The organism is Paenibacillus sp. MZ04-78.2 (assembly GCF_024213375.1).
Taxonomy (GTDB): Bacteria; Bacillota; Bacilli; order Paenibacillales; family NBRC-103111; genus Paenibacillus_G.
Genome location: NZ_JANAVJ010000042.1, coordinates 1 through 45,247, shown reverse-complemented (window position 1 = coordinate 45,247; position 45,247 = coordinate 1). Strand labels below are relative to the sequence as shown.

Annotated in this window: 40 protein-coding genes, 6 tRNA genes, 1 pseudogene and 1 riboswitch; of the genes and pseudogenes, 30 read left to right on the top strand and 17 right to left on the bottom strand. The window is 51.6% G+C overall.

The features are described from left to right. The first annotated feature begins 87 nt into the window (after nucleotides 1-87). The 7 genes from NLX71_RS22105 (at nucleotide 88) to NLX71_RS22075 (ending at nucleotide 3,437) form a co-directional block, all read left to right on the top strand. A tRNA-Lys gene (locus tag NLX71_RS22105) sits at nucleotides 88-160 on the top strand. Between the two features lie 8 nt (nucleotides 161-168). Beyond that, nucleotides 169-254 (top strand) — tRNA-Leu (locus tag NLX71_RS22100). Between the two features lie 11 nt (nucleotides 255-265). Beyond that, nucleotides 266-349: transfer RNA gene (locus tag NLX71_RS22095), tRNA-Leu, on the top strand. A gap of 7 nt (nucleotides 350-356) precedes the next feature. Then, nucleotides 357-431, top strand: a tRNA-Gly gene (locus NLX71_RS22090). Nucleotides 432-448: 17 nt separating this feature from the next. Continuing rightward, nucleotides 449-522 (top strand) — tRNA-Arg (locus tag NLX71_RS22085). 337 nt (nucleotides 523-859) lie between these two features. Next, nucleotides 860-1,579, top strand: a complete 720-nt coding sequence (locus tag NLX71_RS22080) for a thioesterase II family protein (protein WP_254365918.1) — start codon at nucleotides 860-862, stop codon at nucleotides 1,577-1,579. Nucleotides 1,580-1,964: 385 nt separating this feature from the next. Further along, entirely contained in the window at nucleotides 1,965-3,437 is a 1,473-nt protein-coding gene (locus tag NLX71_RS22075; protein WP_254365917.1) for an amino acid permease, read from the top strand. 50 nt (nucleotides 3,438-3,487) lie between these two features. On the opposite strand, the gene NLX71_RS22070 is transcribed toward NLX71_RS22075, so the two are convergent. The 4 genes from NLX71_RS22070 to NLX71_RS22055 form a co-directional block, all read right to left on the bottom strand. Next, a complete protein-coding gene (locus NLX71_RS22070) occupies nucleotides 3,488-4,795 on the bottom strand; it encodes a dicarboxylate/amino acid:cation symporter (RefSeq protein ID WP_254365916.1) in 1,308 nt (435 codons plus the stop codon). Between the two features lie 150 nt (nucleotides 4,796-4,945). After that, complete coding sequence (locus tag NLX71_RS22065; RefSeq protein WP_254365915.1) at nucleotides 4,946-5,692, bottom strand: response regulator; 747 nt, start codon at nucleotides 5,690-5,692, stop codon at nucleotides 4,946-4,948. A gap of 57 nt (nucleotides 5,693-5,749) precedes the next feature. Next, nucleotides 5,750-7,333 carry an ATP-binding protein gene (locus NLX71_RS22060; RefSeq protein ID WP_254365914.1) on the bottom strand — a complete coding sequence of 528 codons (1,584 nt, stop codon included), beginning with the start codon at nucleotides 7,331-7,333 and terminating at the stop codon, nucleotides 5,750-5,752. A 137-nt stretch (nucleotides 7,334-7,470) separates the two neighbouring features. Further along, nucleotides 7,471-7,932 carry a hypothetical protein gene (locus NLX71_RS22055; RefSeq protein WP_254365913.1) on the bottom strand — a complete coding sequence of 154 codons (462 nt, stop codon included), beginning with the start codon at nucleotides 7,930-7,932 and terminating at the stop codon, nucleotides 7,471-7,473. Between the two features lie 157 nt (nucleotides 7,933-8,089). On the opposite strand from NLX71_RS22055, the gene NLX71_RS22050 reads away from it, so the two are divergent. Then, entirely contained in the window at nucleotides 8,090-9,148 is a 1,059-nt protein-coding gene (locus NLX71_RS22050) for a DctP family TRAP transporter solute-binding subunit (protein ID WP_254365912.1), read from the top strand. Between the two features lie 19 nt (nucleotides 9,149-9,167). Here the strand turns inward: NLX71_RS22050 and NLX71_RS22045 are convergent, their stop codons facing one another. Beyond that, nucleotides 9,168-9,884 (bottom strand): 3D domain-containing protein, encoded by a 717-nt coding sequence (locus NLX71_RS22045; RefSeq protein WP_254365911.1) that lies wholly within the window; start codon nucleotides 9,882-9,884, stop codon nucleotides 9,168-9,170. A gap of 206 nt (nucleotides 9,885-10,090) precedes the next feature. Between NLX71_RS22045 and NLX71_RS22040 the strand changes: the two genes are divergently transcribed. From NLX71_RS22040 to phnE (NLX71_RS22010), 7 genes are all read left to right on the top strand, one after another. Further along, the gene (locus NLX71_RS22040; protein WP_254365910.1) at nucleotides 10,091-10,906 is read left to right on the top strand and encodes a uroporphyrinogen-III synthase; all 816 of its coding nucleotides are present in this window, start codon (nucleotides 10,091-10,093) and stop codon (nucleotides 10,904-10,906) included. A 96-nt stretch (nucleotides 10,907-11,002) separates the two neighbouring features. After that, entirely contained in the window at nucleotides 11,003-11,926 is a 924-nt protein-coding gene (locus NLX71_RS22035) for an ABC transporter ATP-binding protein (RefSeq protein ID WP_254365909.1), read from the top strand. Further along, nucleotides 11,919-12,692: an ABC transporter permease gene (locus NLX71_RS22030; RefSeq protein WP_254365908.1), complete on the top strand. Its 774-nt coding sequence runs from the start codon at nucleotides 11,919-11,921 to the stop codon at nucleotides 12,690-12,692. The genes NLX71_RS22035 and NLX71_RS22030 overlap by 8 nt, the downstream gene beginning before the upstream one ends. A gap of 122 nt (nucleotides 12,693-12,814) precedes the next feature. Further along, nucleotides 12,815-13,615: a lipid II flippase Amj family protein gene (locus NLX71_RS22025; RefSeq protein ID WP_254365907.1), complete on the top strand. Its 801-nt coding sequence runs from the start codon at nucleotides 12,815-12,817 to the stop codon at nucleotides 13,613-13,615. 145 nt (nucleotides 13,616-13,760) lie between these two features. After that, the gene (gene phnC / locus NLX71_RS22020) at nucleotides 13,761-14,534 is read left to right on the top strand and encodes a phosphonate ABC transporter ATP-binding protein (protein ID WP_254365906.1); all 774 of its coding nucleotides are present in this window, start codon (nucleotides 13,761-13,763) and stop codon (nucleotides 14,532-14,534) included. Beyond that, nucleotides 14,531-15,322 carry a phosphonate ABC transporter, permease protein PhnE gene (gene phnE, locus NLX71_RS22015; protein WP_254365905.1) on the top strand — a complete coding sequence of 264 codons (792 nt, stop codon included), beginning with the start codon at nucleotides 14,531-14,533 and terminating at the stop codon, nucleotides 15,320-15,322. The genes phnC and phnE (NLX71_RS22015) overlap by 4 nt, the downstream gene beginning before the upstream one ends. Then, nucleotides 15,319-16,110, top strand: coding sequence for a phosphonate ABC transporter, permease protein PhnE (gene phnE, locus NLX71_RS22010; protein WP_254365904.1), 792 nt, complete (start codon nucleotides 15,319-15,321; stop codon nucleotides 16,108-16,110). The genes phnE (NLX71_RS22015) and phnE (NLX71_RS22010) overlap by 4 nt, the downstream gene beginning before the upstream one ends. A gap of 198 nt (nucleotides 16,111-16,308) precedes the next feature. Here phnE (NLX71_RS22010) and NLX71_RS22005 read toward each other — a convergent pair whose 3' ends face one another. Beyond that, on the bottom strand, nucleotides 16,309-17,277 hold the full coding sequence (locus NLX71_RS22005; protein ID WP_254365903.1) for a phosphate/phosphite/phosphonate ABC transporter substrate-binding protein: 969 nt from the start codon (nucleotides 17,275-17,277) through the stop codon (nucleotides 16,309-16,311). 195 nt (nucleotides 17,278-17,472) lie between these two features. Between NLX71_RS22005 and NLX71_RS22000 the strand changes: the two genes are divergently transcribed. Then, the gene (locus tag NLX71_RS22000; protein WP_254365902.1) at nucleotides 17,473-19,056 is read left to right on the top strand and encodes a bifunctional metallophosphatase/5'-nucleotidase; all 1,584 of its coding nucleotides are present in this window, start codon (nucleotides 17,473-17,475) and stop codon (nucleotides 19,054-19,056) included. A gap of 96 nt (nucleotides 19,057-19,152) precedes the next feature. Here NLX71_RS22000 and NLX71_RS21995 read toward each other — a convergent pair whose 3' ends face one another. Both NLX71_RS21995 and NLX71_RS21990 read right to left on the bottom strand, forming a co-directional pair. Beyond that, nucleotides 19,153-20,478 (bottom strand): nucleobase:cation symporter-2 family protein, encoded by a 1,326-nt coding sequence (locus NLX71_RS21995; protein WP_302058387.1) that lies wholly within the window; start codon nucleotides 20,476-20,478, stop codon nucleotides 19,153-19,155. A gap of 45 nt (nucleotides 20,479-20,523) precedes the next feature. After that, nucleotides 20,524-21,123, bottom strand: a complete 600-nt coding sequence (locus tag NLX71_RS21990; RefSeq protein WP_254365901.1) for a xanthine phosphoribosyltransferase — start codon at nucleotides 21,121-21,123, stop codon at nucleotides 20,524-20,526. Between the two features lie 164 nt (nucleotides 21,124-21,287). Continuing rightward, a riboswitch (purine riboswitch) is annotated at nucleotides 21,288-21,390 on the bottom strand. 768 nt (nucleotides 21,391-22,158) lie between these two features. Here NLX71_RS21990 and NLX71_RS21985 point away from each other — a divergent pair. Further along, nucleotides 22,159-22,467 carry a CD3324 family protein gene (locus tag NLX71_RS21985; protein WP_254365900.1) on the top strand — a complete coding sequence of 103 codons (309 nt, stop codon included), beginning with the start codon at nucleotides 22,159-22,161 and terminating at the stop codon, nucleotides 22,465-22,467. An 81-nt stretch (nucleotides 22,468-22,548) separates the two neighbouring features. Here NLX71_RS21985 and NLX71_RS21980 read toward each other — a convergent pair whose 3' ends face one another. Then, nucleotides 22,549-22,689, bottom strand: coding sequence for an N-acetylmuramoyl-L-alanine amidase (locus NLX71_RS21980; protein ID WP_254365899.1), 141 nt, complete (start codon nucleotides 22,687-22,689; stop codon nucleotides 22,549-22,551). A gap of 208 nt (nucleotides 22,690-22,897) precedes the next feature. Between NLX71_RS21980 and NLX71_RS21975 the strand changes: the two genes are divergently transcribed. From NLX71_RS21975 to NLX71_RS21960, 4 genes are all read left to right on the top strand, one after another. Then, nucleotides 22,898-23,302, top strand: a complete 405-nt coding sequence (locus tag NLX71_RS21975; RefSeq protein ID WP_254365919.1) for a gamma-glutamylcyclotransferase family protein — start codon at nucleotides 22,898-22,900, stop codon at nucleotides 23,300-23,302. A gap of 88 nt (nucleotides 23,303-23,390) precedes the next feature. Further along, on the top strand, nucleotides 23,391-23,774 hold the full coding sequence (locus NLX71_RS21970) for a response regulator (RefSeq protein WP_254365898.1): 384 nt from the start codon (nucleotides 23,391-23,393) through the stop codon (nucleotides 23,772-23,774). Between the two features lie 37 nt (nucleotides 23,775-23,811). Next, complete coding sequence (locus NLX71_RS21965; RefSeq protein WP_254365897.1) at nucleotides 23,812-25,524, top strand: GGDEF domain-containing response regulator; 1,713 nt, start codon at nucleotides 23,812-23,814, stop codon at nucleotides 25,522-25,524. A gap of 120 nt (nucleotides 25,525-25,644) precedes the next feature. After that, complete coding sequence (locus NLX71_RS21960; RefSeq protein WP_254365896.1) at nucleotides 25,645-27,192, top strand: methyl-accepting chemotaxis protein; 1,548 nt, start codon at nucleotides 25,645-25,647, stop codon at nucleotides 27,190-27,192. 98 nt (nucleotides 27,193-27,290) lie between these two features. Here NLX71_RS21960 and NLX71_RS21955 read toward each other — a convergent pair whose 3' ends face one another. From NLX71_RS21955 to NLX71_RS21945, 3 genes are all read right to left on the bottom strand, one after another. Beyond that, a complete protein-coding gene (locus NLX71_RS21955; protein WP_254365895.1) occupies nucleotides 27,291-28,328 on the bottom strand; it encodes a ribonucleotide-diphosphate reductase subunit beta in 1,038 nt (345 codons plus the stop codon). A gap of 301 nt (nucleotides 28,329-28,629) precedes the next feature. Beyond that, nucleotides 28,630-30,855 (bottom strand): ribonucleoside-diphosphate reductase subunit alpha, encoded by a 2,226-nt coding sequence (locus NLX71_RS21950; RefSeq protein WP_254365894.1) that lies wholly within the window; start codon nucleotides 30,853-30,855, stop codon nucleotides 28,630-28,632. Between the two features lie 22 nt (nucleotides 30,856-30,877). Next, nucleotides 30,878-31,048 carry a hypothetical protein gene (locus tag NLX71_RS21945; RefSeq protein ID WP_254365893.1) on the bottom strand — a complete coding sequence of 57 codons (171 nt, stop codon included), beginning with the start codon at nucleotides 31,046-31,048 and terminating at the stop codon, nucleotides 30,878-30,880. Nucleotides 31,049-31,333: 285 nt separating this feature from the next. Between NLX71_RS21945 and NLX71_RS27335 the strand changes: the two are divergent. From NLX71_RS27335 to NLX71_RS21925, 4 genes and pseudogenes are all read left to right on the top strand, one after another. After that, a pseudogene (locus NLX71_RS27335) lies at nucleotides 31,334-31,516 on the top strand (IS200/IS605 family transposase); the annotation flags it as partial. A gap of 8 nt (nucleotides 31,517-31,524) precedes the next feature. Next, a complete protein-coding gene (tnpB, locus tag NLX71_RS21935) occupies nucleotides 31,525-32,616 on the top strand; it encodes an IS200/IS605 family element RNA-guided endonuclease TnpB (protein ID WP_375377948.1) in 1,092 nt (363 codons plus the stop codon). 207 nt (nucleotides 32,617-32,823) lie between these two features. Next, complete coding sequence (locus NLX71_RS21930) at nucleotides 32,824-34,491, top strand: copper resistance CopC/CopD family protein (protein WP_254365892.1); 1,668 nt, start codon at nucleotides 32,824-32,826, stop codon at nucleotides 34,489-34,491. A 127-nt stretch (nucleotides 34,492-34,618) separates the two neighbouring features. Further along, entirely contained in the window at nucleotides 34,619-36,394 is a 1,776-nt protein-coding gene (locus NLX71_RS21925) for a putative bifunctional diguanylate cyclase/phosphodiesterase (protein WP_254365891.1), read from the top strand. A gap of 88 nt (nucleotides 36,395-36,482) precedes the next feature. Here the strand turns inward: NLX71_RS21925 and NLX71_RS21920 are convergent, their stop codons facing one another. The 3 genes from NLX71_RS21920 to NLX71_RS21910 all read right to left on the bottom strand — a co-directional run bounded on the left by NLX71_RS21920 (nucleotide 36,483) and on the right by NLX71_RS21910 (nucleotide 40,017). Further along, nucleotides 36,483-37,412, bottom strand: coding sequence for an aldo/keto reductase (locus NLX71_RS21920; RefSeq protein WP_254365890.1), 930 nt, complete (start codon nucleotides 37,410-37,412; stop codon nucleotides 36,483-36,485). Nucleotides 37,413-37,537: 125 nt separating this feature from the next. Then, nucleotides 37,538-38,779 (bottom strand): MFS transporter, encoded by a 1,242-nt coding sequence (locus NLX71_RS21915; protein ID WP_254365889.1) that lies wholly within the window; start codon nucleotides 38,777-38,779, stop codon nucleotides 37,538-37,540. A gap of 662 nt (nucleotides 38,780-39,441) precedes the next feature. Further along, on the bottom strand, nucleotides 39,442-40,017 hold the full coding sequence (locus NLX71_RS21910) for an SMI1/KNR4 family protein (RefSeq protein WP_254365888.1): 576 nt from the start codon (nucleotides 40,015-40,017) through the stop codon (nucleotides 39,442-39,444). A 538-nt stretch (nucleotides 40,018-40,555) separates the two neighbouring features. Here NLX71_RS21910 and NLX71_RS21905 point away from each other — a divergent pair. The 4 genes from NLX71_RS21905 to NLX71_RS21895 all read left to right on the top strand — a co-directional run bounded on the left by NLX71_RS21905 (nucleotide 40,556) and on the right by NLX71_RS21895 (nucleotide 42,869). After that, nucleotides 40,556-41,824 (top strand): helix-turn-helix domain-containing protein, encoded by a 1,269-nt coding sequence (locus NLX71_RS21905; RefSeq protein WP_254365887.1) that lies wholly within the window; start codon nucleotides 40,556-40,558, stop codon nucleotides 41,822-41,824. A gap of 33 nt (nucleotides 41,825-41,857) precedes the next feature. Continuing rightward, on the top strand, nucleotides 41,858-41,980 hold the full coding sequence (locus NLX71_RS26695) for a hypothetical protein (protein WP_302058386.1): 123 nt from the start codon (nucleotides 41,858-41,860) through the stop codon (nucleotides 41,978-41,980). A 187-nt stretch (nucleotides 41,981-42,167) separates the two neighbouring features. Continuing rightward, nucleotides 42,168-42,389: a Spo0E family sporulation regulatory protein-aspartic acid phosphatase gene (locus NLX71_RS21900; protein WP_254365886.1), complete on the top strand. Its 222-nt coding sequence runs from the start codon at nucleotides 42,168-42,170 to the stop codon at nucleotides 42,387-42,389. Between the two features lie 27 nt (nucleotides 42,390-42,416). Further along, complete coding sequence (locus NLX71_RS21895) at nucleotides 42,417-42,869, top strand: AbrB/MazE/SpoVT family DNA-binding domain-containing protein (protein ID WP_254365885.1); 453 nt, start codon at nucleotides 42,417-42,419, stop codon at nucleotides 42,867-42,869. An 87-nt stretch (nucleotides 42,870-42,956) separates the two neighbouring features. Here the strand turns inward: NLX71_RS21895 and NLX71_RS21890 are convergent, their stop codons facing one another. Beyond that, nucleotides 42,957-43,316 (bottom strand): hypothetical protein, encoded by a 360-nt coding sequence (locus tag NLX71_RS21890; RefSeq protein ID WP_254365884.1) that lies wholly within the window; start codon nucleotides 43,314-43,316, stop codon nucleotides 42,957-42,959. A 333-nt stretch (nucleotides 43,317-43,649) separates the two neighbouring features. On the opposite strand from NLX71_RS21890, the gene NLX71_RS21885 reads away from it, so the two are divergent. Then, on the top strand, nucleotides 43,650-44,894 hold the full coding sequence (locus NLX71_RS21885) for a macrolide family glycosyltransferase (protein WP_254365883.1): 1,245 nt from the start codon (nucleotides 43,650-43,652) through the stop codon (nucleotides 44,892-44,894). A 94-nt stretch (nucleotides 44,895-44,988) separates the two neighbouring features. Here the strand turns inward: NLX71_RS21885 and NLX71_RS21880 are convergent. After that, nucleotides 44,989-45,059: transfer RNA gene (locus NLX71_RS21880), tRNA-Gly, on the bottom strand. Nucleotides 45,060-45,247 lie beyond the last annotated feature (188 nt).

Genomic DNA, 45,247 nt, shown 5'->3' with positions numbered 1-45,247 from the left:
AAGTGGCCAAACGCAGCAGACTGTAAATCTGTTCTCTGACGAGTTCGGTGGTTCGAATCCATCAGCCTCCACCAGTTTTAAGATTATGAGCCATTAGCTCAGTTGGTAGAGCACCTGACTTTTAATCAGGGTGTCGTAGGTTCGAGTCCTACATGGCTCACGTTATATGCGGTTGTGGTGGAATGGCAGACACGCTATCTTGAGGGGGTAGTGGGCGTACGCTCGTGGAGGTTCGAGTCCTCTCAACCGCACCAAAATTAAATATGCGGTCGTGGCGGAATTGGCAGACGCGCTAGATTCAGGTTCTAGTGGTGTAACAGCCGTGGAGGTTCGAGTCCTCTCGACCGCATCTTTACGCGGAAGTGGCTCAGGGGTAGAGCATCGCCTTGCCAAGGCGAGGGTCGCGGGTTCGAATCCCGTCTTCCGCTCCATTTATTGAACAGATTATGTGCCCTTAGCTCAGCCGGATAGAGCGTTTGACTACGAATCAAAAGGTCGGGAGTTCGAATCTCTCAGGGCACGTACTTTACTTACCAATAATAAAGCAGGCTAAAAAACTTAGAGCTTTTTTGAAGAAAGTAGAAATACTTGCTTCGAAAAAAGCTCTTTTTGTCGTTGAGGTTTGGCATTGGCAAAAGAGATTCTGCGGAGACTTATCGAATCTTTTACTTTTTTGCGTTTATTTATAACAAAAACTAAATATACAATACCTATTTTATTTGGTAAAATGTAGGTTACGGTAGCTGTACAAAATGTAAACAAGGAAGGTTAGAATGAGGATTATATTTATTTTGCCGTTTTAAGCAAAACGATTAACGCAGAATACGTTCTATCAAACGGATTGGGGTGCATTCATTTCATGAGTAAAATTCAGTTATTTTGTCTGCCTTATGCCGGCGGATCGGCTACGATTTATTCCAAGTGGAAAAGATTATTGAATGCGGATATTGAATTATATCCTGTGGAGTTGGCCGGAAGGGGCCGGAGATTTAACGAGTCTCCTTATGCTAATGTAGAGCAAGCGGTCGAAGATATTTACCGTGAGATCAGCGGAAGGCTTCATGCCCCGTTTGCCTTGTTCGGGCATAGTATGGGAAGCTTGCTGACGTATGAGCTCTGCTGCAAAATTAAGCAGCAAAAGGGCGTGGAACCGGTGCACATCTTTGCATCCGGACGCCGGGCGCCGCAGTGTCCGAATGACAGGAAGGTGATGCATCTCCTCCCCGAAGCCGAGTTTATGACTGAGGTTCACCAACTCGGAGGAACACCACGCGAACTGTTCGAAAACCGGGAACTGGCGGAGATCTTTATTCCGCTTTTAAGATCGGACTATAGGCTGGTTGAAAACTATGTTTACCACGGGAAAAATACGAAGTTCGATTGCGGCCTTACCGTATTGAATGGAAAAGAAGATGACATGGTTCCTGAGCATCTGACTGCTTGGAGTGACCATACCAACGGCGCCTTCAAAATTATCGAGTATGATGGCGGACATTTCTTCATTCACGATCAAACGGAGCCTATCGTGAAGCTGATTAACGAAACATTAAGCATGGTAGCATTATCATCGGGCAGATAGCATAGGCTTACAGAGGCGGGGGGCGTCAGCCATTCCGACGGTCCCTTGGATGCCTTACACAGAGAATGGCTCCCCGTAGGCTCTCGCGTTTCTAGTCCCTAACAACGCGTCTGGAGTCGAAAGAAGGGCGGAGAAAAGCTAATATTCCCAATGCCTTCCGGTGTTTTTCTTAGGAGAGAAAGCTGTCAAAAGAAAGACTAGATAATATGAAACGAAATATGATAGAATGGGTAGGCATATTGTTTAGATTTTATGAATAAACCTAAGAGCACCAAGTAGTCGCATACAGGTTGCGGCTTTTTTTATGCCTTACGAACCATTGAAAGCGCCATAAAAAAATTTTTGATGAGGGTGACCTTAACATTTTCAGAAGGAGTAGCGATCTATGAATTCTACCCAAGTGGAGAAATCTTTATCCCCGAATCAGTTGAAAAGAGGGCTGACAGCCCGGCACATGACAATGATTTCGCTCGGCGGTTCCATCGGCACCGGTCTGTTTCTGGCCAGCGGCGGAGCTATTCATTCGGCCGGTCCGGGCGGGGCGTTCCTTGCGTATTTGGTTATCGGAATCATGGTTTACTTTCTGGTGACGAGCTTAGGCGAAATGGCTACTTACATGCCGGTATCGGGATCGTTTAGTACGTATGCGGCCCGCTTCGTAGACCCGTCGTTGGGGTTCGCACTCGGTTGGAACTATTGGTACAACTGGGCGATTACGATAGCCGCCGAGCTGACGGCAGCGACACTAATCATTAAATTTTGGCTTCCGGACAGTCCTTCTTTGCTCTGGAGCGCGTTGTTTCTCGCCTTGATGGTGGGGCTCAATCTGCTTTCGGTAAAAAGCTACGGAGAATCGGAGTACTGGTTTGCGTTAATTAAGGTCGTCACGATCATCGTGTTCATCGGAATCGGCATTCTGATGATTATCGGCATCTGGTCCAGCGAAGCCGTCGGCTTGCGTAACCTTACGATTGGCGACGCGCCTTTCCACGGAGGGTTCTTGGCTGCGATGGGCGTATTTATGGCCGCAGGGTTCTCCTTTCAGGGAACAGAGCTGGTAGGGATAGCCGCGGGGGAGAGTGAAGATCCGCGCCGCAACGTGCCTAAGGCGATTCGTTCCGTTTTCTGGCGCATTCTACTGTTTTATTTGATTGCTATCGCTGTGATCGGTCTGCTTGTTCCGTATACGAACGAAAATTTGGCCAGCAGCGACGTGGCGATGAGCCCGTTCACGATGGTATTTGAAAAAGCTGGCCTTAGCATCGCCGCATCGGTGATGAATGCCGTTATTCTTACATCGGTACTGTCAGCAGGAAACTCCGGCATGTACGCGTCGACCCGGATGCTGTGGGTGCTGGCGAAAGAAGGGAAAGCACCGCGTTTTCTCACCAAGCTAAGTAAGAGAGGCGTTCCGGTTTATGCGCTGCTGGCGACGAGCGCTTTGGGCATGTTCGCTTTCTTGTCCTCCTCGTTCGGGGACGGTGTCGTCTACACTTGGCTGTTGAATGCATCCGGCATGTCGGGCTTTATCGCTTGGCTCGGCATAGCGATAAGCCACTACCGTTTCCGCAAAGCCTATGTCGCTCAAGGCCGGGACATCAACGATCTGCCGTACAAAGCCAAATGGTTTCCGTTCGGGCCGATCCTGGCTGGGGTATTGTGCGCTATCGTTATCGTCGGTCAGTGTATTAGCGGGATTAAGAACGGTACGATCGATTGGGCTTACCTGTTCGCTTCTTATATTGGCATTCCGCTCTTTTTGGCGATATGGCTGACGTATAAGTGGAAGCATAAAACGAAAATGCTGAAGCTGGAAGAATGTGTGTTCGAGGATACGGTTGTGGAACGGTCGAAATAGGAAATAATGAAGCAGCCGCCCCGGTAAGGGGACGGCTGCTTTTTTGCACGTTAATTCGTCGTGAGGGCCTTGGGTTCTCCGCTTACATAAGCGCCTTCTTCCGAAGCAGGGGATACCGCAATCGTCTGATTGTCGAATTGCTTCTCGCTTTTCGCAATAACAACGGTGGCGACGCTATTGCCGATCAGATTCGTGATGGAGCGTGCTTCGGACATGAAACGGTCAACGCCGAGCAGAAGCGCCATGCCTTCGATCGGGATGACGTTGCCCGGGATTGCGGCAAGTGTGGCTGCCAAGGTAACGAAGCCGGAACCGGTAACGCCTGCCGCGCCTTTGGAGGTGAGCATCAGCACGCCGAGCAGCGTGGCAATTTGCAGCAACGTCAGTTCAATGCCATAGGCTTGCGCAATGAAAAGCGCTGCCATCGATAAGTAGATCGATGTGCCGTCCAGGTTGAACGAGTAGCCGGTTGGGACGACCAAGCCAACGACCGACTTGGAGCAGCCGTATTTCTCAAGACGTTCCATTAAGCGCGGCAGCGCCGATTCGGAGGAGGACGTGCCAAGCACCAGCAAAATTTCTTCTTTGATGAACTTCAGCAGATTGAAGATGCTGAAGCCGTAGAACCGGGCTATTGCGCCGAGAATAACGATGACGAACAGAATCATGGTGATATAAACGGAGCCCATCATTTTGCCAAGGGAGAACAGGGAGGCAATCCCGAATTTCCCGATCGTATAAGCCATGGCGCCGCCAGCGGCAATAGGGGAGAAGCGCATAATCATAGCGACCAATTTAAAGAAAATGTCGTTCAATTTCTCGAATAATTGCGTGACGGGTTTCGATTTCTCGCCCAGGGAGGCCATAGCGAGACCGAACATGACGGAGAATAAAAGCACCGGAAGCATGTCGCCTTTGGCGAGCGCGCCTACGACGCTGTCCGGAATGACGCTGAGCAGAAAATCCGTGAAGCCGTGCGGAGATTCCGTCGCTTGCTTCGCATATTTTGCCACGTCGGCCGCGTTGGCCCCGACTTTGCTGACGTCCATGCCGGAACCGGGGCGGACGAGATACATGACGGCAATCCCGATCGACATCGCAAAGGTCGTGATGATTTCGAAATACAGCAGCGCTTTGCCGCCGATCCGGCCGATTTTTTTCATATCTCCCATATTCGCGAAACCGATTACAATTGTGAAAAAGACGATAGGGGGGATGATCATTTTGATCAGTTTGACGAATATATCGCCGAGCACTTTGAGCTGCACCCCGAACGTTGGGAAAAATTGTCCGATCAAGATCCCGAGGACAATCGCAATCAAGACCTGAACCGTAAGGTTTTTGAAATTGATTTTCATGAAAATTCTCCTCATTTCTACATGGCGTTCTCTTTTCGTGTTTTTATGTTATCGCTTTCATAATGACTTGTGAATCATTTGGACATATTGGTTGTTTTGGTCTTTTTGGTCTTCGGAAAGGGCACAAAAAAAAGCGGACCGCGTTGTTCGTTAACGCGATCCGCCAGGCGGAGGGGATAATCTGTATTTATTGACGGGGCGGCCAACCCCATATTGGAGATCGAGACGGAGTTGACCGCTTTTCTCCAAAAAGTCGAGATAGCGTCTGGCCGTCACTCTGGCGATGCCGACACCTTCGGCGACCTCCTCCGCTGAAAGCGCCTTCGATTGCAGGACTAGAAATTGCACAATCTGCTTGAGGGTTACAGCCTGGAGCCCTTTGGGCAATTCCGATGGCTCTTCCTTTTGCCTGTCTGATGAAGACGCATCATGCGTTCTTCCGAAAAGCAGCCGATCCAGCTCGGATTGGGAAGCGGGTTGTTCGCTATCGAGCGCTGCCTTCATCTGGCGGTAATGCTCAAGTGCCTGCTTCACCCGTTCAAATTTAAACGGTTTCATGATGTAATCGACGGCCCCGTTCTGAAGCATCCGCTCGATGGTGCGCATATCGTTGGCTGCGCTGATCACCATAACATCGACAGGGGTTTGATTTCGGCGGAGCTCCAGAATCGTCTCGATGCCGTCCCGCACCGGCATGAAAATATCGAGGATGACGAGATTGGGCTGAAGCTCCTTTACCATGCGCAAGCCTTCATCCCCGCTGGAGGCAATGCCTGCGACACGAAAGCCTTCCACTCGCTCGACAAATTGACTGTTGACTTCCTGCACCATCGGATCGTCTTCGATCAGCAGGACGCGGAGAACGTCCCGCTTCGTTTCGTTCATACCGTCTGCCATGTTGCCTGTCATCCCCCTCGCTTTCACTGTAAATGAAGAGCATCGGACTGCAAAAAACTATTGCATCGGGAACGTAATGATAAATGTGGTTCCTTCTCCCGGGGCTGATTCGATCTGAATCGAGCCGCCGCCTTTCCGCACGATATCGTCGATCAGGTGAAGGCCGATTCCGCGTCCGTCGTCGCCTTTGGTCGTAAAGCCGTGCTCGAATATGCGGGTTTTGACGGACTCCTCCATGCCGCAGCCATTGTCCTCGACGAGGACGGACAGCACGTCGTCATCTTGTTCGAGGCTGATAAAGATGTGTTTGTTATCCTTGGTATGGTGATGCAATGCGTCAAAAGCATTTTCCAGAAGGTTGCCGAGCAGGATCACGAAATCGTGATGATCGAGCCGTTCGGGAAACCGTTCCAGCCGGCTTTGCCGGTCGATCGTTACTTCGATCCCAAGCTCCCGGCCGCGGCTGATCTTGCCAAGCAGCAGACCGGTCAAGCTTTCGTTGCGAATACGGCTGTCGAGGAAACGGGTCAGCTCTTCTTTTTGCTCGGTCATCTCGAACAAAAAATCAAGCGCTTTCTCGTTGCTGCCGAGCTGAATTAAGCCGCCGATCGTATGCAGCTTGTTCATGTACTCGTGGTTTTGCACGCGCAGCGCATCGACGAAGGTCCGGACGCCGGTCAGCTCTTCAGCCATCCGCGTCACTTCCGTCCGGTCTTGAAAAATGGCAACGGCGCCGACGGTTTCCCCGCCTACGGTGATCGGCACCCGGTTGCTCATGATCGGCGTTTCTTGAATGACCAGCTCTTGATTGAAGATCGGATGATTGAGCTCCAGTATTTCGGGCAGCCGCGTATCGGGGAGCACTTCCCAGATCGACTTGCCGACGACGTCGCCCGATACTTTGAGCATTTGTTTCGCCTTCTCGTTGAAAATCGTGATGCGTTCGAACTTATCGATGGCAATAACGCCTTCATGCATCGCGTTGAACGTCGCCGTACGTTCGACCAGCAGCGCGGCGATTTCGTGCGGTTCCAGCTCAAACATCTGCCGCTTGATATGCTGGGCGAGCTTCCACGACCCCCATAGCCCGAAGAGCAGGGAAATGAACAGCACGACGTAGGCTTGATTCGACAGGTCCAGCAGCACCTGCCCTACGGTCGGCTGGATGCGGCCGACGAGCGCGACGCCGACCTGCGCATGGTCGGCGTTCATAATCGGCACGAAAGCGCGCAGCGCCGTGCCAAGCTCGCCTTTTGCCTTGGACACGTAAGTGTGCTCGGCAAAGGCGGGGCCTTCGTCGGCACCGGACGAAACGGTGCCGATCTTGCTCTCCACCGGATGCGACAGCCGCAGCCGGTGCATATCCATCACCACGACGTAGGTCACGTCGTTGATGATGCGAATGCGCTCGGCGGCAAGCTGGATGCCGTCGCGCATGTTGGGGTCCGCAAGGCCGGAGACGATCTCCGGCATCTGCGCCACGGTGCGGGCGGTGACAAGCAGCCGCCGCCCAAGCTCTTCCTCTTTCAGCCGGACGATGCTGCCAAGGAGAATCGTCCCTCCGATACAGAGCGAGAACAGGACGATACCGAACGACAAAATCGCGATTTTCCAGTTGATTTTTAATCGCTGCAGCAGCATCCGTCCCGCCTCCTTTCTACGATATATTATCATACAACAGGAAGCGGCGGATGGAAAACAAAACAGCCCTGTCTTCCGCAACCGGGATGGAGCGGGGACGGGCTATTGATAAACGGATACGTATGGAATCGAGAGGATTATCCTCCCGGCATCTTCTTTTTCTCTTCCTTCTCCTTGCCTTGCTTTTGTTCCGGGGATTTTTTCTCGGACGACTCTGTCTTCGTCCCGGCTTTGCCTTGCTGCTTGGACTGCTGCTGTTCCTTTTTGCCGCCAGCTTTGCCGCCAGCCCACGGGTTGCCCCCCATACGAACTTTTTCTTGAAATTCGAGTTCCCGCTTCAGCATTTTTTGCTGGTCCTTTTGCAGCTTTTTAAGCTGCTTTTTTTCTTCCTTGCGGATTTTTTCCTCCTGCTCGTGCTCGTTCTTTTTTATATCCTGATACATCTTCAACTGCTGTTGAAGCATCGTATCGCTCGGCTTATTTTGCTGCTGTTTTTTACTCTGTTGCTGCTCTTGTTTTTTTCCGCCGCCACAGCCCGTCAATACGATCGGCATCAGCAGAAGGCACCAAAGCAGACCCCGTACGAATCTTGCCGGCATCTCGTCTGAAACCTCCTTCGTTTGCGAGGGGATCGTCCGCGTTTTCTTTAGTTTAACCGTTTCTTCAAAATTCATGTTCAGGTGCGGTCTTCATTGAGTTAGGCGGCGACATATGTTATTGTACATCATGATCATGACACTCCGGAGGTGGACGAACGTGAGGCCTTTGCTCGGAACGCTGCTTGTAGTATTCATCGGACTTGCCGCTGCCGTGGCGATCGGTTTTTATCCGGGGTTCTCGACGACATCCGACGTGGCGGATGACGAGCAAGAAGGCTTCGATCAGGCGCTGGTCATTAAATTCAGCCATGTCGTTGCCGAAAATACGCCCAAAGGCCTGGCGGCTCAAAGGTTTGCCCGCCTGATGTCCGAAAAGACGGACCGCCACGTAAAGGTCGAAGTGTTTCCGAACGCGGTTCTCTATAACGAGACCGACGAAATGGATGCGCTTATGCGCGGCAACATACAAATGATAGCCCCTTCGTTTGCCAATGTGTCCGAGCATGTTCCGGCTTGGCTGACGTTTGATCTGCCGTATGCGTTTTTAAGCGACGAAGCGGTACAAGAGGCGTTTGACGGCGAGCTGGGGAAGCTGCTGTTCGATAAGCTGGCAAGCAAAAATTTGGTCGGCTTGTCCTATTGGGGCAATGGCTTCAAGCAAATGACTTCCAATCGGGGGCCGCTGGTTCATCCATCGGATTTCAAAGAACAACACTTTCGCATTTTGCCCAGCAAAGTGATTGAAGCGCAATTTCGACAGTTTGAGGCAAAAACGACTCCGATTCCGTTTAACGAAGTGTATCGCGGTCTGGAATCGGGTGTCGTGGACGGCGAAGAAAATACGATCTCCAATATCCGTACGAAGAAGTTCTACCAGGTGCAAAAATATATGACCATCAGCAACCACGGATATCTCGGGTATACGGTGCTGATGAACAAATCGTTCTGGGACAAGCTGCCGGGCGATGTGAAGAAGCCCTTGGCAGAAGCGCTGGAAGAAACGGCGCGCTGGGCCAATGAGAATGCGATTGAGATGAACCGGCGCCAGCTGGATGAGCTGCGTCATCAGGGAGGGCTGCAAATTCATGTTCAAACGCCGGAGGAACGCCGCGAGTGGATGCAGCGATGGGACCCGATCTATCAGGAGTTCGAGGGAACGATAGGAAAAGACGTCATGAGCCGCATTCGCCGGCTGCGGGAAAAATACGGCGGTTGAGGGACGGCCATACAATATCCTAGGCCGTACCTTCAAGCACGTATACCTTCACATTTTTCTTCACGCCGAAGTGGCGGGCCTGCTTCACGTCGTCCATGAACAAGTCGATTCGCGTACCGCGGATGGCCGATCCGATATCTTCGGCCTTGCGGACGCCGATACCGTCGATGAACACGGTCGAGCCCATCGGGATCACCGAAGGATCGACGGCAATCGTACGCCCTTCCTCGGCTTTGCTGCCACTGTACGTGATGCCGTAATCCGGATGGGACGGCTTCTTGCCGGTCGATTCGACTCCCGCGGTATAAGCTGTTAGCGTCGAAGTCAGCACTTGCCGGATGATGCCCCCTTGTTCTCCGGGCAGCTCAATCCCGGCTTGTTCCGACGGAATCTGCAGCTGCTGTCCTGTCTGGAGCGATCCCGGATCGTCGATGTCGTTTGCGGTAAGCAGCATCTGCAAGGGGATTCCGAACGATCTTGCGATCCGATAGAGCGTATCGCCCGAGCGCACTTTATAGGAGACAGGGGAAGGCATGGTCATCAAGGCAGGGCTTTCCGTCTGTGCCTTAGCCTCTGTGTCTCTTTGCAAGATCGCACCCCATTCCTGGGATGTCATGGTCGTTTCGGCCAGATCCGCCGATGTATGGTAGGCATAGGCGGCCCGCTCGGCTGCCGCTCCCAAGGTGACGATTAGAATGAGGCAAAGCGTGAGCCGTAAAATACTAGCGTTCAACATCCTTACAACTCCTCCTTTGAAAAACTAGAGTGATAGTACTAGATTTGCCCGCTATCCCCGAATTTAAACGGGCAGGTAAAAATTCGTTTCTCCGAATCTATTGATTGAACGGCAATCTTCCAGTATAGTACGAACTATATGTCAGATATGGTGACGCATTGCAGGAATACGCGACCGGCAGAAGATCCGCACAAGGGGGCATCGGGATGAGCAGACTTGAAGGAAAACGAATTGCGCTAACAGGACCGAGGAAAGCGGCGGAGCTCAGCGTCATCGTGGAAAAGCTGGGCGGGGTGCCGATCTTGCGGCCGGCCCAAGGAACCGTTGCCGTTGAGCGGGAGCAAGTGGAGGCGGAAATCGCCCGGCTGATCGAGACGGGGATCGATTGGGTGATTCTTACGACAGGGATCGGCACGGAGCTATTGGTGCAAGCGGCCGAAAGCATGGGCCGGAAGGAAGCGTTCGTGGAAACGTTGAGCCAAGCCCGAATCGCGGCCAGAGGCTACAAAACGATCAATTATTTGAAAACATTGGGGCTAACCCCCACCGTGCGGGACGAGGACGGAACGACGGCCAGCCTGATCGCGGCGATGACACCTTACGAGCTTCAAGGGCAAAGGGTGGCGCTGCAGCTGTACGGCGACCACGCGCCCCGGCTTGTCCAATGGCTGGCCGAGCAGCAGGCGTCGTACCGCGAAATTTTGCCGTACCGGCACGTTCAGCCCGCCTTGGAGGTAGTAGACACGCTGCTGAATGAAATCGTGAGCGGCGCGATCGATGCCGTGACGTTCACCAGTACCCCGCAGGTCCGGTTTTTGATGGCCTATGCGCGGGAGCAGGGGATGGCGGACCGGGTGAAGGAAGCTTTTGCGAGCGGCGTCGTCGCCGTGGCGGTAGGCAAAGTGACGGCTGAAGCGCTTCGCGAAGAGGGCATTCAGCGGGTCGTTGCTCCGGAGCAGGAGCGGATGGGCAGCATGATCGTCAGTCTGGCTCATTATTACGAGCAAAAACCCGAGGCGTAAAGCATGGGCCTGTGCCGAAATTTGGTCCGGGATTTCGGGTATGGTATACTTTCCGTGTCAGGAGGGTATACCCTATTTTTTACATGTGGAGGAAATATGGAAGCGACTCCGGTAGTACAACTGCATCAAATAACCAAGCGAATCGGCTCCAAAACGATTGTGGATGGGCTGTCCTTCGAAGTGAAGCCGGGCGAAGTGTTCGGTTTTCTCGGACCGAATGGCGCGGGCAAAACGACAACGATCCGAATGATGGTCGGCTTAATGGCCATCACGCATGGAGAAGTGCTGATTCAGGGACACAGCGTAAAAACAAGGTTTGAGCAAGCGATGCTTCATGTCGGCGCGATTGTGGAAAACCCCGAGTTTTATGGGTTTATGACCGGGTATCAGAACCTGGTTCATTTCGCCCGGATGACGCCGAATGTCCCAAAGGAACGTATCGACGAAGTGGTCCGGCTGGTGAAGCTGGAGAACCGTATTATGGATAAGGTCAAAACGTATTCGCTCGGCATGCGGCAGCGTCTCGGCGTAGCCCAGGCGATTTTGCACCGCCCGTCGGTGCTCGTGCTCGACGAGCCGACCAACGGTCTGGACCCCGAGGGAATTCGCGAGCTGCGCGATTATTTGCGCCGTTTGGCTGCGGAGGAAGGGCTGGCGGTTATCGTTTCGAGCCATCTGCTGTCGGAGATGGAATTGATGTGCGACCGGGTAGCCATTATTCAGAACGGAAGGCTGCTCGATGTCCGGTCGTTCAAGGAGGCTCCTTCAGAGACGGAGGCCGTCGAGGTCCGGTTTGAAGTTGACCGCCCCGATGCGGCTCTGGAGCTGCTGGGAGAAGCGGAACGCGCGAAAGCGGAAGGTCCGGAGCTCGTCGTATGGCTGCCGAACCGGCGCGAAGCGACCGCTGAGCTTAACGCCCGCTTCGTTGCGGCGGGAATCCGGGTTTACGGCATCCGGACGCTGACCAAAACGCTCGAGGAGCAGTTCCTCGAAGTGACGGGAGGGAACCGGATTGTCTAGCGTAATTCGCCTCATACAGAACGAACAGATGAAAATTTATACCCGCCTGCGGACGTGGATTATGCTCGCTTTTGTCGTCTTGGCGGTTATTTCGATGGGCGTGATGATGAAGTATGTCCTCGAATCGGAGATGAATCACGTCCTTCAGTTTATGGGCTTGGCGGCGATTCTCACCCCGCTTGTCACTATTTTTTCCGTTATTGTGGCGGGTGACAGCGTAGCTTCCGAATTTACATGGGGCACCGTGAAGCTGCTGCTGATCCGCCCGGCCTCCCGCGGCAAAATTTTGTTGGCCAAGTACATCTCCGTGCTGCTGTTTATTGTCGAGCTGCTGCTGATTATGCTGATCATCTCTTACTTTACGGGGCTTGTGCTGTTCGGCGTCAGCGGTTCGGTTTCGCCCGACGGGACGATGCCGGTCATCCTTCAAGGATATGGAATCAAAGCCGTAGAGATCATGATGACGGCGACGCTGGCTTTTATGATTTCAACGGTTTTCCGGAGCAGCTCGCTGGCGATCGGACTCTCCATCTTCCTGATGTTTATGTCCGGACCGATCGTGGCCGTTTTGGTGCAGTTAAGATATGACTGGGTCAAGTATTTATTATTCGCCAATACGGATTTGACTCCGTATCTACACGGGGGCAAGCCTGTTGTCCCCGGGATGACGCTAGGCTTCTCTCTGGCCGTCCTGGCCGGTTATTGGATTGTATTCTATGCCGTTTCTTGGCTGCTATTTACGAAGAGGGACGTCGCAGGCAGTTAGCAGCGATAAAGAGACATCATCAGCCGACAAACCACTAGCAAACGCGACAGCCGTCTTTGTTCCTGCGAATCAAGCGTGCGGTCGCGTTTTTGGCTTGTCTGGAAAACGGAGGAGGGGGAAGCATGGTCGGATCGGTATGGCTCGTATTCGCGCTGACCTTGATCATTCACGGCGTGGAAACGCTATCATATGCGGTTAGGCTGGCCGGTATCCGCACAGGAAAGCTGGCGGTCGCCTTGTCGCTCACAGGCATCATTGTTCTGATCTCCAGAACTTCGAACATGCTTCAAGGCACGTTATTCGGCAATTTGATCGATAAAGCGAAGAATGACCCGGGCATTGAGCTCGGGTTTCAATTTCATCTGATCTTGATCGGGGCTTCCGTCGGGACGCTGGCGGCGCTTCTTGTTTTTCCGACAATGGTGTTCGTGGCCGCTCGGCTGATCGCCCGGCTTGAGGTTGTCGGCTCGCTGCCGGTTCTGATCCGGGAGTCCGTGACGATCGACAAGCTGAAATCGGTCAAGCGCGTATTTCGGCTGCCCCGTCTGGAGATGCTCAGCCGGCTGCGGGTCGGCGGAATTCCGAAGCGGCTGTTGCTGATGAACACCTTGGTCACGGGCATTTACACGGTCGGCGTATTATCCGCGCTGTACGCGTCTTATCTCGCTCCCGAGCATGGGACAAGCACCGCGCAATCGTCAGGTCTGATCAACGGGATTGCCACGATCCTGTTGACCATCTTCATCGATCCGCGAGTAGCGCTGCTGTCCGATAAGGCGATGTCCGGCAAGGTGAAGCAGGCGGAGCTCCATAAAATGTTCGGCATCCTTATGCTGTCGCGGCTGGCCGGCACCTTGCTCGCCCATCTGCTGCTCCTGCCGGGAGCGAAGGTCATTGCGTTCATTTGCGGGTTGTTATTTTAAAATCGCAGTCAAGTCCTATAGGTAAGAAGTGTTAAGTTTTCATTAATCTAGGTCATTTGAGGTGAATTGGAAAAGGAAAACCGCGATTCATGTCGAATTACAAGCTGGTCAGTTTAATCTAGCTAAAGGGGACTTTCATTAGACTATGATTGAATTCCAGAATGTGTCCAAGGTATATCCGAACGGAACCGTAGGTCTCAAAAATATTAATTTGACCATGGACAAAGGCGAATTTATTGTAATCGTCGGTCTCTCGGGAGCCGGAAAATCGACGCTGCTGCGATCAATTAACAGGCTGCATGAAATTACCAATGGCCAAATTCTCATTGACGGGCGGTCGATTACGACGGCCAGGGGAGCCCAGCTTCGAAATTTGCGCCGCGATATCGGTATGATTTTTCAAAATTTCAACTTAGTCAAACGTTCCTCCGTTCTTCGTAATGTTCTCTCCGGCCGTGTGGGCTATCATTCGACGCTGCGGACGCTGCTCGGGCTTTTTCCGAATAGAGATGTGGAGCTTGCGCTCCAAGCGCTTGAGCGCGTCAATATTCGGGAGAAGGCGTATGCCCGTGCGGACGAGCTGTCCGGCGGACAGCAGCAGCGCGTATCGATCGCCAGAGCGCTTGCCCAGGAAGCGAAAATTATTCTGGCGGACGAGCCGGTCGCCTCGCTGGACCCGTTGACGACACGCCAGGTGATGGATGACTTGAAACGGATTAATCAGGAGCTCGGCATCACGACCGTCGTTAACCTTCACTTTATCGATTTGGCGCGGGAATACGCGACCCGCATTATCGGGCTGCGCGCGGGGGAGGTCGTGTTCGACGGTCCCGTATCGGAAGCGACGGATGAGGCCTTCTCGGGTATTTACGGACGCGCAATCAAGAAGGATGAGCTTCTGGGGGTGGAGGCGGAATGACCGGGCCCGAACGCCGCGACATCCTGAAAAAGCCGTCGAATATGAAGTCGTATATAACGACGTTCGCTTTAATTTTTCTATTATGGTGGAGCGCCGATAAGACCGACTCCAGCATTGCCAAGTTGATCGAAGGCCTTCCGGAGATGGGCAAGCTGCTCGTTGAGATGGTTCCTCCTGACTGGAGATATATCGATGTCGTCTGGAAGCCGATGGCGGAAACGATCCAAATGGCTGTGATCGGTACGACGCTCGGTGGGCTGGCCGCGATTCCGATCGCTTTGCTTGCAGCCAGCAACGTAACCCGCAACCCGTGGATTTATCATCCGGCGCGCATTATTCTCAACCTGATCCGGACGATTCCGGAGCTACTTTTTGCCGGATTGTTCGTGGCGATCTTCAGCATCGGCGTGATGCCCGGGGTACTGGCGCTCGCCTTCTTCTCCTTCGGCTTGATCGCCAAGCTGACCTACGAATCGATCGAGGCGATCGATCCGGGCCCGCTGGAAGCGATGACGGCCGTCGGGGCCAACAAGCTGCAATGGATTCATTTTGGCGTCGTGCCTCAGGTGGCGGCGCAATATATCGCGTATTTTTTGTACACGTTCGAAGTCAATGTCCGGGCTGCCGCCGTGCTCGGCTTGGTCGGCGCGGGCGGGATCGGGCTAACGCTCGACCGGACGCTGCAGATGTTCCGTTATGACCGTTCGGCCCTTATCATTATTTTGACGCTGGCGATCGTGGTGTTGATCGATTTCGTGAGCACGAAGATAAGGGAGAGGCTGCTATGAATCAGACGACGACTAAAAAACCGTTCCGCATCCGCTTCTGGCTCGTGGCAATCATTATTTTGGCCATATATCTTTGGTCTTTTCTCGGCCTTAAATTCGAAGGCTTAACGGAAAACGCCGGCCGGGATTTTGCCGCCATTCTCCGCGGCTTGTTCAATCCCGATTGGGGTTACGTCTACATGCCCGAGGGCGAGGACCTGATTCGGGGACTGCTCGATACGCTGGCCATCTCCATTATCGGCACGTTTATTTCGGCGTTTCTGTGCGTGCCGTTCGCCTTCTGGGCCGCCAACAACATGAGTCGTTTCCGCTGGGTATCCGGCAGCGGCAAATTCATGCTGAGCTTTATCCGGACGTTCCCGGAAATCATCATGGCGGTCATCTTCATTAAAGCGGTAGGCCCGGGCGCTTATGCCGGGGTGCTGGCGCTCGGCCTGCACTCGATCGGGATGCTCGGCAAGCTGTATTCGGAGGCGCTCGAAAATCTCGATCTCGGGCCGACCGAGGCGCTGACCGCCTGTGGCGCCAACCGCTTGCAGGTGCTGTGGTTCGCCGTCATTCCGCAGGTGCTGCCGCACTTCTTCTCGTTTGCGCTGTACCGTTTCGAGATTAACATCCGTTCCGCTTCCATCCTCGGCCTGATCGGGGCGGGAGGGATCGGGGCGCCGCTCATTCAGGCGCTGGACGGCCGCGCATGGAACCGCGTCGGCGTTATTCTGCTCGGGATCATCGTCATGGTCACCATTATCGATATTATTTCTTCCGCCATTCGCAGACGTCTGGTGTAGGTGTAGACCACGAAGCCCGCTCTTCGGATCATTGGGCCGAAGGCGGGCTTTTTTTGCACGGGACGGGACCCCGATGAAGCGTTGAAGAAATCCCCGTATCTTCGGCGCTGGAGATGGATCAAGTCAAGGAACGTCTGTAAAGCAAAAAGGAGCGCCGCTGCGGAAAGCAGGGTGCTCCTTTTTGCTAAAAGCTTAGATTTACTTCTGGCCGATGCCTTTGGAATATTCGCGAACGACGTCGAATTTCTTGTCATCGGATTTCACGTAGCCACGGTGGGAGTATACGTCGAAAATGATTTTTCCGCCTGCCGGATCTTTGCCGATATCGATGAACGCTTGAGCGATTTTGTCTTTCCACTCTTGATCCATATCTTTGCGAACGGTGACCGTGTCGTTCGGAATCGGAGAAGTGAAGGCGAGCACGCGCGTTTTTTCATAGATGTCAGGAAAGTCGGTTTTCATCTTGTAGCGGGCGTCCTGGAAGATAGCCGCGGCGTCAACTTGTCCGTTCAGCACGGCGATAATGCCTTTGTCGTGACCTTTTACTTCGATGCCCGTTACGTCTTTCTCCGGATCGACGCCGGCTTTTTTCATTTCGTTGGCCGGCCATACGAAGCCTGCGGAGGACGTTACGCCCTGCCAAGCGATTTTTTTGCTTTTCAGGTCTTTCATTTCTTTGATCGGGGAATCCGCTTTAACGATGATCATAGCTTTGTAGAAGTCGACCAGGTCTTTGGTATCGGCGCCCGTTTTGTCGTCTACGCCGTACCGTTGAGCTTGCAGCAGCAGGTCTGCCGCTTTCCTCTCGTCATGCGCCAGCACATAAGCGTTCGGAGGCAGGAAGCCGATATCGACTTGCTTGGAAGCCATCGCTTCGATAACGGTGTTGTAGTTGGTCGAGACGGATACTTTGACCGGAATGCCGAGCTTTTCGCCAAGCAGCTTCTCCAGCGGCTTCGCCTTCGCTTCCAGCGTCTCCGCGTTTTGGGATGGAACGAACTGCACTTTCAATTCTTTAGGCGTGTAGCCTTTCGCCACAGGCGCTTCTTGCTTTTTGTCGGAAGGAGCAGGGGCTGCCGATTTGTTATCTGTTTTCGTACCGCAACCTGCTGCAATCCCGGCGGAAAGCACCAGGGACAGACTGGCTGCTGCAAACTTTTTAAACATGGGAATGACCTCCTGTTAACTTGTTAGATCAAAATCCATTTTCTACTATACCATAGATTAGGATAACCCATAATAAATTTTTTGTGAAAAACACCCAAATATGTAGAAAATTATTTTCGATTCTGATGGATGGTTCTCCGGCGTTAAATTTGATATAGTGGATTCAATTCATGGAAAAACGGAGTTGAATGCAAGGTGGTTCAAAAGCTGACAGTCACGATCTTGGAAACTAGCGACATTCACGGGGCGCTGCTTCCGATTCAGTATGCCAACAACAGTCCGACGGAAACGGGTCTGGCCAAAATCGCATCGATCATTCGCAAGGAGCGCCAGAAGGGCGGACCGCTGCTGCTTATCGATAACGGGGATTTGATTCAAGGGACGCCACTGGCGTATCATCATGCCAAACTGAACGTCGGGGAGCCGAATCCGATGATTCAGTGCCTGAATGAACTCGGGTACGACGCGGCCGTCATCGGGAATCACGAATTCAACTATGGGATGGAGCTGCTGCGCAAAGCGGTCGGGGAATCGAGCTTCCCTTGGCTCAGCGCCAATATTGTCGATGAGGCGACGGGCGAACCGTTATTCGGCAAGCCCTATCTGGTGAAGACGCTTGAGCAAGGGCTTAAAATCGGCGTGCTGGGGTTGACGACGCCTTACATCCCGCATTGGGAGAAGCCCGAGCATATTGCGGGCCTGCGTTTTGACGATGCCGTAGAGACGGCCAAGCGGTGGATAAAGCATTTGCGCGAGCAGGAGGGAGCGGACGTCGTGATCGTCTCCTATCACGGAGGGTTCGAGCGGCACCTGGAGTCCGGCGAGCCGACAGAGCCGTTGACGGGGGAAAATCAAGGCTATGCGCTCTGCCGCGAGGTGGAAGGCATCGACGTACTGCTCACGGGTCACCAGCACCGTTCGATCAGCGGAACGAGCATCAACGGGGTGACGGTCGTGCAGCCTGGCAGCGCAGGCGCGTGGCTTGGCAAAGTTACGCTGACGCTGGGCTTGGAAGCGGGAAGCTGGCGCGTTCTGGAAGCCGTGTCCGAGCTGGTGTCCCCGCAAGGCGAAGCACCAGATTCTGCGGTGCTGGGCATCGTGGAGCCGCACGAACGCCTTGCGCAAGTATGGCTCGATCAGCCGATCGGGCGTCTGCTTGGCGATATGCGCGTCACCGATCCGATGCAGGTCCGGCTGAAGGAGCATCCGCTCATCGAATTTATCAACCGGGTGCAGATGGAGCTGTCGGGTGCCCCGATCTCGAACACCGCGCTGTTCGACAACATCTCGCCGGGATTTCCCGAGCATATTACGATGCGGGACATTGTCTCCAATTATATTTATCCGAACACACTGCAGGTCATCCGGGTGTCGGGGCAGGATATTCGCGCCGCGCTGGAGCGTTCGGCCTCGTATTTTGCCCAATATGACGGAAACGGTCCGGTGCAAGTCAGTGCGGGATTCAGCGATCCGAAGCCGCAGCATTACAATTACGACATGTGGGAAGGCATCGACTACCGGATCAACATTTCGCGCCCGGTAGGACAGCGGATCGTCGAGCTGCGCTATAACGGCAAGCCGATCGACCCGGAGGCGGAATACGACGTCGTCATGAACAATTACCGGGCGGCGGGCGGCGGAAACTACCTGATGTTCCAAGGGAAGCCGGTCGTAAAGGACATTCCGACCGATATGGCAGAGCTGCTGGCCGGCTATATTATGGAACGGGGAACGATTGAAGCGTCGCTGAACCGGAATTGGGAAGTGGTTTGGGACTAAATCATTAGGAAATGTGGCAAAAAAAGAAGACTGCGGTCCTGTTCGCATATCACAGGGCAGCAGTCTTCTTATACGATATCAAGCGTTTATCTTCGATCAGTTCGCGGCGCCTTGCGGCTGTGAAGCGTCGGCAACCGACGGTTTCCGCCGAAGGTTGAACACCAGATTCAGCACGATCGCGGTAAAGCTACCTGCGACAATGCCGTTGCCGGTCAAAATTTGCACGGCTTGCGGCAGTTGGTTGAACAGCGTCGGAACGACCGTCACGCCAAGGCCGATGCCGATGGAGCAGGCGATGATCAGCAGGTTCTCATGGTTGTTCAGATCGACCTGCGAGCCGAGCATGCGGATTCCGGAAGAGACGACCATGCCGAACATGGCGACGGTCCCGCCGCCGAGCACGGGGGTCGGGATCAGCGTCGTCAGCGCCGCGACTTTCGGGATCAGGCCAAGGACGATCAAAATGCCGCCTGCGGCCATGATCACGTCGCGCGTCCGGACGCCGCTCATTTGGATAAGCCCGACGTTCTGCGAGAAGGTCGTATACGGGAAAGCGTTGAACAAGCCGCCGAGGATGATCGCGAGCCCTTCTGCGCGGTAACCGCGGGTCAAATCCTCCGAGCGGATGTCTTGGTCGCATATTTTGCCGAGAGCCAGAAAGACGCCGGTCGACTCCACCAGGCTGACCGCAGCAACCAGAATCATCGTCAGTATGGAGGTGATTTCAAACGTCGGCATACCGAAGTAGAGCGGATGCACCATATGAAACCAGGAAGCTTCATGGAACGGAGCGAAGCTGATCTTGCCGAGCAGCGCCGCGACAAGCGTCCCGGCGATCAAGCCGAGCAGAATCGAGATGGCCCGCCAAAAGCCGGTGAAAAAGCGGTTCATAGCAATAATCAGCGCGAGCACGCCGAACGAAAGCAGCAGGTTGATCGGCGCGCCAAAATTCGGATTGCCGACCCCGCCGCCCATATCGTTCAGCGCTACGGGAATGAGCGTGAGCCCGATGATCGTGACGACCGAACCGGTCACGACCGGAGGGAAGAAGCGGATCAGCTTGCCGAACAGTCCGGCGAAGAGGACGACGAACAAGCCCGCAGCCAAAATGGCGCCATAGATGGTCGAGATGCCGTGCTGGCTCCCGATGGCGATCATCGGGCCGACGGCCGTGAACGCACAGCCGAGCACGACCGGCAGGCCGATGCCGAAGAACCGGTTGCTCCATACTTGAAGCAAGGTCGCGATACCACAGGCTAACAGGTCAATCGAAACCAGGTAGGCGAGCTGCTCCGGCGACAGCTTCAGCGCGCTGCCGACAATCAGCGGCACGATGACGGCGCCCGCGTACATGGCCAGCACGTGCTGCAGGCCGAGCGAAAACCGCCGCATCGGCGGCTGGCTGGTTGTTTTGGCATTCATAGACACGGGAAGGATACCTCCGGGAATGGATTGTTGGGCATGGAATTATACCGGATTTGTCTGCGGCTCAGGCTTGTCCGCGAATGTGACCCGTCCGTCCGCCAACGAAGCGACGGGCGCGAGCGACTCTAAGCGATAGCCTGCGTCCAGAAGCTTCCGCCCCCCCGGCTGAAAAGCTTTCTCGATCACGATGCCGATACCGGCCACCTCGGCACCCGCTTTCTCGGCAATCCGGGCCAAGCCGAACGCCGCTTCCCCGTTGGCGAGGAAATCGTCAATCAGCAGCACCCGGTCGCCGGGCGACAAAAAATTTTTGGAGACGGATACTTCGCTTTCTTCCTGCTTGGTAAAGGAATACACCTTCTCCGTAAGCAGATCGTCCCGAAGCGTCAGCGACTTGCGCTTGCGCGCGAAAATGAGCGGCACGCCGAGCTGCAGCGCCGTCATGACGGCGGGAGCGATGCCGGATGATTCGATGGTCAGCACTTTTGTAATGCGCTCGCCAGCGAAGCGGGCGGCAAATTCCTTGCCGATCTCCATCATCAGGACAGGATCGACCTGATGGTTCAGAAACGAATCGACCTTAAGCACCTGTTCTCCGAGCACGATTCCTTCCTGCATCACTTTGTTTTTAAGCAGTTCCATAGCTTTTTCCTCCCGAATGTCAACAAGATCCTAAGCCCGATAAATACAAAAAGCCCGACTCGTCCGTTTCAACTTAAGAAACGGGCAATCGGGCGATACGCAAAAGCAAGAAAAGGCGCAAAACGGTCGGCCGGGCTGCAAGCAGCGGCGGTCTTCCTTTCTGCGTCCGCGTGTGTACCGCCCGTAGTCCTGCCGTTGCGGAGGCAGGGTAGAGACTCGCAGGCCGATTTATCCTGCAATTATACGAGCTTTTTTATATTCGTTTCCGGTGCTTTACTGTATGCCATTATATACGATGCGAGCGGTTTGCGCCAGTTCAAAAATACGGGAAACGGCGTTTTCCCGGCATAAGCTTCCGTGAGGCGCAGCAGCGGACAAAATAAGGATAGAATCGTTATAAACGTTTTCCACCTTGCGGCACCACAGCCGATATGAGTTAATAGGAGATGTAGCCGGCCGGCTGACGCTTAAGGAAAGGAGTGATCAGATACGATGATTACAGTAACCGAGGTGGTCTTCGCGTAAGCGGAGACGCCAGTCAAGGGGGCCTTCGGGCCCCTTATATATTCGCGGATGGACAATGCAAGAATCGATGGGTTATAATGTAAGAGAAATTCGGTGTCATCCAAAATTCAGGTGAAGGGAGTGTCGTGCAATGGTAATAGTACTGGACACAACGAAAAAAGGAAAAGGGTTTGCTAACAAGTGAATAAGCATTTTTCTCCTTCACCGTCACCTGAACCGTCATTGAATGATACATGACATATAGAGGCATTCAGGCACGACATGGCGATCGTGTTTTTTTGTTGATAAGGACTTATAAGTTAGCGCAACTTATAGTTTCGCGTCAACCTTGATAAACGCGCTTATCCTTAAATGATGACAAGGACGGCGCAGCTGTTTATCCTGGATTTCATGCCCCTAATGCTTGCGACGTCAGTTTTGCTTCGGCAAAACTCAGAGGAGGTGTAAAGATGAAAATGCTTATAACTTTCGAGGCTTTGGCCAACATGGCGCGAAAGGAGGCTTTCATCGGTGGGGTACAAGAATGGGAAGGACATTTTGCCGCCTAGCCTGCTCAAGCAGTTGCAGGACTATATTCAGGGCGAAATCATTTATATACCTAAAAAAGAACAGACCCGCGCAGGCTGGGGGGAGAACAACGGCACCCGGCAGTCGATTCTGCGTCGGAATTTTGAAATTTTCCGGCTGTATGAGAATGGACATACGGTCACCGAGCTGATCCGTCAGTTTCATCTGTCGGAGGACAGCATTCGGAAAATCATCGTGAAAACCCGCGGACTGAATGCGCGGCAGCAGGAAACGGCGTCCACCAGGCATTAGCCGGAAGGATAGCGAACATAATCGCAAACGGAACAAGCCAGAAGTGGACGCTTTTGGCTTTTTTCTATTGTCTTCAACCCCTTATTGTTCCGGCTGTCCGGAAGCTTTGCGCAGCTCGTTAGCCAACCGGTTAAACTCTTCATGCGCCTCCTCCGAGTCGGTGCAAAAATACGCCGCGGACAAAAAGCGGATAATCTTGTTCGCATCTTCGGGACTAAGCATGGCGCTCCCCCCTTCCCCCTTAAACTTCGGCTTATGGACAATGTATGCTAGTCTGACTTTTTCGGACAGGGCATGCGGTCAAAGATAGGGCAAATCACCCGATTCCCCAAGCTCGGCTTATGGTATGATAGGAGAAAATGGAATTTCTGCCAACCGGTAACCTTCACCGTGAAGCAATTCGCCGGTTGGTTTGAAGGAGGGAACCGATCTGATCCGGGTTTTCGTCTATGGAACGCTGTTGGTCGGCGAATCGAACCATCGTATGGTGGCGCCTTACGTGCTCTCGGTCCGTCCCGGACGAGTGCGTGGCGCATTATTCGATGCAGGAGCTTATCCCGGACTCGTCCTGTCAGGCTGCGGCGGCGAGACGGACATCGAGGGCGAATGGCTGGTCGTTACGCAAGAAGGTTTGCATCGGATGGACGAACTGGAGGAATATTACGGGCCCGGCGCGCGGAATGATTATGAGCGCATCTGGGTGCGCGACAGCCGGCGGGAAGAATGCGAGGGATGGATCTACTTGTGGAATGATTCGCGGGGATATCCGCGCATTGCCGGCGGCTCCTGGCGCGAGTATGTCCGCAGGAAGCTAGAGTCCGGCAGCATGCTTTAAAACTATCGCGTCGATCAACCATACGACAATCATCCGTGCTATAATGATTTCGATAGAGCATGCACCATGAAGGAGCGTTCGACGGCTTATGGCACCTTATAAAATTTTATTGGCCGATGACGAAGCGGCCTTGCGGTTCTTGTTGACGGAGACGCTGGCCGAGGAAGGATATGAGCTTACCGAAGCGGAGGACGGGGCGCAGGCGCTTGCCTATTTGCAGGAGCAGCCGTTCGATTTAATTATTCTGGACTATATGATGCCCGAACGCACAGGAGTGGAAGTTTGCGAATGGCTGCGCGGCCATGTGAACCCGAATGCGGATACGCCGGTTATTCTTTTGACAGCCAAGGCGCTGGATAAGGACCGGGAACGTGCCAAAGCGGCGGGCGTTACGCAATATATCGTCAAACCGTTCAGTCCGCTGCAGCTGCTGGATACCGTAGAAGAGCTGATCCGGCGAGATGCGCGTTAATCGATAAAATATATACCGGAGACGGGAAGTGAAGGCTTTGCATCAAACACCCTCTGACGACCGGATGAAACGAGAGGCCCGGCTGCTGAAGGAAGGCCGGAAAAAATATATTCGCGAGTTGAATAAACAGTTGCAGCAGTTACGGCATGGGACCGAGGATACGGAGCCGGAGGATGCGTTCGAGTCGGCCCGCCGGTTTTACCGGATCGTGCATACACTGAAAGGCAGCGCGCCGATGTTCGGTTTTGCCCGCATCGGAGCGATCGCCGAGAACTTGGTCCAGCACTGGGAATGGTCGCAGGACGAGGAAGTCGTGGCATCGCCGGCAGTTCAGGCGCGGTTTCGGCGGTGCTCGCAGGCTTCCCTTGCGCTGGTGCTCGAATTAGAGTTGGAGATCGATACCATCGCACGCGAGCTGGAGCTGGATGAGCAGCAGGACCAGCTGCAGATCAACATCACGCCTCCGCAGGGCGAACGGCTGCTTGTCATCGATGATGACGAAGTGCTGCGGACTTATCTGGTCCGGCGTCTGAAGCTGGACGGCTACGAGGTGGATGAGGCCGCAGACGTCCAATCGGCGCAGCGGCTGATCCGGGAGCGTTCGTACGACTTGATTTCGCTCGATCTCATGATGCATCCGGACAGCGGTTATGAGCTGTTCGAATTTTTGAAGGAAGATCCGAATTTGAAGCTCGTGCCCTTGATCGTGCTGTCCGGGCGCAGCGACGTGTACGACAAAGTCCGCTGCTTTTACTTGGGAGCAGACGACTATGTGGTCAAGCCGTTTCAATACGAAGAGCTGGCCGCCCGCATCTACAGTCTGCTCAAGCGGACCAAGACGTTCGAGCAAATGGCATTCCGCGACCCGTTGACGGGGGTGTACAACCGGCGGTATTTCGACCACCAAATTCTAGTGGAGCTGCAGCGTGTTGCACGGTATCCCGGGACGATTTCGATGGTATTCATCGATATCGACCGGTTCAAATCGATCAACGATACGTATGGGCATCCAATTGGGGATTTGGTGCTGCAAGGGCTCGCCCATCTCTTGCAGGCGAACCTGCGCGCTACGGATCTGATCGCCCGCTTCGGAGGCGAGGAATTCGTGGTAGTGCTGCCCGGCACGTCCGCCGCCGACGCCAAAAAGACGATCGAAGGCATCCTGCGACTGACGCATCAAGGCCCCGTGGCGCAAAACGAGGGCCAGTCATTTCACATTACGTTCTCCGCCGGCGTGTCGGAGTGGCAGCCCGACCTTACGCTGAACGAGTGGGTCCGACGGGCGGACGATGCGATGTACGAGGCCAAGCAAAGCGGCCGCAACCGGGTGATGCTGTATACCGGCGACGCTGCCGGTACGGAGACGGACAAGGCTGTGCGCAAGACGGTGCTGATTGCCGATGACGACAATATTTTACGCTCGATTCTAATGGCGAAGCTCAAGCACCTGCCGATCGACTTCAAGGAGGCGGCCGATGGGGAAGAGGCTTATTTGACGTTGCTCGGCAGCCCGGTCGATCTGTGCATTCTCGACGGCGTGATGCCGCGTCTCGACGGGTACGGCATGCTCGAACGGATGAGGGACCGCGGCACGCGGCCGCCCCATACGAAAGTGCTTGTGCTTTCGGGGCGCAGCCGGGAGGAGGATACGAGCCGGGGGATGCAGCTTGGAGCGAATGCGTATATGCACAAACCGTTTTCCATGGTTGAGCTGGAGCTCAAGGTGAAGGAATTGCTGGAATTAAACTGAGACCGTGACGGCGACCTGTCACGGTTTTTTCGTTTTTTACTATAAAAAATAGGACTTCCGACCGATATAATATGTGATAAAGAGTATAGCTTCGACCTTAGTGAATAGGATGTGAGCTTTTTGTTATCCACGAAGCCCGATGTGTTAGCGATTAAAAACCGGATGTCCTTGCCGGTGACGTTCGGAACGTACTTGCTGGCCGTGCTCGCATGCGCTTTGTTCCGATGGGTGCACGTATTTCAGTCCAAGCACGATTTGCAGGCTTATGAAATGCTTCTGAATGTGTTTTTGGGGGTTCCGCTGCTTCTGTTAATCGTCGCCGGGTTATTATTTTGGCGGGGGCATCAACGTTACGTTCCGCTGTTCAATGCGCTGTCCATGACATTTACGAGTATGGCGATGATCGTCGGATCGGGCGGGATGGTCGAATTTTATTTCTCGATCTTCATGGTTATCGCTTTGATGGCCTTTTATGAAGATACGAGGCTGATTTGGCTGATGACGGCTTTGTTCGCCCTGCAATATGTCGCCGCCTACTGGCTGTATTCGGAGCTTGTTTTCGGCAAGGAAGGGTACGGATTCAAAATGCTGGCGATTCATGCCGTGTTCCTTCTGCTGACAGCGGGAACAACCGTATGGCAAATCACAAAGAAAAAGGAAACCGTGGCGTTGCTTGAAGCGGATAAGCAGGAACAGCAGAAGCTGCTCGACAATATTTTAAACAAGCTGACGGACAGTTCCGAGCAGCTCGTCGATTATGTGGGACGGCTCAATGAGAACACCGAGCAGACGCTGCTGGCGAACCGCCGGATCATGACCTTGATGGAAAACATGGCGACGGGAACGGAAGAGCAGGCGCAGACCAGCAAAGACAGCGCGCGTGCGATGGAAGAGATGTCCATCGGCGTACAGCGCGTGGCCGAATCGTCGGCGACCGTCTCGGAGGCGTCCCTCAACATGGTGGAGGAAGCGGAGAAAGGCAACGATACGATCGGTCAAGCGGTATCGCAGCTCGGCGCTTTGCAAAGCTCCTCGACGGAAGTGTCTGCCGCTTTGCAGCGACTGGAGAAGCAGTCCGTCGAAATCGGAGAGATCGCTACGCTGATTTCCGGGGTAGCATCCCAAACGAACCTGCTGGCGCTGAACGCGGCTATCGAAGCGGCCCGGGCGGGAGAGCACGGAGCGGGCTTCGCCGTGGTGGCGCGCGAGGTTCGGAAGCTCGCGGAGCAAGCGGAGGCGTCGGCGGGTCAAATCACGCAGCTGATCGAAGAGATCCAGCAGGCGACGGTATCGGCCGTATCAGTGATGCGAGCAAGCGCCGGTCAGGTCCAAACGAGTCATACGTCAGTGAACGAAGCCGGGGACGTATTCCGGCTCATTGTAGATGAAGCGAAAAAAGTAAGCGATCAAATCCAGGATATTTCGGCGGCTGCCCAGCAAATGTCGGCAGGGTCGGAGCAGGTGACGGCGGCCTTGAACGAGGTGGCGCGCATTTCCGACGACAGTGCGGCAGGGGCGAATCATGTGCTCTCCTCGTCGCAGGAGCAGTTGTCGGCGATGGAGTCGATCACCGCTTCGACGGAAGGGCTTACACGGCTCGCGAAGGAGCTGGAGACGATCTGCCACGAGCTGCAAACGGAACGGAAAAAGCAAATGTCTTCTTTATAAAGTACATGAATTACAACAAAAAGCATCCCGCTTCGCTGCCGTCAAGGCAAAGGAAGCGGGATGCTTTCATTAGTGGGTAAGCACACGGGTGATCCGGCTTACAGATCGTCCCAGTTCAGGTTGGACGATTTGCTGTAGTTGGTCACCTTTTGCTCGAAAAAGTCCGTTTTCATGCTGTTCATGTTGCTGAACGTCTCGACCCATTTCATCGGATGCTCGACGACTTCGGGGTACAAAATTTCTAAACCGAGCTTGCGCAGGCGCTCGTTGGACAAATATTTGATGTACTGGTCGATGATCTCGTTGCTCAGGCCGTGAATGTTGTTGTTCGTGATGTATTGGCCCCACTCGATCTCGTGCTGGACGGCCGTCTTCATCATCTGGCGCAGGTCTTCGATCAGCTCGTCTGTAAACAGCTCCGGATTTTCCTTGCGGATTTCCCGGAAAATGTTCTGGAACAGCGCCAGATGCGTCAGTTCGTCGCGCTGAATGTACTTGATCTCCGAGACGGTGCCGAGCATCTTGCCTTGGCGTCCAAGCGCATAGAAGAAGCTGAAGCCGCTGTAAAAATAAATGCCTTCGAGAATGTAATTGGCCATGATGGTGCGCATCAGGTTTTCCGTGGAAGGCGTCTCGATGAACCGTTCGTACAGGTCGGTGATGAACCGGTTGCGGCGCAGCAGATGCTTGTCCTCGCGCCACTGGTTGTAGATGTCGTCGCGCACTTCCGCCGAGCAGACGCTGTCGAGGATGTACGAATAGCTCTGGCTGTGCACGGCTTCCTGGAACGTCTGCACCGTCAGGCACAGGTTGACTTCCGGGGCCGTGATGTACTCGTTGATGTTCGGCAGGTTGGCCGTTTGCAGCGAATCCAGGAAGATCAGGAAGCTGATGATCTTGTCGTAGCTTTGGCGTTCTATAGGCGAAAGGAATTTATAGTCCTTCGCATCCTGCGCGAGCGGGATTTCCTCGGGAATCCAGAAGTTGTTCATCATCGTGCGGTACATCTTGGTTGCCCAGTCGTATTTGACGTTGTTCAGCTCGATCAGGTTCGTCGTGTTGCCGCCGATCATGCGGCGCTTGCCCCAATCGCGGTCGCCGTTCTCGTTAAACAGCTTTTTCTTTTGAAGCTCCATAAGTGATTTCTACCCCCTAAATCCCCCTGCAAGGGGGACCCCAGGGGGCGTTGCCCCCTGGACCCCCAAAGCTGTCGATGGTTCGACAACGTGCAGGAGATGTATGTTTGATGGTGGATCGCTTTCGTACCTAAGACTCTTTGCATCGGCAAAGAGTCTTAGGTACACGCTTTACGTTTAGAGCGTTGGAGTTCATTGGGCGGCGCGCTTCGCTGCCGCCCGCGAACTCCGGGTTTTTTCGTTGGGGAGGCGTGCTTAAGCGCATCCGGCACTAACGGATTAGGATAGCGAAAATCTTTGTCTACGCGCTGCAGCTTACGCAATCCTCGACTTCGAGGCTTTTGTTGCGGCAGTAGTAGACGGTTTTCAGACCGTGCTTCCAAGCGGCCATGTACATGTCCAGGAACTCACGGGCGGACAGCTCCGGCGTGATGTACAGGTTGAACGATTGCGATTGGTCGATATGGCGCTGACGGGCGCCTGCGGCGCGGATGCTCCAGTGCTGGTCGATCCGGTGCGCTTCCTTGTAGAACCACATCGTCTCCGGGCCCAGGTTCGGCGCGGTTTGCGGGATGACGGCGTTCTTCTTCTCTTCGACGAAAAACTTGTTGAAGATCGGGTCGATCCCGGCCGTCGAGCCGGCGATGAGCGACGTGGATGCCGTCGGCGCGATGGCGAACATCCAGCCGTTGCGGACGCCGTGTTTTGCGACCAGTTCCTTCAATTCGAGCCATTCGGGGCTGTTATAGCCGCGGGCTTCGAAGTATTCGCCGGTCTGCCATTCGCTGCCCTCGAATACGGGATAGGCGCCTTTTTCTTTGGCGATTTCCATCGACGCTTTGATGGCGTAGTAGTTCATCCACTCGTACACTTCGTCGGCTTTTTGCACGTGCTCGTCGGATTCCCATTGAATTTTGAGCTGAGCCAGCATTTGATGGTAGCCGCTGGAGCCGAGGCCGACGGCGCGGTACTTTTTATTCGTAATTTCCGCTTGCGGAATCGGATAGTAGTTCAGGTCGATAACGTTGTCCATCATCCGCATCTGCGTCGTGACGACGCGCTTGATGTCTTCTTTCGTATAAACGTGGCCAAGGTTGGTCGAAGACAGGTTGCAGACGACGAAATCGCCGCTTTTCACCTTCGTCGTAATGATGCCGTCCTCGTGCTCCGTTTGGATCATCTCGGTGGCGCTCATATTTTGGCAAATTTCGGTACACAGGTTCGAGCAGTAAATCATGCCCTTGTGCTTGTTCGGGTTAGTGCGGTTCACCGTATCGCGGAAGAATACGAACGGCGTGCCGGTTTCGAACGAACTGGTCAGGATGCGCTTCATAATGTCGATGGCCGGAATTTCGTCCTTCGAAATTTTGTCGTCGTTCACGCAATCCCAGTAGCGGCTTTCGAATTCCTCTCCCCACGAATCCTCGATCGAATAGCCCTTGATCTTGCGCACTTCGTGCGGATCGAACAAGTACCATGTGCCGCGCTCCTCGAGCGTTTTCATGAACAGATCGGGGATGCAGACGCCCGGGAAAATGTCGTGGGCCTTCATCCGGTCGTCGCCGTTGTTCGTCTTCAGGTTCAGGAAGTCCAAAATATCCTTATGCCACACGTCAAGGTAGACGGCGACGGCTCCGGAACGGACGCCGAGCTGGTCGACGGCGATGGCCGTATTATTGTAGTTTTTGATCCAAGGCACGACGCCGCCGGCGACGCCCTTGAACCCGCGGATGTTGGAGCCGCGGCTGCGCACTTTGCCGACGTAGATGCCCATGCCGCCGCCATGCTTGGATACCTGCGCGAAGCTTTGGTCTACGTTGTAAATGCCCCACAGGTTGTCGGGCACCGTATCGATAAAACAGCTGGAGAGCTGATGCAGCGGCTTGCGGGCGTTCGCCAGCGTCGGCGTCGCTACCGTCATCTCCAGATTGCTGAGCACGTCGTAGAACTGCTTCGCCCAATGCAGCTTATCCGTTTCCTTCATGGCCAAGTGCATCGCCACGCCCATGAACAGCTCCTGCGGAAGCTCCAGCACTTCCTTGTCCACTCCCTTGATCAAGTAGCGGTCGGTGAGCGTCTTGAGGCCGATGTAGTTCAGCAAGTAATCGCGCTCCGGCTTGATGTAGACGCCAAGCTCCTGAATTTCTTCCCGGCTGTAGTGCTCGAGAACGTATTTGCCGTACAAGCCCATATCGGTCAAATAGGTGATCAGCGAATACAGATCGCCATATCCGAAATGGCCGTATTTGCGGTTTAAACCGGCTTCCTTATAAAGATCGTATGTGAGGAGCTTGGCGGCAACATACTGCCAGTTCGGCTGCTCGACGCTTGTTTTTTCTACGGCCACCTGAATGAGCAGGCGCTGGATTTCCTGGGTCGTAATCTCGTTGCGGAATAAGGGCAGCAGAGCGGTTTCCAGCTCCAGCGGATCGCATTCCGGATAAGTTTCGCACGCGAAGTCGATGACCTTTTTCATTTTGGCGAACACGAGTTCTTCCTTCGTGCCGTCCCGTTTTACGATGATCATGCATTCAGCTCCTTTGGAATGTTCAAAGAAAAAGCATGCCGCCGCCTCGCAGGCAGACGCATGCCGCTAACGCTTCGTACGAAGCGTTAAAGGTGTGGTCACAGGCAAAGTTCGCCATGCGAAGCTTCCTGTCGTTCTGCGGTTCGCCCTCGATCGGGCTTGGCGAACCGAACGGGTGCAGCTTCGTTGCCATGGCGGCACTTTGCAAGTTTTCCACAATATGTCGTAGGTATTGGTTATTGCACCTACAATATGTAGTTGTTTTTTAAGAGCAATATTATGAATTTACCGCATCGTCGCTTCGCTGTCAATCCATTCATTCGGCCGATAATCGCCATTTGATTGGGACAAAATCGCGAAAAAACGCCGAATTTGGTTTGTTATTGCGTTTTATAATTCAGCACCGAAAAACCCCTTGCTTTAGCTATGGGGATGAAAGGCGCTTCTGCTGCCTTAGGCATCCGACAAGTAGATGGTGTTGAACTATCGATTAAAGGAGTTGTTTTTGGAAAAGCAGAGGAGTTGAAGGCGGAGATCTTGCAGATGGAAGTCATGCCCGACCATGTGCATTTGCTAGTCAAGTGTGATCCTTCACGGTTGCCGTCTTTGGACAAACTCCTATTTTGTTGCTACTGTAGTACATAGAAGCACAAAAAGGTAGGTGAGAAAATGCACAAAGCATTCAAATTCAGGTTGTATCCAACACCAGAACAGCGGACGTTAATCAACAAAACGATAGGATGCGCCCGGTTCGTCTTCAATCACTTCCTTGCCCGCCGAAAGGAAGTGTATGAAAACGAACAAAAGACACTGGGCTACAACCCCTGTTCAGCGGAGTTGACCGTACTGAAAAGCGAAAAAGAATGGCTCAAAGAAGTCGATAGCACCGCTTTGCAGCGGAGTCTACGGGCGCTGGATGAAGCCTATCAAGCGTTTTTCCGGAAGCAGAACGACTTCCCGAAGTTCAAAAGCAAGCACCATGCCAGCCAAAGCTATACATCGGTTAACAACGGAACGATTCGCGCTGAAGGGAACAACTTGCGGTTGCCTAAGCTTGGGGAGGTTCCATTCGCCAAGTCGCGGGAAGTGGCCGGCCGGATTCTTTCAGCGACGATCCGCCGCAATCCAAGCGGTAAATACTTTGTATCCTTGCTTTGCGAGACGGAAGCGAAGCCGTTGCCGGAGTCTCTTAACGCTGTGGGGATCGACTTGGGCGTGAAAGATTTTGCGATCCTGTCGGACGGCCGGAAAATCGAAAACCCGAAGTATTTACGAAAGTATGAGAAGCAATTGGCGAAAGCGCAGCGGGCGCTATCCAGACGAAAGAAAGGCGGCAGGAATCGGGAGAAAGCCCGCGTCAGGGTAGCCCGATTGCACGAAAAAATCTCCAACACCCGTCATGATTTTCTCCACAAACTGTCAACCAGGCTGATTCACGAAAACCAAGTCATCGGTTTGGAAGACTTGCAAGTGGAGAATATGGTCAAGAACCACAAGCTGGCAAAAAGTATATCCGATGCAAGCTGGGGGAAGTTTCGCGCCATGATGGAGTATAAAGCGAAATGGTATGGGCGAGTGGTGACGATCATCGGCAAATCGTTCCCATCGAGCCAACGATGTTCATGCTGCGGACATAGAAACCCGGAAGTAAAGAATCTGAATTTGCGGGAATGGAACTGTCCGGAATGCGGTATAACCCACGACAGAGACGTGAATGCGGCGCGAAACATCTTGCAAGAAGGACTACGATTGCTCGCGTAAGCGGGCAAACTGTGGGACACACAGGGATAGCTTGGATATGAAGCTGGCGGTAGCTGGCTGCTCCCAAGAATCCCCTGCCTTTAGGCATGGGGAGTTGTCAAGCTACATTTACTATGGGCTGCGGGAAACCTGCCTTTTTTTGCTGAAAACATTGAGGTCATGGGATGATGACACCGGGTCTCCGGTGAACGATAGGAGGAGTAACAAATGGCATGGAGAGGCAATTGGGGAGGGACGCACAGAAGGCTCGCCTTATGGCTGCTGATTGTCTGGCTCGGCTTCATGTGCCTGCTTGGGTCTGCGGCCCCGGCCGGAGCTCACGCCTCCGTCGTGCAGACGGTTCCGGCAAACGGCGCGGAGCTGGAAAAGCCGCCGGAGCAGGTGGTCTTGACGTTTAACGAACGTCTGGAGGAGGGGCTGTACTATTTAAGGGTCTACGACGGCAGCAAGCGCAAGGTGACGGACAAAGCGGCTGTGATGAACGAGTCCCGCACGGCCTTGACCCTGGACCTGCCCGGACTTACCAAAGGCATCTATGTGGTGACTTATCACGTTATCTCGGCCGACGGGCATCCTGTGGACGGCACTTATTTGTTCGCGGTCGGCCAAAGTCTGGATCAGCCGTCCGGTGTCGGCGGCAGCGCGCCTGCGATGGAGCATTTGCACCGTCACGACGGTCCGATGAGTACGTTTGGAGTGAAGGATGTACTGCAATTCGGCTCGCGTATTTTGTTTTATTTGGCTTTGCTCGGCTTTACGGGCTGGCTGCTCTGGCTTCGCTGGTTCGTTCCCGGAGAAAAAACAGATCCGTCCCGCGTCCGGCTGAAACAGTGGGCGGAACGGCTGCAGCAGCTCTATTTGATCGCATATATTTTGTTCATGTGGGCGCATATGGGCGATCTGATCGGCGACGGGGGAGCGGAAGGTCTGCTGCGTTTGTTCACCCAAACGACGGTCGGCTACGCCTGGCTCGGCGGACTGCTGCTGGCGCTGCTGTCCTTTGTCGTTCTGTACCGCAGCGTCTTTTTCGACTATATCTGGCTTGCGCTCGTCTGGTTCGCCAAAAGCCTGCTCGGGCATGCGGCCGCGTTCGAACCGAAAAGCGAAACGCTGGTGCTGGACTGGCTTCATCTGGCCGCCTCTGCGGTATGGGTCGGGGGCTTGCTGATGCTGCTCGTCTTATGGCGTACGGATAAGGAGCTGGGCAAACGGTTCCTTCCGAACTTCTCTACGGCGGCGCTGATCAGCATGCTGCTGCTGACCGTCTCCGGCGTGCTGACCGTGTTCATTTTTCTCCCGGACGTACGGTATATCGTGGAGACAGGGTGGGGCAAGCTGCTTCTGGCGAAGACCGGGCTCGTGCTGCTGGTCGTCGTGACCGCGGCGCTGATCCGCTTCTTGTTCCGCAAAAGCAGCGAACGAAGTGCAGGCCGTCTGCTTGGCGTCGACGCCGTGCTGATGGCGCTTATTGTCGGCGTCGTCGGCGTATTTACTTATTTAACCCCGCTTCCGGCCAATGAACCGATGAACTGGCATGTGATGGGCGAGAAGATTCATATGACCGCGCAGATCAGTCCGAAGGTGCCGGGCGTCAACGATTTTACCGTAAAAGTGTGGCTGCCCGAAAAGCTCGGCAAACCGAAGCAGGTGATCATGAAGCTGCAGGCGACGGACAATCCGGAAATTGCGCCGTTACTGGTGCCTGTCGAATATACGGAGGATGTGAGCTTCGAGGAGTCGTTCGGGTTAAAAAGACATACGTACAAAACGCGCGGAGCTTATTTGCCTTATCCCGGCCATTGGAAGCTGGAGGTACGGGTTCTTGACAGCAATGACGACGAAACGGTATATGAACATAGGTTCCGCGTCTATTGATCGTCATTTTAATCTCGTTTGATGTCGATGAATATGGGTCTTTATGACTAAAGTCCTGTTGTTCTTTTGGTTCTGGAGAATTAGAATAAAAGAAAAACCCTTCTTTATGAGGAAGCAGAGGAGTGACATGGAAAAAAAACGGAGTCTTGCAGGTTCGGGGCTGCTGCGGGAATGGCGGTATAAACTGCACCGGCACGCTGCGCTTCTGCATTTGTTGTGTGTGATGGCCGGCGTGGAAATCGTACTGCTTTCGCTCAAACCGTTGCTTGGTGCGTCGAATGACCCGTTGGACTTTGTGACGTCGGGCTTGACCGTGCTGTTGGTTGCGCCGATTCTTAATTCGGCCGTTCGAAACAACAGCGTCAAACCGATTCGGGCGTTGGCCCCGGCCGTCGTGATTATGGCGCTCGCAGAGATTGTGGCATTGGCGGTGCGCTATATGTTGTGGCAAACCGCCGACTTGATGCGAACTACGGTCGATCTGGCGGGCCTCGCTCTGCTTACGACGCCGATCCTTTATATTGTACTGACGGATATCCGCAACCGGGAATTAACGGTACGCCAGCTTACGTACCTCGCCTATCACGATATGCTGACCGGGCTGCCGAACCGCCAGAAGTTCCAGCAAAGCGTCGGCAAGTCGATCCGGGCGGCAAAGCTGTCGGGGCGCAAGCTGTCCGTGATGTTCATCGATCTGGACCGGTTTAAGAACGTCAACGATACGTTCGGTCATGCGTTCGGCGATCTCCTGTTGGCGGAAGCGGCGGAACGGCTCAAAAGCGGATTGCAGGCAGGCGATTGCGTGTCGCGGCAGGGCGGGGACGAATTTACCGTGCTGATCAAGGATGCGTCGCAGCCGCAAGACATCGAAAAGACGGCGCAGAAAATCATCCATCTGCTTAGCCAGCCTTTTCCCATAGACGGCCATGAGGTTCGTGTGGGCTGCAGTATCGGAATCGCGATGTATCCGCAGGACGGGGAAGATCCCATTACGCTCATGAAAAATGCCGATACGGCCATGTACCGGGCCAAGGAGCTTGGTAGAAACGGCTACCGGTTCTACAAGGCCGAGATGAACGATACGGTCATTCAGAAGCTGGTAATGGAAGAGTGGCTGAACAAGGCGCTGGAGCAGGAGGAGTTTGTCCTGTATTACCAGCCGCAGGTCGATATTTTCACGACCCGCATGAACGGAATGGAGGCCCTCATCCGTTGGAATCATCCGCGGCTTGGCTTTATCTCGCCGGGTGAATTTATTCCGCTGGCCGAAGAGACGGGATTGATCATTCCGATCGGACAATGGGTGCTGCGGACGGCCTGCAAGCAGAATAAAGCGTGGCAGCTTGCCGGGTTTCCGCCGCTGAAGATGGCGGTGAACATCTCTCCGATTCAGTTTCACCAGCACGATTTCGTCCAGGTGGTTCTCGACGCGCTGCAGGAAAGCGGGCTGGAGCCGCGGTATTTGGAGCTGGAAATTACCGAGAGCATTGCGATGTACCACGTGGATCAAGTGATTCAAAAGCTGCAAACCTTGCGCGATCTCGGCGTACATATCTCGATGGATGATTTCGGCACCGGCTATTCGTCCCTCGGTTATCTCAAGAAGTTTCCGATCGACAAGCTCAAAATTGCGCAGCAGTTCGTCCGCGACATTACGGTCGATCCGGACGACGCCGCCATCGTCCGGGCAATTATGGCGATGGCGCTCAGCCTGAAGCTGAATGTTATTGCCGAAGGGGTCGAGACGGAGGAGCAGCTTTCCTTCCTGCTCGATATCAAATGCAGGGAAATTCAAGGCTATATTTACAGCAAGCCGGTTCCGGCCAACGAGTTTACCGATCTGATCGCTGCGGCCTTCGGCTTGACGGATCAAGCAACAAACAAGCGTTCCAGCCTCGCCTAATGCGAAGCTGGAACGCTTGTTTGTTTTTTGGCTGCAAGGGGAGACCGCCGCTTCCTAGAGGCATGTAGCGACCGATCGGTTCGGGCGATCAGGCCTTCGTTTCCTGCCAAGCTTGCGGGTGACCTTCGCCGACATACTGTGCAGCCGCGGCGTTGGCGATGACCTGCTGGCGGCTTTTGCAGCCCGGAATCACCGCGCTGACCGCAGGATGCTTCAGGCACCAGGCCAGCGCCCAAGTCGCCATGTCCATGCCTTCCGGCACTTCGTGCTCGCGGATGCGCTTCACTTCCTCCAGCTTCAGCCGCGTTTGCTCCGGGTCGTGCCGATGGCGGACGTCGTTCTCCGTGAACGAGGCGCCGGGATTGTATTTGCCGCTCAGGTAGCCGCTGGCCAGCGGCACGCGTGCCAGCACGCCGAGTCCTTGGCGCTCGCAGGACGGGAAGACCCGCTCCTCCGGCTTGCGGTCAAGCCGGTTGTAAACGACTTGAATGACCTTCGAATTCACGCGTTCGGAGGCGTCCGTCTGATGGAGGTTGTCGTTGCTGCCGATGGACGTGCCGAGATGCCGTATTTTTCCGGCCTGTACTTGTTTATCCAGCAAAGTCCACAGCTCGTCTTGATCGAAGACTTCGTCTGTGCCCGAATGAAACTGATAAAGATCTATGTAGTCCGTCCGGAGCGCTTTGAGCGAGGCATCGAGCTGTGCCAGCACGGCCTGCGGCGACCATTCCTGACTCCGGTCCAGATGGGCGTGAAATTTATGCCCGAACTTGGTGGCAATGATCCAGTCTTCGCGTCTTCCCCGGGAGATGTAGCTTCCGATGAGCGATTCGGACGTATGGTCCCCGTAGCATTCCGCGGTGTCGATCAGATTGATGCCGCACGCTTTGGCTTCGTCCAGAATCGCATCCGCTTCCTCTTGGGTAAACGGCTTGCCCCATTCGCCGCCGAACTGCCATGTGCCGACCCCGATGACGGACACCTTCATGTTTGTGTTGCCCAGCTTTCGGTATTTCATCGATAACCCCTCCTTGAGCGATTGATTTTGCGCTTCCCCCTGATTTTACCGAATTCGCTAGCTTGCTTCAAATGTGTGATAGACGGCGGGGGAGGACTGTTCAAAATATGTATTTGGTTTATTATTCAATACCTCATAGCCTCGCGTTGGAGAGCTTCTGCTTTTTGTTCTGTAAAATTTGATCTCGCCACTATTCCAATCGCTACTGACACTAAAGTAGCTACAGCAGCTATTCCATATATTACCGTAATGCCGAAAGTATCTGCCACCCATCCAAGAGAAAGCAATGAAGTGCTAAAAACTACATTGTTGACTACTTCAAGGCAAGACATGACCTTGGGTAGTTTTACTTCTTGGACATTTTCTTGTAACAATGTTTTTCTAATGACAGCGGTAACTTGTATTGGCGGCCCCATCAAAAACATCAGCGCCATGGCTACGAAAGGGTTGATGTTAAATGCGAATATTCCTGCAATTGTAGCGTAAATCCCAAGTCCCCACAACATTAACGGGAACTTTCTATTATTAAAAAACTTAGAAATTGAAACTACAAGCATTCCACCTAGGATTGAGCCAGCAAAGAAAGAGCCATTCATCATCCCCCACCAACTCTCATCTTTGTGGAGGACTTGAACGCAAAAGGCCAGCACAAAAGCGCCAATCCAAGCTGTTCCCCCAATGGTATCGATCGCATCGACCATAAAAACAGTTCTGGTTTTCTTGTCCTGAAAAGAGATCTTCCATCCTTCCGCAAATTGCGACCATTTTGAAACTTTATCGTTGGATATCTTGGAGTCAATGACAGTATGATCCTTGATCCAAAAAGCAAGAAGCATAGCAATAAACAATGCGACCAAAACGATAACCATGGAATTAAATGTGCCTAGCATAATCACCAAGACACCGCTGAAAGCCCAACTGGAACATTTGATGATTTGGTCGCTAGTAGATACCAATCCATTTACTTTGACTAAAGCGTCTTTGGAAGCTAGTCGAGGAATCAAGGAATTTCTACAAGGTTTTACCCATCCGTCAAAAAATGAGATTAAAAAAATAAGTAGAAACAAAATAGTTAAAGGGATTGATCCGCTAAAAAAATAATAAATCATTAAGCATGAAAAGATGGAGAATTGAGAAAGTTGGGCGATGACCAAAACTTTGCTCAGTCTAAATCTTGAAACCACGAACGGAAAAACTAAACCACTTATTGCCTGGGAACAAAATCGAATCAATGGTACGATAACAGTGGACAGCAATGAATTGGTGTTCCCGAATACAAAAGAAATTACTGTCATTAAGTAAATGATGTCAGCGATGTTTGAAATGGTCTGACTTCCCCACAACAGATAAAAAGATTTCTTAATCATAAGCTATCCCTTTTCCTACCTTCACTGTTTGATTGTGTGAAATGTAACATAAAAACACACCAGAAGGAAACCCCTCTGGTGTGGAACTTCTACTAGGAGACTCGAGGTGAATACATTTTAAATAAGTATAAACTGACGAGAAACCCAAACACTAGAACTGCCACTAGAACTGCCACAACAACAATGACAAGAACATATTTCTTAGGAAGTCTATTCACTGACTTCAGCTTTTCGAAAATGAGGAGTCATACCAACCATTAGAATCACCCCAAATTTTGTGAGTGGCTGTTCCCATAAGTAATCCAAGCACTTTGTAGACAAAATTCCATGCAAAATAAGAAGTCTGATATGCTACATTGTTTGAGATATACGGAGTATCATTTGTCAAATGTCAACAACAGGAATCCAATTCCGAAGCACTTTACCCCCGCTATTATGGATTTTTGTAACCTTGGAATTCTCTACTTCCCACTCAAGAGAAACCTCAGATTTGATGAGATCAATACCAAGCACAGAAGTTGTCGCTTCGGCTTTTGCAGAGTATGTTTTTGCACCAGCAAACGCAGCAAATTCGTTATGTTTTTCTACGCTGTTACTGGTGTGATCCTCCAATTCATACTTTAAAATCTATATAATGTGCTTTTCAACTCTTTCTGATTTCCTTACTCTTCCATTTCATTAAGCTCATCAAGTGAAATCTCTTCCGGCTGATAGTTTTTTAGTGAATAGTTGTTCCAATACCAGAAAAAAGCACCTTGGCAAACAATAAGTCTTTCAAACCATACTTCGAAATTAAGATTAATTGCTTCGTAATCATGGCCGATAGTTGCACCTTCGAATAAGTAGTCTTCCCTTCCCTCTTTGACCCGCGACGAATCAATAAAAATAATGATTTGGTCATACTTCGCAATGGCATACAGGTTAGGAGGCAGTTCATTTTGTTCCGAGTATTCCATAATTTCCTCCAAGCCAAAAATATACCAAGGAGAATCAACATACTCGGACTGGTCTTGAAATAAGATAGCGCCATCGTGCATTTTCAAGAAATCGATGTAACTCGTTGGCAAGAAAAAGCCTGTTTCTTTGACAAAACTATAGATTTGATCTGGCGTAGCAGCTTTGTAAAAGGCGCATGTACAAGGTATAACATAACCCGACTCTCTTTGAACCCATAGGATCGGTTGTTTCGCCAAACGAGCCTTTAAGTTTTTCAAGGTCATATATATAATTTTGTTCATTTGTAGTAATTCCACCAGTTAGTAAATTGATAATGCAAAGCTTGTCGCCTTCTGATGTCGATGAAACAGTTCGCTTGACAAGCGTTTTCGAGGACAAGTCAACAGTGTTTGTCAGATTCGAGGTTTGTTCAGGCCCTTTGGGAGCTTCTGCAAATACTGAACTTCCAAATCCAGAAATCAAAACTGAAAGGGCTAAGAGATGGACAAAATGCTTTTTTTGATCAAATTAACGCCTCCATATCTTAAATAATTTTGATCAATTCGTCGCGACCTCATCATTCAAACACAATTTATCACAATAAAACAAAATATGGGATAGGAATTGATATCTATTTTTATTTCGCTAATTTCTTCAAATTTCCAAAGTGGTTACATAGATTACCAAATAACAGTTATACTTTGTAGAAATTTAGCGAATCGTTGTATCACAGACGAAATTAGATGAAATATCATATAAATCAAATAATTGTAAAATGGAATGTGCTTTGCTATAATTGACCAATGTAAAAACTTAAACAAAAAAGGAAGGTTATGTATTATGGTGGATATTAAGCATCGGAATAACACCATCGCAGATTTCATCTTCCAACTTAGAAAAGAGAAAAACTTGACATACGCGAATCTTGAGGAGCTTACTGGACTTAGAAGAGGAGTCCTTCATAAAATTCAAACTGGAGAGACGAAACATCCAGAATTTAAAACAGTGAAGGCAATTGCCCCGGTACTACTCGTTCCATATAAAAAAGTCATTGAATGTTACATTGAACATGAAAACCGAGTCGATACTTTGTTAGAAATTCTAACTGAAGTTATCACCTGTGAGGAAACCGTTGACCTTGCGCCCAAGGTAGCCTTACGTTTGCTTGAATCTCCAAACAATGAGACGGAAGATTCTTTAGAACGATTGTTTAATTTTACACAAGAAATGAAGGGTGCTTCCCTGAAAGTAGCACTATTTGATGTTATTATTCAATATTCAAGATGGCACGGCACGATACCATACTTAGCAAAAGGATTGTTCCGGAAGTATTTAATCATACGACTTGATTTAAAACGGCTGGAACAAACGTATCAAGAAGGGCAAGAGATACTACATTACACGGATTTTTTGTCCAGAGAGGAAAAAATAACTTTTTATTTTAGAATGGGATTACATGCTCATAATACAAAGAAATATACGGACTGTATTAAACATTGCATTACAGGTATTAACTTAGAAGATAGAGAAACTGAGCTAAAAGCTAGAGCTTATCTGGCTATGATTAATTCACACTCTCAATTAAAGCAATATGATACAGTAGAAAGATGTTTGGACGTGTTCGAACGGTTTGAGTATGCTTTTGTTTCCGAAGCAGCTAAAATTACACGAGCCATAACCAAAGCAAGAAAAAAAGAATATGATATTGCCATTCCCCTGCTCCGAAGCTACATGAATGAACTAAGCAATAACTATAAAATAAGCATTGCAACCGAGCTTATTGAAATTTATCTGAAAACTAAAGATATGAAATCAATTGCCGAATTGCTGGAAAAAGAACGAGAATTTTTGCCAGACAATCACGAAAGTCCGCATACAAACTATGGAATTGGAGTGTATTACCGTCAAAAAGGGGCATATCAACTTGAAATTGGAATGGTTTACGAGGGGATACAAAGCTTTGTTCTTAGTATGCACGCTTTTGGAAAAATTAATGAAACTAAAGAGAGAGAGGAATGCATGAATCAAATTTTTACCTATTTTTTGAAATCAAATAAACAATTTGATTTACAGTATGTAAGCATATTGCAGGAGGTGTATAATATATAGTATCCCAATTTAACCCAATTGGAGGTGAATGATATGAAAAAGCTCGTCTTGATGGCAGTTCTGTCTTTCATCTTTTTTGGAACTGTTCCTAATTTTCCTCCACTGCCAAACCCCGGTTCTGTTGTCCAAAGTATAGATGTTGATCCTGGACATTAACAAATACTTGAAAGTAGTTTGAAAATTCATTTAGTTTCATACAGTGCTGATAAAACGTCCGGACTTAGTGTTCGGGCTTTTTCTATTTTAACTTATGACTGTATCAACAATAACCTAAAAATAATAAGTTGCCATACGTCACAGTATACTCGAATCAGTAAATCAACGGTAAAAAGGAGAAATTTACATGACGCAACAAGCATTTGGAGAGGAGGCTCCCAAGCAGTATAAAATTGATCCTCTAAATGACCAAGCATTACAGAACGTAATGAAAAACATCCTGAACCAAATGGAAGAGGCCGTACAGCAAGGTGAGAGTTTAACGAGTGAATATATGGTCCAATTGAGCCAACAATTAGATGCCTACGTTTTAATTGCTCAAATTAGGAAAATGCGGTGTGTAAACTAGAAATCGTTATTGTTTGAGGTGTGATTGATGCAAGATGGCAGAAGAACGGGAATTGTCAGGGTTGTAGACAATTTTGGGAGAATAGTAATCCCCACGGAGCTTAGGCGTGTTTTGAATCTTGATCCTAATGTCAGGACAGAGTGTTTCTACGATGACGAGAGAAAGGCGATTATGGTTTATAAATATCCAGCAGAAGAATGTTTGTTTTGTTCAAGCAAGCAACAACTCATTTACTTCAAACGGTTTTATGTTTGTTCGCCATGTATTCAAAGCCTTCCGGCGCTTCAGGTCTTCATCGAAGGACTAGAACGTGAACGAGCTAATGAGACAGAAGAGCAAAAAATTTCTATAAGAAGGAAAAAAGCATTGGATCGTCTGCATCAAGCGATCAAGGAAAACCCTGAAGCCTCACAAAAAGAGTTAGCCAAAATCTTAGGATTTTCAGAGGCATGGGTTAGTAAGTTGCTTAGGAATATGTAGATCATCTTACTTCAAGTCCATAAGGATACGGCAAATATCGTACCCCCAAAAATTATGAATTAAGGTATTTTGATTTGTAGTTCATTATCATCGATATTCCTTCCAATAACGAACTTGAATTGGTAGATACCCATTTGTATCAATAATCATATTTTCAATCTTTCTTGTTTCCTTATTCGTTCTATAAATCATTGTTTTAGTTACCCCTGAATCTGGCGCACTACCTAACAAATTGTCTGTTAAAATTGCTCCAGTTCCTCCCGAACCCAATATTACATACCATGCCTTACCCATTGTCAGATAACTACCCGCATAGAAGCCAGCCAACGCTTTAGCAGTTTTACCATGCCATTCTTCTGTCATTGTAGGTTTATGAACTTGTACATCATAAGTATAGTTTGAATCTTTCAGAAAATAAACCGTACCACTTTTTTTAGCTTTTGCCAAAGCAATTTTTTGATCGTTGATTCTTTTATTATACTCCCGGTTTCTGACTCTCTGCCCCCCAAAATGCTATTTTCGGAGTACCTTTTAGTGTTGTAACACGACACATATTTGTTGATGTACACAATAACAGTCGAAAAGATAAGAGTTATCAATCTGAAATATGGCGATATCGTCTAAGGCCTAGAAATCTTAAGGATATCACAAGATCGTTTGATTGTTTTTTTTCATCCAACTATTTTTCAACAAGAACTTCTCATTGTCAAGTCTATACAAGGCGATGGATTTAATGTATATATAGGGTAATAATGGAATCGTGATATAGAGGTGAAAAAGATGGCTCGTGTGTTGGTTGTTATTACTCCGGCTGAAGGTCACGTTAACCCGTCGCTAGGGTTAGTAAAGCAGTTGACGGAGAACGGCGAGGAAGTTGTCTATGTATGCACGGAGGAGTATCGTTCCAGAATTGAACAAACCGGAGCTGAGTTGCGGACGTATCCTTTTCCCGAAGACGCTTTTTCCCATGATCCGGAGTTAAAGCCGGCGGAGTACAAGCATCCGTATCAGTTCGTCTATATGATGGTTGGCGGGATTATTCGGAAGATCGTCCCGGAAGTTCTGCGGGTTACGGCGAATGAGACGTTCGATTATTTGATTTTCGACTCCTTGATGGGCTGGGGAGGCACGATCATCGCAGAAAAGCTAGGAATCCCTGCGGTATGCTCCATTGCTTCCTTTGCTTTCGTAGAACCTTTGGGGACGGACCAAGGCTTGGATGGGAAAAGTGCGGACGTACAGAAGCTGTATGAGGCCACGATGAAATTGACACGGCAATTATCCGACGAATTTCAAGTGCGTGCCCCGGCTATGGACGAGATATCCAAACCTGCGGGGCGATTAAAGCTCGTTTATACAAGCCGCTATTTTCAACCGCAAGCAGAAAAGCTGGACGATCGCTTTATTTTTGTCGGTCCTTCGATCATACCGCGTAAAGATGCTCCGTCTTTCCCGTTCGAACAGCTGCGTGCCCGACATCATCGGATGGTTTACATTGCAATGGGGACCATTTTAAATAAAGACTTGGATTTCTACAAGCTTTGCTTTGACGCTTTTCAGGATTTGCCAGTGACGTTTGTCTTATCTTCAGGCAAGTATACGGATATGGAACCGTTGAAGGATCGGATTCCCGCTAATTTTATTGTAAAACCTTATGTTCCGCAGTTGGAAATGCTGCAGCATGCAGACGCCTTTATTACCCATGCAGGAATGAACAGCACAAGTGAGGCTCTGTATTACAATGTGCCTCTGGTGATGATTCCATTAACCTCGGATCAGCCTCTTGTGGCGAAGCGGGTGGAGGAACTGGGAGCGGGCATTGCTTTAGATAAAAATAACCTCACCCCTGCTGCTTTGAGAGCTGCTTTGGAAGAAGTGCTGAGCAATCCCGCTTATAAACAGCAGGCTCATGTGATCGGCGAATCTTTACGCCAGGCGGGTGGCTATAAACGGGCTGCCGATGCCATAATGAATGAATTTGCCAATAGGAATAGTTTCAATGCAGGAGGTTTTACAATTTCATGAGTATGCAAAAACACACCTGCCTTATGCCACAAGGTAAGTGTGTTGGTTTTTTGGATATTGGGTTCGCCTGATCACTAAACAAAGAGTGATACAAAGCGGGTGATGGGAATCGAACCCACGCCACCAGCTTGGGAAGCTGGAGTTCTGCCATTGAACTACACCCGCAGGAAGTTGTATTGGAATTATCGCACAGCACTGGAGAAAAATCAAGCAGTTATTGAACCGACGCATGTATAATAAATCATGCACATTTAACATACATATAAGTACAAAAAGTCACGCCTGTTGATTAACCAGAATCAGGAAGCCGAAAATTGAAAAAAGGACGCTCTTTCGATAAAATCAATTCCACC

Excerpts from the sequence above, each read along its gene's own strand:
- NLX71_RS21945 (WP_254365893.1), bottom strand. The coding sequence starts at position 31,048 with ATGGCAACGAAGCTGCACCCGTTCGGTTCGCCAAGCCCGATCGAGGGC.
- NLX71_RS22055 (WP_254365913.1), bottom strand. The coding sequence starts at position 7,932 with ATGCCGGCAAGATTCGTACGGGGTCTGCTTTGGTGCCTTCTGCTGATG.
- NLX71_RS26695 (WP_302058386.1), top strand. The coding sequence starts at position 41,858 with ATGAAAAAGCTCGTCTTGATGGCAGTTCTGTCTTTCATCTTTTTTGGA.
- NLX71_RS21925 (WP_254365891.1), top strand. The coding sequence starts at position 34,619 with ATGGAAAAAAAACGGAGTCTTGCAGGTTCGGGGCTGCTGCGGGAATGG.
- NLX71_RS21905 (WP_254365887.1), top strand. The coding sequence starts at position 40,556 with ATGGTGGATATTAAGCATCGGAATAACACCATCGCAGATTTCATCTTC.
- NLX71_RS21920 (WP_254365890.1), bottom strand. The coding sequence starts at position 37,412 with ATGAAATACCGAAAGCTGGGCAACACAAACATGAAGGTGTCCGTCATC.
- NLX71_RS21995 (WP_302058387.1), bottom strand. The coding sequence starts at position 20,478 with ATGAATGCCAAAACAACCAGCCAGCCGCCGATGCGGCGGTTTTCGCTC.
- NLX71_RS21900 (WP_254365886.1), top strand. The coding sequence starts at position 42,168 with ATGACGCAACAAGCATTTGGAGAGGAGGCTCCCAAGCAGTATAAAATT.
- NLX71_RS21955 (WP_254365895.1), bottom strand. The coding sequence starts at position 28,328 with ATGGAGCTTCAAAAGAAAAAGCTGTTTAACGAGAACGGCGACCGCGAT.
- NLX71_RS22065 (WP_254365915.1), bottom strand. The coding sequence starts at position 5,692 with ATGGCAGACGGTATGAACGAAACGAAGCGGGACGTTCTCCGCGTCCTG.
- NLX71_RS22005 (WP_254365903.1), bottom strand. The coding sequence starts at position 17,277 with ATGTTTAAAAAGTTTGCAGCAGCCAGTCTGTCCCTGGTGCTTTCCGCC.
- NLX71_RS22075 (WP_254365917.1), top strand. The coding sequence starts at position 1,965 with ATGAATTCTACCCAAGTGGAGAAATCTTTATCCCCGAATCAGTTGAAA.
- phnC (WP_254365906.1), top strand. The coding sequence starts at position 13,761 with ATGATTGAATTCCAGAATGTGTCCAAGGTATATCCGAACGGAACCGTA.
- NLX71_RS22025 (WP_254365907.1), top strand. The coding sequence starts at position 12,815 with ATGGTCGGATCGGTATGGCTCGTATTCGCGCTGACCTTGATCATTCAC.
- NLX71_RS21885 (WP_254365883.1), top strand. The coding sequence starts at position 43,650 with ATGGCTCGTGTGTTGGTTGTTATTACTCCGGCTGAAGGTCACGTTAAC.
- NLX71_RS22060 (WP_254365914.1), bottom strand. The coding sequence starts at position 7,333 with ATGCTGCTGCAGCGATTAAAAATCAACTGGAAAATCGCGATTTTGTCG.
- NLX71_RS22040 (WP_254365910.1), top strand. The coding sequence starts at position 10,091 with ATGAGCAGACTTGAAGGAAAACGAATTGCGCTAACAGGACCGAGGAAA.
- NLX71_RS21970 (WP_254365898.1), top strand. The coding sequence starts at position 23,391 with ATGGCACCTTATAAAATTTTATTGGCCGATGACGAAGCGGCCTTGCGG.
- NLX71_RS21980 (WP_254365899.1), bottom strand. The coding sequence starts at position 22,689 with ATGCTTAGTCCCGAAGATGCGAACAAGATTATCCGCTTTTTGTCCGCG.
- NLX71_RS21950 (WP_254365894.1), bottom strand. The coding sequence starts at position 30,855 with ATGATCATCGTAAAACGGGACGGCACGAAGGAAGAACTCGTGTTCGCC.
- NLX71_RS22080 (WP_254365918.1), top strand. The coding sequence starts at position 860 with ATGAGTAAAATTCAGTTATTTTGTCTGCCTTATGCCGGCGGATCGGCT.
- NLX71_RS21910 (WP_254365888.1), bottom strand. The coding sequence starts at position 40,017 with ATGAACAAAATTATATATATGACCTTGAAAAACTTAAAGGCTCGTTTG.
- NLX71_RS21895 (WP_254365885.1), top strand. The coding sequence starts at position 42,417 with ATGCAAGATGGCAGAAGAACGGGAATTGTCAGGGTTGTAGACAATTTT.
- phnE (WP_254365905.1), top strand. The coding sequence starts at position 14,531 with ATGACCGGGCCCGAACGCCGCGACATCCTGAAAAAGCCGTCGAATATG.
- NLX71_RS21915 (WP_254365889.1), bottom strand. The coding sequence starts at position 38,779 with ATGATTAAGAAATCTTTTTATCTGTTGTGGGGAAGTCAGACCATTTCA.
- NLX71_RS22070 (WP_254365916.1), bottom strand. The coding sequence starts at position 4,795 with ATGAAAATCAATTTCAAAAACCTTACGGTTCAGGTCTTGATTGCGATT.
- NLX71_RS21990 (WP_254365901.1), bottom strand. The coding sequence starts at position 21,123 with ATGGAACTGCTTAAAAACAAAGTGATGCAGGAAGGAATCGTGCTCGGA.
- NLX71_RS21930 (WP_254365892.1), top strand. The coding sequence starts at position 32,824 with ATGGCATGGAGAGGCAATTGGGGAGGGACGCACAGAAGGCTCGCCTTA.
- NLX71_RS22035 (WP_254365909.1), top strand. The coding sequence starts at position 11,003 with ATGGAAGCGACTCCGGTAGTACAACTGCATCAAATAACCAAGCGAATC.
- phnE (WP_254365904.1), top strand. The coding sequence starts at position 15,319 with ATGAATCAGACGACGACTAAAAAACCGTTCCGCATCCGCTTCTGGCTC.
- NLX71_RS22045 (WP_254365911.1), bottom strand. The coding sequence starts at position 9,884 with ATGTTGAACGCTAGTATTTTACGGCTCACGCTTTGCCTCATTCTAATC.
- tnpB (WP_375377948.1), top strand. The coding sequence starts at position 31,525 with ATGCACAAAGCATTCAAATTCAGGTTGTATCCAACACCAGAACAGCGG.